This window comes from Hydrocarboniphaga sp., from assembly GCF_028291725.1.
In the GTDB taxonomy this organism is placed as follows: Bacteria; Pseudomonadota; Gammaproteobacteria; order Nevskiales; family Nevskiaceae; genus Hydrocarboniphaga.
In genome coordinates this window covers 1-57671 of the sequence record NZ_JAQGNT010000072.1, presented here as the reverse complement: position 1 = coordinate 57671, position 57671 = coordinate 1, and the positions used below count along the sequence as shown (strand labels likewise).

Here is a 57671-nt window from a genome sequence, read left to right as displayed (position 1 = left end):
GCGAGCGCTATTGGGGCATGTGGATGTATCTGCGCGGCGCCATCACCAGCGTCACGATGATGGACCGGTTGATGCTCCAGCCTCCAGCGGACATCCGCCCGGCGTTCGGCGGGCCGCACTTCACGCGCTTCTGCATTCGCAAAGTGGCGGATTATCTGCAGACCGTCTGATCGGCAGCATCGACCACAGGAAATCGTTTCCGCCTATTTTTTCCGTGGTTTCGCTACCGCTTTCCGGGTTCCAGGCAGGGATTCTGCCGGTGGTTCGATCGAGCGGATAAAACCGGCCATGCTCGCCTTGAACGCCCGGCAGGCCTGGTCCGCATTCCGCGCGCGTAGCGATCGAGTCACCTCGGCGTATATCGAGGCCGACATTGCGAGGTCGGAGAACTGGATCGCATCGAAGACATGCCGGCTGTAGTGATGGAAGTGCACGCGGCGATTCATATCCTGCAGATAAGCGTTATCAGAGCCTTCGATGATCGTCTCGTGATAGCGGACCATGGCAGCCAGCAGGCCGCGGCCGTCCTTTGCCACGATATTGCGTTTGATATCGGCCGCCTGCACGGTCAATTCCTTGACGATCTGCGCATGTGCCGGGCCTGACGCCACCTCGTCGATCCCGACGCACAGCAAGCCCACCAGCACCTTGAGCATCTCCGCAACCTGCCGCGGACTGATCGTGCGGATTCGGGCACCGCGATTGGGTATCAGCTCGACGATGCCGTCACCCGCCAGAATCCGCAGGGCCTCGCGGATCGGCATGCGTCCCACGCCCAGCTCGCTGATCAGATCGGACTCTATCAGGCGCTGGCCGGGAGCCAGCTGACCTGAGCCGATGAGACGATCGATGTAATCCACAGCGCTGGTAACCAGGTCGGTAGTACGCAATTTTCGAGATCGTTCAGAAATTTTTTTCATGTTGCTCGTTAAGTCGGGCAGCGACTTTGCACCGTGAGCATACCCGACCAAGCTGGCGGGCCGCCAAACATTGACGCGCTGTTGCTCCCATGATTCTATATACAAAATCGTAGACATAAACGATGTGTTTCACGAGGAGCGACAGTGCACTTTCCCACCGAACCGATCGTCACGACGGTCATCCAGGCGCTCGACGAGATCGTTGCGCCCAGCGTGCGCTCGGAGGAAGCCAAGATCGCGGTCGATCTGTGCCTGAGACTGCTGCGGCTGATCGGCGCGGAAGCACGGCAGCCCCCCGATCTTCAAACCCAGCGCGATCGGAAGGGGGTCGCGATCCTTCAGTCGCTGGAACCCCTGGGTGTAGCCGGCGCCACGGCGCAGGCGGGGGATACGCGCCTGCGTTTGGAAACTGCGTTTACCGAAATGCTGCAGCGACGCAGCAGCGACGCGTCGCTGCGCACACGGCAGGCGGACGCCTTCGAGACGCTGCTAAACGAGGAGAAGCGTTTTTTGGTGGCGCTCGATCCGGAAGCCGCCGACGGGATCGCTTCGGTTTACCAGCGCGGACACTTGTCGCGCGATGCTGCCAGCGCGGTACCCGAACCGGCCGTCCACAGGTTCACCGCCGATCTGCTGCAGTCCTATTTCCGCAGCCACGGCGATAGCGGGGAGCAGGTCACGGTCGAGCATCTGCACCTGGTCTCCGGTGGTTTCAACAAGGAAACCCTGCTCGTCGACGTGGTCCGCGGCGCAACGACCGAAGCGCTGGTGATCCGGCGCGATCTTCCGGTGGCCGCAACCGACATGTCGGTCGTCGACGAGTTTCCACTGCTGCGCGCGGTCTTCGAAGCCGGCCTCAAGGTTGCGGAACCGCTGTGGCTCGAAACCAGCCGGCAAGTGATCGGCCAGCCGTTCCTGGTGGCGCGCAAAGTCGCCGGCAACACCGACATCGCTGGCTGGAGAAACCGGGCCGAGTGCCTTGCCATGTTCGCCGACGACCTGGCGGCGCAACTGGCTCTACTCCACCGCGTCGACGTCGGCTCACTGCTGCCTGCCGACGCGCCGATCTGCCCCCCGGTGCCAGAACTGGTCGGGACGGAAATCGAGCGCTGGTGGTCGCTATACCGGCGGCGGCGCGAGCCGGATGAATCCAGCCCGCTATTTGCCTCCGAACATGCCTGGCTGCTGGCGAATATTCCGGGCGACGACACCCGTCCGGTCATCGTTCATGCCGACATCGGCTTTCACAACCTGTTGACCGTGGACGGCCGCATTGAGGCCATCCTCGATTGGGAGTTCGCCCACCTCGGCGACCCGCAGGAAGATCTGAACTACATTCGACCGTTCCTGGAGCCGCTGGGTATCTGGGAAGCATTCGTAGCGGGCTACCGTGAGCATGGCGGCTGCGCCTATCGCGAAGACCAGGCAGGCTTTTGGGCGGTGTGGCAGAGCTTCCGCAACGGGCTGGGCTGCGTCGGCGCGCTGGCGGCCTTCCGCAGCGGTCGCTGCGTCAGCCCCGACGCGGCGCTGAAGCTGGCCGTGGCCGGCCTGAATTTCGGGCCGCGCTATGCGGTCGAGGCGGCCGAACAGGTTCTGAAGGAACTGCGCCGACGATCGGCAACGCCCGCTGCAAGCAGCGGCGTGCTCCCGTCATGAACGACGACCAGGCAGGCAAGCTGCTGCACATCATCATCCGGGATATCGCGACCGTGCTGTCACCGGAGCTGAGCTCGCCCAGGGCGCAGTTCACCGCAGGTGCGGTGACGAGCTTGCTGCAGGCGATTGCGGCAGCCGGTACCGAGCCCAACATCTCGAATACCCGCACCGAAGGCGCAGGCGCCGATCTGGCCGCGTTGCTCGCAGTCGCCGAAGCACGGCGCGGCCACGATGCCGCAGGCGACCGCGACAGCGCCTACTCGGAATCCGGCTCCGGCCTGCAGCGCAGCGTGGCGGCAGCGTCCGGAACACTGCCACCGATACAGGCGGATGAACTGATCGCCTATCTGAAGGCGCGCAATGCAAATGACCACTGGCCGGATCGGGCAGAGATCCGGCAAGTGGCCGGCGGCTTTTCCAAACAGACCTTTCTGGTGGAGCTATCCGGCGCCGGACATCCGGCTCAATCGATCGTGCTGCGCCGGGACCTGCCGTTCGCGCCGCTGCGCTCTTCGGTGACCGACGAGTACCGAATCCTGAAAGCCGTCGGCGAGCGCGGCCTCGCAGTCCCCCGTGTGCTGTGGTGCGAAGCCGATGCCGGTGCGCTCGGCGCAGCGACGCTGGCCGTTGAACGCGTCGCCGGAACCTGCGATGCCACGACCTGGTCGGCCGACCCCGCAATCGCCGCTGGCGTCATCCGTCAGACCGCGCAGTTGCTGGCGTCCCTGCATCAACTGCCGGTCGATGAACTGCCGGCGACGGTCTCACGCGTCCCCGGCGCCGTCGGCACGACGCCGCCGGAAATGGTCGCGGATATTCAAAGCTACTGGAATCAGGTTCGCTTCGAACCCAACGCGCTGGTCGATGGCTTATTCGACTGGCTCCACGCTCACGCACCTGCAGGCTTCGTGCGTCGCGCCCTGGTGCATGGTGACTTCGGCTTCCACAATCTGCTGATCGCGGATGGCCGGATCCAGGCCCTGCTCGACTGGGAGTTCGTGCACGTCGGCGACGCGGCGGAAGACCTGGCCTATGCCCGGCCCTTCGTCGAAAAGCTGGTGGCCTGGGATGACTTCCGCGCGCTGTACCGGCAGTACGGAGGCGTTGACGTCGACGCCGGAACGATGCGCTTCTACGCCGTACTCGGCACCTTGCGAGTCGCGATCGGCTGCTTCGCAATCCTCGACGAGCTTTACCGCGGAGATGCCCGTCTCGATTCAAAACTGGTCTACGTCGGCCACAGCTTCGGCGAACAGTTCGCCATCGACGCAGCCCGAACGGCGCTGTCGCCGTCGGACTAATCCGCCGAATCATCGACGAATCATCCGGCCAACTGCGCGGCCACCTTGTCCAGGAACACGTTGTGGTAGTGGGTCGTGGCGAACATCAGGGGCAATTCGGGATGTTCGCTCCAATGGCTTCCATAGCCGGATTGCGCCGCAAACACGACGACGCGCAGGTTGGACAGCACGCTGTAGAAGCTCTCGTACTCCGGGCGGTATTCGACTCCGCCGTGGCGATAGTAAATCTCCAGAAACTCGCTCCAGGGCAGCGCCTGATCGACCCAGGTGCGACAGTAGGCCAGGTCCTCCACCGGATCCCCCATGTGGCTGAGCTCCCAGTCGAGCATGACGCTTACCCTGCCCGCATCCATCATCAGGTTGTGCAACCCGGCGTCGCCGTGAACGATGCAGGGTCGCCCCGCCGACGGCGGCAGATTCGCGCGCAGCCAGGCGAAGGCGGCCGACATCGTCGGCGAAGGCTGGTGAGTGCGGCTGAACCAGCCCCGCTCGTAGGCTTCGACCTGCCGCCGTACGCAGTCGGCCATGGACAGGTCGGCATCGAAGAAACTCCTGGGCAGGTTCATGGCGCTGGCGTCGAGCCGATGCAGACGCCCCAGCACCTCGGCGAGCGCTCGGGCCGCATTCTCCTGCCCACCACCCATGTCGAGTCCATGAACGTTGGAGAACGCCGTTTCGCCAGCCGCTTTGGGAGCGATGAAGAACGCCTCACCGAAGACCGAGCGATCAGCCTCCACCAGCAGCGGCCGGGGCACCGGCATGCTCTGCGCATGAAGCGCCCGCAGCAATGGAACCTCGTCGGCGACCGAGCCAGCGACAGGCCCCAAGGCGATATCACGACGCATCACCAGCGGCATCGCATTCCCGTCTGCCTGCGCATCGATGATGAAAGTCTCCTTGGAAAATCCACCGAGCAGCTTGTGGACTTTCGTAACCTGCACACTGCCGAAACCGGGCAGCTTGGTTGCCAGATACGGCCTCAGCCGCTCCGGCGTCACATCCAGCAGCGCGGCACGCTCGGATGAATGCTGCAGCGACGGCGCTTCACGCTCTGCGCTGGATCGTGCGGCAAGATGATTGCGTTCCGCCGTCACGGCGCGGCGGCACCATGGGTCGGTCAATCCAGCACCGGTGTCGCTCACGGAATGGGCGGCGATCCGGGCCGACAGATCGGCAACCGCCGCGGTCACGCGACGATTGCGTTCGAAAGCACCGCCCTCGCCCGGATCGAACGCGGCACCGGCTTCGCTCAGCAGTGCCTGCTGCTGGCGAGTCCACTCGTCGAGCAGGTCCGGCAGCTGCGTTTCGCGTAGCGCCAGATGACGCAGCAACTGCGCGAGCATGCCGGCGGTCGAACGGGCGCGGTCGGACTGCAGCTCGGGCACCAGCACTTGCTCGAGTTCCCGCAGGATGAGCTTGAGCGCGCGCGCCAGGCCCGGCTGCATTCCTTGCGGAACGGAAAAGCTGGCTTCGTGTTGCAAGCTCAGTTCGATCTCTCCTTAGAACACTAAAAACAAGCGACGTCAGTTGCGGCGTGCCGCCGCGCTCAGCCGCGGATCGTCCGGCGCGATGGCCAAGGACTTGAGGCTGGGAATGGGGACCTCGCGGCTGGGACAGGCGTAGGCTGTCCCCTTGCCGCAAATCTCCATGCGCAGATACGAGGGAAGTTCGGGATAGCTGTCCGCCTTGAGCGCAAACCAGGTATAGGGAACGAAGAAGCCGAAGAACACCAGAATGTGGACGGCGCCAACCAGGGCCAGCCATGACAGGAGCTTCTTGGCCGGTGCCGGCAGCCTTAAGCTCTGTACGCCCTTCTCGACAAACGAGCGTCCGTGATCATCACGGAAATAGCGCAGCGCGGTCATGCCTAAGCACACCGTCGCGATGCCCGATGACTCATACAGCGGGAACTGATACGGCGTACCCGCCCACAGCGTCAGCGAGTGGTAGGAACCGCCGTACGCGAAAATGCCGGTGCGGCACAGCAGAGACTCGAACACCAGGTCGAAGACAAAGAACACCACGAGCAGCAGGGCCAGATGGCCGAGTACGCTCATGGATGGAAACCACTTCTTGCTGTTCCTCAGGAACCAGCAGCCGATCACCGACATTGCGAAGAAAGTAAAGAAGAACAGCGAGCCCATCATGAACACCGGCTCGGCAAAATTCTCCTGCCTCGGCGACTCCCAGCCGGGCAGGTGCGGAGCCCAGGACGACCAGTTGACCATCAGCGCGTTGTAGCTGAAGGTGAAGTTGAAATAGTTGTCCACCGGGTCCTGCAGCCAGATGGTGAAGCAGGCCAGCATGAACATTCCGTCCCACGACAGCTTGCGGTCACGCAGCACGGGCCTGGCAATGAACAGCCAGCCGTAGACCAGAGCGCCGAGACTGAAGCCGACCTGCAGAAAAATGATCCATGCCCACAGTATCGGCGACGCTGCGTCGGCGCCCGTGGGCGCGGGCTTGAAGCCCGGTGAGCCGATCCATTGGACCGCGCAGGAAATCGCGATCAATACGACGATCAGGCCGATGCAAGCCCACCACAGCACAGGGGCTCCCGGCTTCCCTGCTATCGACGCGGCTTCCGCCTGCGCGCGACTCCGAGTTGCTGCCACCATCTCCAATTCCTCCAGTGCCTTGGAATATCGACCAAGGTGCGTGCCATGCACGAATTTAAATACGCGCCCACTTGCATCGATTTATCAATGTCCTAGTATAGTCACACTATTGTTATAGTATAAAGCACCTATTACCGTATCGTCAGAATCGCCGGCACAGGCGAGCCGCTGCAGAGTGCGGCGACGGTATCGATCGGCATTCCGGCTCATGCCGATGGCCGATGCCGCGTTACAAGAATGCAGGAGGAGAAGATGCGATCGATCGAGTTCATGCGGCGACGGAAACACCCATTTCGCGTATTGCCTACGGGATTTCGTTCCATCGGGTCTGGTCGGATGCGTCCGCGGCTGCCCCTGAATTCGATTCCGCTGTTCAGCGCCGTCTACGCACCGCCGGTCAATTGCGGCCTGCGCATCAACTGGGATTTCTGAGTTCCTGCCGTTCCCAACCACTTCCGCTACGCCGGCCGCGCGTAGCTCATCAGGAGAGTTTCGATGTCCGACGATCAATCGTTCTTGCACCACCAGGCCGCCCTTGGATTCGGGCCCTATGGTCCGGAGGACGAACTGCTGCACCCGGCCGCGAAGAACGACATTCAGCACGATGCGCTGACCGAAACCCAATACTTCGGTTTCAGCGTGCCCGAAGCCCGGATCCACGGCTTTTCCTACTTATGGCACCACCCCAACCTGGGGACCTTGAGCAGCGGCGTCGCCGCCTGGCAGGGCATCAAGCCGCATCACCTGGCGGCGGAGCTTTACGATTTCCGCATGTTCATGAGCGAGCAGACGATCGCCGCCGGCATCGATCATTACAAAACCGATGTCGGCTATCAGGTGGACGTGATCGAGCCGTTCAAACTGATCCGCATCCGCTACGAGGACGCAAGCCGGGGCAATGCTCTCGACATCAGCTATACCGCGCTGACACCGCCGGCGATGCTGCCGAATCGCAAGCATTTCGAGCAGACGATGAAGACCAAGGGCTTTCTGAGCCTGCGCGGCAAACGCTACGAGGTCGACGGCTACAACGTCCGCGATCGCTCCTGGGGCGAAGCACGTCGCGAAGAGCCGACGCCATTTCCACCGATCGCCTGGCTCACCGGTGTGTTCGGCGAGGACTTCTCGTTCAACTGCACGCTGACCGATCATCCCCGGCGCTCGCCGGAATGGCTGGGGCTGTATCAGGTTCCCGACGAGCAGGTTCTGAAGGGCGGCTGGATCTACCGCAACGGCGAACACAAGCGCGTGGTCGAAGGCATCAAGCTGACCAGGCGCGATCCGCTCAGCCTGTGCCCGCTGTCGCACGAGCTGGAACTGGTCGATCAGGACGGCGAACGCCTGCGCATCACCGGCACCGTCGAATCGTCCAGCCCCTCGGGCTTCTGGCCAAACGTCAGCATCCACATCGGCCTGGTGCGCTGGCAGTGCGAGAACCGCGTCGGCTGGGGAGATTCGCAGGAATGCCAGTGGACGGACTTCGTTCACCGCATGAATTCACGCCGCTGATCGCCGATGACCACGAACACACGGCGGGCTGCCGTCATCGGCGCCGGCATCTCCGGGATGACGGCAGCCTACCGCCTGCAGCTGGCGGGCTTCGACGTCCGGGTTTTCGAAGCGTCCGATCGTGCAGGCGGACGCGTGAGCACGCTGCGCAGGAACGGCTATCTGATGGAGCAAGGCGCAGACCTGTTCACGCACGGCTATACGCGCTATCTCCAGCTAGCGGAAGAACTCGGCCTGACGCAGCAAATTGTCAAGATTCCCTCGCTCATGGGCACGCTGAGGGACGGCCGCATCGAGACCATGGACAGCGCAAGCCCATGGTCCATGGCCACCACGCGGGCGCTGTCACTTTCGGCCAAGCTGCGCATGATCTCCGGCATGCGCAAGCTCAAGCCGCTGCTGGCCGGCATGAACCCGGCGTTCATGCATGAGCACGCGCACCTGGACCACGAGCATTCGACGGCGGAAGCGTTCGGCCTGCGCCACTTCGGCGCCGAGGTAACCGATTATGTGATCGATCCGCTCTCGCGAATGCTCGGCGGCGCCAGCGCGGGCTACGCCTCCCCGCTCAACCTGCTCTCCGAACTGGTGCTCGCCGGTGGCGGTGCCATGTACAGCTTCCGCGACGGCCAGTCGACCCTGACCGACGCACTGGCGGCGAAACTCGACGTCCGGCTCCGCAGCCGCGCAACGGCGGTCGTGGAGGACGCGGATGGCGTGCAGGTCAGCGTCGAGGACTCCACCGGTGCTCGATCCACCGAGCGTTTCGACGTGGCGGTGATTGCGGTTCCTTATCATCAGGCTATCGAGATCTACGGCTATCTCAAGCAAATCTCCGCCGGCCTGAAAGCACAGCTGCGCTTCATCAAGATGATCAAGATCTATCTTGGCTATCGCGCGCGGACTCATCTGGGTGCCTATATCGTGCAGGTGCCTCGAGTCGAAGACGCGGAGCTGATGCTGATCTTCCTGGACCATAACAAGGCGCCCCATCGCGCACCGGCCGGGCATAGCCTGCTGCAACTCGCGTCCGACACGCAGGCCACTGAAAAAATGCTCGACTGGCCCGACGCGGAACTCGAGCAATGGGCCAGGGCCAGAGCCGAAAAGCTGTTTCCGGAGCTGTCGGGCTCGTTCGAGTTCTCGCAGGTCGCACGCTGGCCGCGCATGTCCAATTACAACGGACCGGGCTATTTCAAGCATGTCGCCGAAATCATCGAGCACCTGCCTGCGTCGGCGCGGGTGCAGATCGCCGGCGATCTGTTCACCAAGACCAACCAGGAGGGCGCGATGGTCTGGGGCGAACGCGCCGCCGGAAACCTCGCGCATCACTATGGACACCGAAAGAACTGAGGCTATGGATATTCCGAATGCGAGCCCACTGACACACGAGCCGCTGGCTGCGCGCGGCGTCCTGCTATCGATTGCTGAATTCCTGCACAAATCGGTGGCACCGCAGGTACAGGGAGAACTTGCAACCCGCGCGGCCGAATGCGTTGCGCTACTGCTGCGAATGGGCCAGGAAATCGCGCCGGCCGATGCGGTGACCACGGCATTGCAGGCCCTGAATGCGGTTCCGACCGGGCCCGATGCCCTTCGCCCTCCGATCGAGCTTGCGCGGCTGGAGGCCGCCGTGCTGGCGGCAGCCGATATCGATTTGGAGCTTGCCGAGCGGCGGCTCACAGAAGCCGGTACCGCCGCGCGCCATTTCGACGCCGCCGGCTTCGAGCGCTATCTGCAGGCGCAGCCACGCGGCGGCCCGGGCCTGCGCATCACCCAGGTACGGCAACTCGCCGGGGGACGCTCCAAGATCACGATCCTGGCGCAGCAGCAGGGCGCAGTCGATCTGCCGGCCGATCTGGTCGTGCGCCAGGACTGGATCGGCGGCGGGGTCCAGGGCACGACCGTGGTTTCGGAATACGCGCTGCTCAAGAGCGTCTTCGCCGCCGGAATCAAGGTACCGGAACCATTCCTGATCGAGCCGTCCATGGTACTGGGCGCCCCTTTTCTGGTCGTCTCGCGCATGGCGGGGCGGCAGCAGGGCGGCTATTTCAACCCGCCGCACTCGGAACGCATGGTGCTGGATCTCGCCGAACAACTGGCGAGGCTGCATCGCCTCCCGGTTGCCGCATTCGTCGAAGCCGGCGTTGCGCCGGGCGCCCGCACACCGCATCAAATGAAGGCGGTGCTCGACGGCTTTCGCGCCGTGCAGTCACGCTACGGAGTCCCGGCGCACTGCATCGGCCTTGCCCTGGGCTGGCTGGAACGCAATTGCCACCGCATCGACGGTGGCCTGGAAGCGCTGGTTCACAACGATATCGGCGCGCATAACCTGCTCATGGATGGCGAAGGACTCACTGCCATTCTCGACTGGGAGTTGGCGGGCATCGATCATCCCGCGATCGACTTCGGCTACGCCCGCGAGTGGATCAGCCAGATCGTACCCTGGGATCGCTTCATGCAACGGTACCAAGCCGCTGGCGGGCCGGAGATCGATCCGCTGACCCAGGATTTCTACACGCTGTGGAGCGCATTGCGGGTTTACGTACTGCTGATAAACGCGCGGGCCGCGATTGCGATGGGACTGATCCGCGACATGGAAGTGGTGCATACCGCGATCGATGCGATACCGCGGATGGTGCGACGCATTTCGCGCGAGCTATGCGCGGTGCTGGAGCGGTATCCCGCATGAACGCCGCCCGGCACAGCGGGGCCGGTCCATACCGGAGCCCAAGGATCACCGCATCCTCGACGCCCCGGCTCGAGCGTGGCCATCATCGCAAGCGACCGAGATGGGTCGATGCCGTCTAAACGAGTGATCGTGGTGGGAGCCGGGCTCTCCGGGCTGGCGGCTGCATTCACTCTCCAGCAGGCAGGCTTCAAAGTGCTGGTGCTGGAACGGCTGAACCGCCCCGGCGGTCGCGTCCAGACGGTCCGCAAGCAGGCTTACGTGATCGACACCGGTCCCGATGCGATGACGCTCGGGTATCGGGAATACCTGTCGCTGATCGACGCGCTGGACCTCCGTGATCGCATCGTTCTTTCGAGCCCGGTGATGGGCGTGATGCGCGGGGACAGTATCCACGACATCGATCCGCGGCGGCCTTTCACCGCTGCTTTCACGCAGGCACTTTCGTGGCGGGGCAAGCTCGGCCTGGTTGCCGGCGCCATGAAGCTGAGGCCCCGGCTTCAGGGCATCGATTCGTTCGAACTGGTCGAGTCGGCAGATCGGGAAGATCCGACAAGCAATGCCTGGGACTATTCGCAAAGCCTGTTCGGCGCTGAATCGACCGCTTATCTGATCGATCCCGCGATCCGGCTGACCACTGGCAGCGGGGCGCGGGAATCTTCGATGCTGGGAGTGCTGGGAGCGCTTGCGAACTGGACCGCTCCGATGATCAACCTCAAAGGCGGGCTCGATGTCCTGCCGCGTGCGATTGCAGAGCGCGTTCCGATCATTTACGGCGCGGAAGTGACACGGGTCGTCGACACTGCCACTGGAGCAACAATCGAATACCGCGATGCACAGAATCTGACTCATACCGAGGAAGGCGACTATTGCGTCATCGGCGCCATGTATGACGTGGGCTGCAGGATATGGGAACCGCTGGCGAATCTGGCTCCGGACTTCGGCCCCAGGCTCAAGAGCGTGAAGCTGATCAGCGTTTCGCTGGGTTACAACGCGCTGTGCCGTTCCAAGGCCTACGCCATCGCGATTCCCAGCAGGGAATATCCCGACCTCCTGCTGGGTTTCCTGCAACACAACAAGGCGCCCGATCGCGCGCCGCCGGGCTGCAGCCTCATCACGTTTTATACCGATACACTGGCCTTCGACGTTTATGCCGAAAAGACCGACGCCGAGATTGAAGCCTGGGCGGCCGGCCATGCCGAAACACTGTTCCCCGAACTGAAAGGGCATCGTGAGATTTGCGAAGTCACCCGATGGCCCAAGGCAGGCTATCTGGCGACGCCCGGGTTCTGGCAACGCTCGCGCGGCTTGCTGAGGGCTCTGCCGGATCAAACTCGCGTGCAGCTCGCGGGCGATCTGTTCGGAGCCGGGTCCATGGAGTCCGCGGTCCGATGGGGCAAGCGAGCAGCGGACCGAATCATCGCCAACGTCGCACAGCAGGACGCGATCATTCTCGGCGGAGATGCCCCCGACCTATAGTCTTGTCATTACGTCCATGGACCAGCGGTGCATTTTCGGCGACCAGAAGCCCTATCGCATAGCAGACCATCAAACCGCAACAGATCGTTATCAGGGCAGCCAAGTGCGTTGTCGCAATGCCTACATCAGCGTGTATGGCGACCCAAACAGGGGCACCCACCAAGCCGTTGGTCGCCGCACCCAGCATCCACATCAACGGAATAACCAGAAGGCGGCGAGGTCCAAGCAATAAGGAATCCAGCCGAAAAACGACTGCTGCCATCATCATCGGCATCAGGGAATTCACGAACGGCCACCATAGGGGAAAGTTCATGAAAACGAGCGGCTGCGTATCACCGTAGTAGACATACAGCCCCAGATTCAGGGCCGGGATCTCAAACGCACAATCGGTCAGCATGAACAAAAGGTAGACCAGAAAAAGGCCCCGCATCGAGATGCCCTTCTCGTACAGCCGATACGCGAGGAACGCCTGGCCGCCCATGTACCACATGTAAACCGGCATGCCGAACATCGGAAGGTGAATTCCGAATATGACAGCGTATGTCCAGATGCCGAACGCCGGATGCCAGCATTTTCCGAGCGTATCGACTATCGGTTCATTGAAATACGTCCATGCACCACCCAGAAGAAAGAGCAGCCCAATGGGTGAACCGCTCGACCGCCAGTATCGAAGCGCGAAAAAGAGCGCGACTACCACCGGAACGCACATCGCCACAAAAAACCAACTTTGTCCGAGCGCCGGCATCACCATGTCATAGGGAGGTTCAGCGGCTAGTGCATTACCGAAGATCATCTTGTTTCCCAATCGTCACGAACATCGAACGTCGCACGTCGCACGTCGCCGGACGCGACCCTGTTACGGCGAGTAGCGCATCCCAGAGCACTTAGGCGTGCAGCTTCTCGACGACTCGTTTGGCCGCTCTCTCGCCGCTGACTACCGCCGTGTTGACGGATGAGAAGGGAGCAAAGTCCCCGGCGATTTGAACTCTGGCCTGCGGATCGATCGCGCGGTTGTATTCGCTCATCAGCCGCGCGTTTCCCGGTTTTACTTTTAACGCACAGTAGTCCCAGCGCTGCACCATGGATTCTTCGACGGAAGAGCTGATATCCCCGAAAAACGGCCTCAGCTTGGCTATGACTTCCTTCAAAACGACATTGTCCTCGGTGTCGAACCTCTCGTCGCACCAATCCGATCGCAGAAAAACGCTGATCATGCCCTTTCCGGGAGGCGCGCGATCCGGCGCCTTCAGGTGATCAAGAAAAACGGTCGTGATGTCCGGGCATTCGCGCTTGGGCATCATGATGTACATTTCCGGGTGATCCGGCTTGGCAGACAAGCCGAAATGTACGTTGACACTCCGCGAATATTCGATCGTATTCAGGTACGTTTTCTGGCCTTCTATCATCTGCGGAAAAATTTTCGTCGCTGGCTTTGGCTCGGTGGCGATAACGCAGGCTTCGAAGGGACGCGTCGTTTCGCCCGATTGATTCACGTACGTTACGCTGACTCCCTGCTTGCCCTCATGCACATCGACGACATGCGTGTTAAGCAATACTTCGGTTCCCTTCAATAGGGTCTCCGGCAGTGAACTCATACCTCCCATCAATGAGTACATGTGCGGCGTGAAGTTCTTGGCCGTCCAGAAGAACTGAATGACCGACGCCTGATCAGCCGCCGCGAGCCAGGCACCGCGTGTCAGCGTGCCGGTCAGATACTCGTAGATTTCTTCGTTGAGCTCTCTGAGAGAGTATTCCTCCACCGACTCGACGTCATGCGGAATCAGAGCGTCTATCTGCTCATAGTCGAGATTGTTTCGAAGCTTCACGACATCGCGAACCATTTTCAGCATCTTGAATTTACTGCGGACGGAGAAAAGCTCACTCGACAGAAAACTGCGGATGGGTCTCGCCATATCGAGGTACCGGAGTACACCATCTCTGGGTATGGCTCCAACCGGTTTGATAGTCAGAAACTGGGAACCCATCCCGATTTCTCGCGCCACGTCCCGGGTTCTGTTGTAGCTGCCCAGCAGACCCACTGCGCCGGTGTCAAAGATGAAGCCGCTTTTACGCAGTGTTCTTGCCCGGCCACCAATGTAGTCGCCAGCCTCAAACACAAGGGGCTTGAGACCCGCCGCTTTGAGTCGATAGGCTGCCATCGCGCCGGCTACGCCGGCTCCTACCACCGCCACCGTTGGTACGCTCACGCCAAGACTCGCTGATTCAGGGGCACCCATTACAACGCGGATTGCCGTCGAATTCTCGACTATTCGAGCAACACGTTTCGACTAAACAAGAAGAAAGATAGGGTTCGTCAAGTATCGAGCCTAATTGAAGGCTAACGCGCGGCCGGAGGCTCGCTCCTCGCTGGGAGCAATACCAAAGCGCCTCCGGTAAGCGCGGCCGAAATGTGAAGGATCAACAAAGCCCCAACGGCAAGCGATTTCGATAATGGACTGGTGAGCCATTGCTGGATCGTGCAACGCGCGCCGGCATTGCTGGAGGCGAGATTCCCGGATGTGTCCGGAGACACTCAGCGAACGCCGAGCGAAAATCGTGTGCAGGTAGCGCGATGAGACATGGCAATGATTGGCCACCAATTCCGTGTCCAGGTTGGAGGCCGACAGATAACACTCGATAAACAACATGGCTCTATCGAACACTGCGTCGGTGGAGACGGCATCCTCGCGCAAGAACGCTTCCTTACCTTCGATGTCATCGAAACATCCAGCGATCAGGTGTGTCAAAGCGCGTCCGTGATGCTGCCCCTGGATAGGAGTGAGACCGCTGGCGCGTTGCAGCAAAGCCATTAGCGTGGTCCGCAGCATGGAGCCGGCACTGGTCGACAGCGGAAATGCCCGATTGCATAACTGATCTACCTGAGGCGCATGGCTGCGCAGCAGTGAACCAGGCACTCGAACCTGAATCGACGAATGTCGTCCATCGGTCGAGGAGCCCGATACGTAGGCCTCAAAGGGTCGTTGCGCTGTCAGCAGAACTGCCGAACCCGCCGAAAATTCCGAACACAATCCCGCGTGGTCGATCTGGAAGCGCGCGTGCAGAGGCATGCAAAGAATGAAGGAATCGACCGGGTTGGCACGGACATGCTCAGGGGTCCGAACACCATGCTCAAGCCCCTGACTCTCGTACCGCGTTAGGTTGACCGCACCAATCTGACAGCCTCTGAAGCTCGTCGGAAATGAAGCCGACGGATCGGACATCTCGTAGCGCATCGAGCAAACAAGCTTAGATATGTCGCCGTACTGCTCGAGCGCAATGGGGCGAAACCTTGGTCTGGTCGCGGAACTGGTCACGTTACTCCCCTCCGAAGTCACGCTAGCTCACGATGATAGGTACTGTGGTAGTAAGTTAGCACCATTGTCCTAGAGAGTCAGCCGCCCGCCGCCCCACCCAGATCGCGGGACATCAAGGCCTCACCAGCCGGGCGCAACGACTTTTCCGATTCGGTCGATATGCCGTGCGAAATTAGTCGAGACAGCGGAATCATCTCGAACTCAAAATCCGTCACGCAGCCGCACATCCACTATTAGAACGGCGAATCGGAGACTCATTCAATGACTACAGGAAAAACGCTGGCCCTCTGCCTGGCCGGGGGAACGATCGTCGCCGCTTCTCAGCTCGCTTGGTCGCAAACCGATCCCTCACTGGGCACAGAGACCCCGCAGGAACCTACTGCCACCGAATCGCCTGCTTTAAGCGATGTCGCCACGATCCCGGTCGACCCGCCGACTGATCCGGCCGATTCAGCGGACGAACGACGCCGCCCGGCAAATCGCGCTATCGAAGAAGTCATCGTCACCTCGGAGCGCCGCGAGGCCAATCTTCAGGAAGTGCCGCTGTCGGTTTCGGCCTTCTCGGGTGATGCCCTGGAAGCGCGTGGCGTAGTCGATACCAAAAGCCTGGGCAAGATCACCCCTGGCCTGCAATTCACCTCGCAGCTTGGCTATCTTTTCCCGTACATCCGCGGCATCGGCAGCGATGCCTTCGTACCGGCGGTAGACCCCGCGGTCGTAACTTATCTTGACGGCGTGTATCTGCTCTCTGGTCAGGGCATCGCATTGGCTTTTGGCGGCATTCAACGCGTGGAGGTGCTCAAGGGGCCGCAAGGCACGCTGTTCGGTCGCAATGCAGTCGGTGGAGCCATCAGCGTCTATACCAAGCAGCCGGGGGATGTTTGGGAAGGGTCTATTTCGCAGGAGCTTTCCAACTTTGATGGTCGTCGGACCAAGGCTTTTACCGCAGGGCCGGTGACGGACTGGTTCGGTATCGCAGCGGATCTCAACATCGGCACCAACGACAACCAATACACCGATCTCTATTACGAGGTACCACGGAACCGCGACTACTCCGGGCGCGTGACCTTGGCTTTTAAAGCCCTGGACGACCTGGACATCAATCTCAACTACTTGGGTTCGTATCTGGTCGGCGCTGGCAGCACGATCCAAAAGAACATCTATCCAAGCCCGCTGGCGCAGTCGCTCGGGATCACGCCACAGGAAGACAATTACACCGCCGAGCAGGATTTCCCGGCCGATGGCGGCGGTCGGCAATGGGTGGTATATGGCTCGGGCAACTATCGCGCGGAGCCTTTCGACACCAAGCTGACACTGAGCACGCAGAAGGTCTTCGCCGATCGCCAGGCACTGGATTACGACGGCTCGCGCCTGCCGCTGGTGAGCGCTACTGCGCATTCGAAGGGCCAGATCGACGAGGCCAAGAGCGTCGAGCTGCAATTCCTGTCGAACGATTCCAGCTGGGGGCACGAGCACTTCCAGTGGGTCCTGGGCGGCTTCTACTTCGACGAAACCGGCGGCTACGATCCGGTAACGCTTGCCGCCGCACCCAATCTGCTGCTGGCGCTGAGCTCCGGCGCACTCACCCCCGGCCTGACGATTCCCACCGGTCTAACCGATCTGATTGGGCGTCTTGATGGACTGGGACTGCTCGGCACCAATACCGGCGGTGTTCAGCTACCGCTCTACGGCATGCTCAATACCCAATCCAGATCGGCATTTTCGCAGGCCACCTGGTTCATCAATGAGGTCTTCAATCTGACGGTCGGCGCCCGCTATCAGGACGAAGAACGGAAGGTCTTTGACTCGCGCTCCACAGTACGGCTGCCCGATGGCACCAGCCAAACGCTGCTGCCGTTAATTCCCGGCCAGTGGGACGACGAGCGCAGAACCAAGAACTTCTCGCCGAAGGCCACGCTGAGCGCGCAAACCGATGGCATTCTCTACTACGCCGGCTGGGGCAAGGCTTTCAAGGGCGGCACCTTCAACACGGTGAACGTTTACACGCCGCCCAGCTACGTCAAACCCCAGGAAGTCACCAGCTATGAACTGGGTATCAAAAGCGAATTTCCAAAATACGGCCTGCGCCTGAATGCAGCGGCGTTCTACAACGACATCCGGGATCCGCAGGTCCTGTACGTCTCAGTGCTGACCGGCGGTGCTGTCGTACTCGAAAACGCGCAGAAGGCCAGAACCAAGGGCTTCGAGCTTGAAGGCTCGCTGCTTCCGCTGATGGATCTCGATCCAGGTCTCGTCCTGACCGGCAACCTGACGTATGTGGACGCGCGCTACACCGAGTTCACCAATGGCAGTGGCTATAACCCCAATCTGCTGTATCTGTCGGCGTCCAATCTCGACTTCGCCGGTAACCGGATTCCGAGAACTGCAAAGTGGACGGGGTCGTTCGGCTTCGTCCAGACCATTGAAGCCGGCAACTCCGGTGAAATCGAGCTGGCGGCCGATGCGACTTACAACTCCGGCTTCTACTGGAATGCGCAGAACACGCCGTTCGTGAAAGAAGATGCGTATACCCTGATCGACGCCCGTCTGAGCTATCTCTATCGGCCATGGAATGTCCGCGTGACCGCATTTGGTTCGAACCTCACCGATGAGCGTTATCACGAGGCGCAGTTCCAAACCGACTTCGGCGATACCGTGACACTGGCTTATCCGCGGCAGTACGGTTTGCGAGTCGGACTGACGTTCTGATGGGGGCCGGTCGCGCCGCTCCCGCCCCAGCAGAGCATCCAGACAATATCTCTCCAAAGCACCATCACGACCATGATCGAACGACATCAACGCTTCTGCGTTTGGGCCGGCTTCGCTTTCGCGCCGACGCTTCTGATCGGCCTTGCGATCGCTGGATTTCTTCAGCCTCCCTCCCCCGCTCTCGATGCGGCCAGCATCGCTCAAATGTTCGCGGAGGATAGGACCAGAATCCGGATCGGCATTTGGATTGCAACGGCCGGCTCGCCTCTGCTCGCGTTCTATGTCGCTGCCCTCTCACACCTGATTCGCCAGATCACACAAGGCCATTCTCCGCTTATCACTGCACAGGCAGTTGCCGGCAACTGCCTGCTACTCGAGTTCATCTTCCCCCAGATGCTCTGGCAAGCCGCCGCCTATCGACCCGAGCGCGGTGCAGACTTCCTTCTCATGCTCAACGACGTTGCCTGGCTATGTTATGTCGGCATCGTCGGCACAGCGATCGTGCAAATGCTCATACTCGCGATCGCGATCCTTCAGGATCAGCGGCCCGAGCCGCTGGTACCGCGTTGGTGCGCCTTCCTGTGTCTCTGGTGTGCCTTTGGCGTCGCCGGCGGCAGTCTTTGCATCTTCTTCACGACGGGCCCCTTCGCCTGGAACGGCATAATCGCCTGGTGGGTGCTGGTGTTCTCGTTCTTCATCTGGATGGTCACGATGGCGTACTACATGTCGCGGGTATGCAGCGTCGCGCTACTGGGATTTCCCAGCAACCTGATGGTGAACTCGCAATGAAACCATTCTCTGCGGCAGAGCGGCTGCGGACGGCAGTTGAAGTTCAGGCGCTCAACACATCCGACAGATGCAGCGTGTCCATGTATTCACGTACCGAAACTATCAGACCATCGCGTATTTTCAGCAGTATGTGATAGTGGTTGTGATACGTCTGGCCGTTCGCACAGGCGCCCTCGGCCTCGATCTCGACAGCAACGCGTTCGCCTTCGGCTGTGATGCCGGTTACCACCATCTGCATTCCGCCCGGAACCATTCGTTCCAGACCCTTGAGCAGCCGCTCGATCTGAGAGCGTGTCTTGGTCCCAGCGACTTTCAATCGGTCCGGCTCACCGAGCACCCACCAGGTCGCAACCGGCGAGAGTCGGGACAGGGCATCGTCGACGCGGTTGGCGAATGCCAGTTCGAGGAACTCCAGCGCCAGTGCCTTGTTTGTTTCGATTGGGTTCACAAATGGATCCGCTGGTTGAAGGTGAGTGATCTGGGCGGGCGTATCGCTTAGCTCATGGAATCGACGAGGCGCTTCGCTGCCGTTTGCGGATCGCAGCGCCGCGCGACGACGTCGTCGATCGTGTCATCGAAAATATCATGCTGCTCATCGTCCCCCCGGCGTGCACGCAACGCGGCCGCCATGCACTCAACCAGGCGGGCACGAGCCTGTGAACGCCGCCGCGCCGCGAACTGCTTCGGGTGATCACGAAAATGCTGATGATGAGCATCGATCGCTTGCAGTAGTTCGCGTATACCGACTCCGCCGGCCGCTTCGGTCTTCAGCACCGGCGGCTGCCAGGCCTCCGCGCCGAGCGCATGTGTGCGGAACTCCACCGCCTCGCGCAAGGCCGCGACGGTGCGATCGGCGCCGGCGGTGTCGGCCTTGTTGACCACGAACAGATCGCCGACTTCGAGGATGCCGGCCTTGACCGCCTGCACGGCGTCGCCGCCGGCCGGCGTCTGCACGATAATCACGGTATCGGCATGGCGCAGGATTTCGATCTCGTTCTGACCGACACCAACGGTCTCGATCAGTATCCGGTCCCAGCCCATGGCATCGAGCACGGTCAACGCGTCCGCGGCGGCCAGCGCCAGGCCGCCGAGACGGCCACGCGCGGCCATGCTGCGGATGAACACGCCAGGGTCGGTGTTGTGCCGGCCCATGCGCACGCGATCACCCAGAATGGCGCCGCCGCTGAACGGGCTCGAAGGATCGACCGCCAACACCGCAACGCGCTCTCCGGCAGCGCGGTACTGCGCCAGCATCTGATCGACCAGCGTGCTCTTGCCTGCACCGGGCGGGCCGGTGAGCCCGACGATCGGCGTGCTGCCGCCGCGCGCATACAACTGCGCCAGCACCGGCGCGGCCGCCTCGTCCGCGGCTTCGATGCGCGTGATCAGGCGCGCGGCACTGCGCAGGTCACCACCCGAGATCGCGGCAGTGATCTGCGCCGCGCCGCGGACATCGGCCGCCGCGCTCATGTCGACGACGAAGCGTCACCGGTCAGCGATTTTCCGGTGACGTCCTGCAGGAAGGCGGCAATCTGATCCATGCCCGATCCTGGGCCGAAGATGCCCTTGACGCCCATTTCGCGCAGCGCTGGTTCGTCGTCGGCATGGATCAGTCCGCCCAGCATCACGGGCACATCGGCGACGCCGGCCTTGCGCATCTTGTCGAGCAGGTCGTGCGTGTAATGCAGATAGGTGGCGGTGCTGTAGCTCAGGCCGAGCACGTCGGCGTCTTCCGCGATCAGCGCGTTGATCACGCCGTCGGCGGTGTTGTGCTCGCCGAGGTAGACCACTTCGACACCGCGATCGCGCAGCAGCTGCGCGAGCGTGCGGATGCCCTTGCTGTGCACGTCGGTGCCGAGCATTGCCAGCAGACAGCGGATTTTTTCTTGCGCCATCAGATTTCGGGGTAGGCAAAAGGAGATTCGACGACCCGGAACGGATCGTAGGACAGCCCGCTGGCCACGCGCACCGTGCCCCAGACTTCGCCGATGCTGGCGTCGGCGATCAGCGCGTCGATCATCGCCGGGTGGGCGTTCTCGCCACTCCGGGCGACCCGGTAGAGCTGGCCGATTTTGTCCTTGAGCAGAGTCTGGTCGCGCTCCAATTTAAGGGCGCGGAAACGCTCCATGTGCGCAACCATGCCCTTGGGGTCAAAGCTGAAGCGCTTGGGCGAGGGCTCGGGCTTAGGGATGAACTTGTTGACGCCGACGACGATGCGTTCGCCCCGATCCATCTCTTTCTTGAACTGGTAGTTGTAATCGTCCATCAGGCCCTCGATGGTGCCGTCCTCGATCGCCTTGATCAGGCCGATGGCCTCGATCCGATCCAGAAGCCCGAGCGCGTCGGCCTCGACCTGGTTGGTCAGGCTCTCGACGTAGTAGCTGCCGCCCAGCGGATCAGCTGTACGCGCCGCCCCAACTTCGTTGGCCAGGATCTGCTGGGTGCGCGTCGCGAGTTCGCGCGCTGCTTCGGTGGGGATGCAGATCGGCTCGTCATAGGTACAGGTTTCCAGCGACTGCACGCCGCCCAGCAGCGCGGCCAGTGTCTGCACCGTCGCGCGCGCTAGGTTGTTCAGCGGCTGCGGATAGACCAGTGCGCGGCCCGAGGTATGGCAGGCGATGCGCAGGCGTTGGCTGCGCGCGTCCTGCGAGCCGAACTGCTCCTTCATGGTCCGCGCCCAGATACGGCGCAGCGCGCGGAACTTGGCAACCTCTTCGAAAAAATCGATATCCGAACCCGAAACCCAGGCCATGCTCGGTGCGACCTGGTCGACGCCGACACCACGCGCCGCGAGGTCGCGCAGCGTGAGCTTGACGATCGCCATGCCCAGCGCGATCTCGCCCGAGGCCGGCACGCCGCGCTCGCGCAGGTTGTAGGCCTGAGGACAGCCCAGCGACCAGCGCGGCGTGTGCCGCGAGCTGTATTCCAGGCAGTCGACCGTCGTGCGGTGACCCAGCACCGTGGGTACGGTGATCTCGTTGCCCACCGACAGCCGCAGCTGCAGATGATCGGGCATATGCGAGCCCAGCAGCTTGGACAGATCCCGCCCCTGCTTCTTGGCCATCGCCACGACCAGCGGATAGATCATCATCGTGGTGTGCCAGGCGACCCCGGTGCGCGTGACGTCGATGCCGCTCAGCAGCACCTCCAGGTCGCGCACGGTCGGCAGGGAGCAGCCCTCCTGGCCGGCGTCCGGCGAGAAGGCCGGATGGTCGGGGTCGACCGCCTCCTGGCTCAGCGTGTCGAGCACGATGTTGATGCCGGCCGTGCCCAGTTTCAGCGCGTTCTCGATGCCTTCGCGCGTGTCCTCCGGCGCGCCGTAGCCGACGATGTTGCGCAGCGTCCACATGCGGCTGCGGTACATCTCGGGGAAGGAGCCGCGCGTGTAGGGATACTCGCCGGGCTCGCCAAGATCGCGCGCATAGTCCATGCCTTCGACATCGGCCGGCCCGTACGAGTTTTTTGTTTCGATGCCGCTCCAGGTCGCGGTGCGCGAGAGCTTCACCGACACGTCTTCGAGATGCGCTTTGATGTCGGCCGCGCGGCTCACGTCTTCCGGTACAGGGGGCTTGTTCACGGGGCGCTGGGGCTGGCGTACTGGTCCCGCAGTATGAACTTCTGAATCTTGCCAGAGGCGTTCACCGGCAGCGACTCGACGAAGTGCCAGCGCTTCGGCATCTTGTGGCGGGCGATGCGCGACTGCAGGAATGCGATCAGCTCGTCGGCCGACGCATTCAGGCCAGGCCTGAAGATCACGGCGGCGGCCACCTCCTCGCCCCACTTCGCGTCCGGCACGCCGAAGACCGCGGACTGGGCGATCGCCGGGTGTTCGGCAAGGCGATCTTCGATCTCACGCGGATAGATGTTCTCGCCACCACGGATGATCATGTCCTTGAGGCGGCCGGTGACCTGCAGATAGCCATCGGGCCGCATCACGCCCAGATCGCCGGTATGCACCCAGCCCTCGGCGTCGAGCGTCTCTGCGGTTTTCTCAGGCATGCCGAAATATTCGAGCATGCGGCAACGCGTGAGGATGCAGATTTCGCCGACCACTCCGATCGGCACGATACCGCCGGTGTCCGACACGATCTTGGCTTCGGACAGCGGCAGCGGCGCGCCGACGCTCTGCGTCACACGTTTGATATCGTCGCCGCGGCGCGTCACGCACATCGCGCCTCCGGCTTCGGTCTGGCCGAACAGCGTCATCACTTCCGCACCGGTGCGCGACTGCACTTCGCGTACGAGTTCCGGTGCGACGACGGTGCCGCCGGTGACGATGACCTCGAGCCTGGACAGATCGGTGTTCGCCAGCCGCTCGCTGTGCAGCATTGCCACCAGCATCGTCGGCACCGCCATCGTGATCCGCACCGCGTAGCGCTGCAGCGCATCGAGCATCGCATCGGCATGGAAGTCCGGTACCAGCACTTGCGTGCCGAGATTGGAGATGCAACCCAGCGTCATCGTCACACTGCCGCCGACATGGAACATCGGCAGCAGATTGAGCCACACCGAACCGGTCGGTACATCGATGCGGCCAGCAGTCAGGCGCGCGTTGTTGACGATGCCGGCATGGCGCAGAATCGCGCCCTTGGGCCTGCCGGTGGTACCCGAGGTGAACAGGATCATCGCCGGCGCATCGTGCGACACCGCAGGCAGCGGTGCATCCGTCGCTGCGTCGACGAAGTCAGGCCACTGGTCGAGGTAGACGATGGTCTGCAGCGCCGACAGCGAAGGCCATAGTTGCTCGATCACCGACTCGTTGTCGTGCTTGCGCCAGATTCGATCGAGCACCAGGCCTCGCGCCTGGCTCTGATGCAGCAGGTATTCCAGTTCGACTGAGCGATTCGCCGGATTGAGCGTGACCAGCACGATGCCGGCGAGTGCGGCACCCAGATGCAGCAGCACGATCTCGGCGCTGCCGCCCGCCCAGGTCGCGACACGATCACCGGGCCTGAAACACCGCAGCAGCGCGCGCGCCGTGCGTTCGGCATCAGTCAGCAGTTCGCGATACGTCCACTGCCGTGGCGGCTGATCGGCCCGCGGCACGATCAGCGCGAGCCGCTCGGGCTGCCGCTGCGCCGCATCGCGCAGCAGCTGCCCGACCGACCAGTCGAGAAAGTCGACGTTGGTCTCGGCCTGGAAACGGGATTGATGGAGCGCTGCGATACCGGCGGGCATCTGCAGACTGCGTCAGGTCGACGGCTCGGACGGTAAGCGCCCGATGAGCCGGTCGATCTCCGCCAGATAATGCCGGATACGGATTTCGGATTCCGACAGCCGCGTGCCCTTGAAGCATTCCGATTCCAGGCCTTTCTGCACTTCGGGAATGCGCCGCACATCCTGCGCCAGCAGATAGCCGAATTCGGAAAGCTCCTTGGGTATATAGCGCGCAGGCCGCTGCTCACCCTTCCAGCCCGCAGGGCCGAAAGCCTCGGGTCCGAAGGAGTTCAGATCCAGCACCTGCGTGGTGTCGTCGCTGACCGGCAGACACAGGGTGATCGCGTTGTACCAGCTCTTGCGCGGGTCGGTCGCATGCGGGCGGAAGATCTGCAGCAGCACCGAATCGGCAAAGACATTGATCGTCATCGCCGGGAACGGCGAGTAATTCCAGTCATCGACGACCTGATCGTCGCTGAGCTTGTCGAAGAAATCATAGCCGTGCTTCTTGCCCCACTTGCGCTTGGTATCGGTCATCGCCTGCTTGTACTCGTAACCCTTGAGGTGCTGGTAGTCCTCGGGATTGCCGCCGTAGACCGTGATGAACATCTTCAGCGCTTCGTTGACGGTGTCGCGATCCTCGTGCCGGCTGGTGACATAGCCGATCGGGATGATCATGCGCGACAGGCCGTGTCCGTACAGGTCGTACTGGCACTCGAGCATTTCGGAAACCGGGATCGCTTCCGGATGCACGTCGTCAGCGTGGTAGAACTCGATGAAAGCATCGAGCGCGGTCTTCCAGTTCGCGTCCCAGCAGAACTCCAGGTCGCGCAGCACGCGCAGCCGGCCAAAGTCGTAGTCCTTGAGGTGCCCGGGCATCACGTCGAGGTGCTCGAGCAGTGTCAGGCGCGGATTCGGGTCGGGATTGACGAAGATCAGGCTGTTCCAGACACCGACGCTGACCGCGGTCATGCCCGGACGGTCGCAGACCACTTCGGGGCGGAAGATCAGCTCGTCGCGGATTTCCTTGTTGCTGCCGTCGAGGTTGTACTTCCAGCCGTGAAAGTCGCAGGTGAAACAGGCATTGCCGGTGTGGCCGAAGTCGTTGTGTACCAGGCGATTGCCACGGTGCGGGCAGACGTTGTAGTACGCGCGCAGGCCGTCGTCGCCGGGCTGGGCGCGGACGACGATGAACGATTCCTTGCCGAGGTTGTAGCGCAGGTAGTCGCCGACGTCCGCAAGATCCTGCGTCAGGCCCGCGAACGCCCAGCTCTTCATCCAGACGTGCTTCCACTCCAGGTCCGCTTCCTCCTTGGAGTAGTAGCGGCTCTTGTCGGGGCGGCCGGTGCCGTAATCGACGTAGGGTGCCTTGTCTCCCGAAGGGCCGGAACGCCCGCCCGGATAGGCCTGAAAACCCTGCTTGAAATCGAACTGGATCTTGCCCATGGCCTTTCCTGATCAGTGAGATGATTTGCGACAGCGGAAACTTGAGCGCCGCCCAAGCTCTCCATGCGTCGAATGCGTCGAATGCGTACCGTACGCTAGCGACCCAGACTACCAGTAACCATACAAGTTTGCAGGCAGCATCATCGAAGGCTGCCGAACCTGAAATCCCTGCCACCTTACCCAGACCGCTAGACCCACCGCCGGGTCAGCAACAGGCCGCAGATCCAGACCAGCAACAACGCCATCGCGATCGTGGCGACACCCGACAACTCGAGCACCCAGTGCGGCCAGTCCGTATTCATCGCGTTGTACATCGGGAACCCGGCACCCGCATGTCCCATCAACGCGCCCATCGGCCCCATCGGGACGATCAGAATCTGCTTCCAGCCTTTCAGGTGAGGAAGCGTCACATACATCAGCGTGGCGCCCATCAACATGCAGCAGCTGTTCAGGATGTTCCACGTCAGCGGTGCCGTCCCATGCCAGAGCCACAATGGCTGGTAGTCGTAATAAATCCAGAGTCCGTGCGACACCGGATAGGCTTCACCGAGGAAGTAGCAGACCGCTGTGATCAGTACCGTTTTCCAAATGTAGGGGCGGGTCAGCGACTGCCCCACCATCTTCGGATACAGCGTCAGATAAAAGATGCCGAAGCCCGCGGTGTAGCCCAACGCGATGTGCCAGGGAATCGCCCGGTCGACCGCCTGGAACAGCGTGATCTGCCCAGGCGCCGGATGGATCGCATGGCCGAGAAAGGTCACGATCGTCTCCAGCAGGATAGCGGCGAAGCCGGCCACGACCATCAGTACCGGCACCGCGGAGCGATAGCGCCGCGCCATGACCATCGCCGCGATCAGCACGCCCACGACCGCAAAGATCGTGGCATACAGGAAGACCGTCTGCAGCCCCTGGGGAATACTGGCTTCCGGCGGCACCGGAAAATTGACGCTGAGCTGTGCCATCGACATGGTTTCCGATTTTTGAACGCACTACTTTCGCTTCGGAATCGGCAGGAAGCTGCTGGTCTCGCTGATGACCTTCTGATAGGCCGGGCGCGAGCCCATGAACTTGTCCTGGAAGGCCTTGCCGAGGATGCCGGTCAGCATGATGGTGTTGAACGCCGGGCCGGCGATGGTCCACCAGATCTCGGGATGCGCCGACACGGCGACGATATAGATGCCCCACCAGACGACGGTGTTGCCGAAATAGTTCGGATGCCGCGTATAGGTCCATACCCCGGTCCGCAGATAGCGGCCCTTGTTGTTGGCATCCGCCTTGAACGCCTGCAACTGACCGTCCGCCACGGTTTCGAAGTAGTAGCCGTAACCGAACACGGCCATACCGACCAGCGACAGCCAGTTCAGCTCGCCACCCATTGCATCCTTGGCCGCGAGCACACCGAAGACGGCCGGCAGGCCGATGACGGCGATGACGATGGCCTGCGGCTCCATGACGACGAAGAAGCTCTTCCACCAGTAGCCTGGCGAGAATTTCTTGACGAAGCCCAGATAGCGCTGATCCCCGCCGCCGGTGGTGCGTTGATAGCCCAGCCAGCGCTTCGACAGGTAGAGGCCCAGCCGGCCGCCGTGCAGCGAACACATCAGCAGCAGCACCGCAGCAGTCTGCGATTTGGCGTCGCAGAGAAAAAACGCGATCAAGGTCGGGATCGCGTAGCCGAAACCGTAATAGCCGTCCATCATCGAATGATCGGTCTGGAACAGTCCGATGACCCAGATGAGAGTGACGACGAAGAAGGTGTAGGCGGTGCACGTCCAGAAAATCCCCCAGTTGGTCGTTGCGTCCAGACCCAGTCCCGTAAGCAATCCAGTAAGCAGTTCAGTCATTACCGCTGTCCCCTAAAAAGTGGTGCGTGGTGCGAATGGTCTACGACCGGATCAGGACCGCAGATCCGGCTTCCAATGGATCTCCGGCATTTCCGGAAGCAGGAGCCCGGCAGGCGCATCGATGACGCGCGGAATCGCCTGAACCAGGGTGACGATCGTCATGATGTATCCCGCCGGCGACGGCTCTTCGGGTGCAATCGTGATGTTTTTGACAAACGACGCCTGCGACGCGACCGTCACCTGCAACGACGGCCGCCCTTCGATTGCGATCGTCCAGAAATCATCGCCCTTGGCCGTATCGGGGCGCATCACGTCGCCCAGATACCAGTACACCTCGGTGGTGTAGAACGGCTTGCCGTTGGCATAGGCAGTCCATGCGTAGGACACCAGGCCGACCGTACCCTTGGCGACGGTCGTGGCAGGCGTCACGATGTCCTGCGGCGCGTTCCTGAGCTGCGCCGTGCGCTCGATGCGGTCGAGCTTGATGCCAAGCCGGTCGGCTACGTACAGGATCGGCTGCTTCAGGTAGTTCTCCGCCATCATCGCCACAGCGACGTTCTGTTCCGCCGCCGCTTTGTCGGCGCCGAATCCGAACAGCTGCAGCGTCTCCAGCGCACCAGCCAGAGGCTCCGCATTGAAGAACTCCTGGAACTTGATCGACTCGACGTCGTTGGTCAGGCCGGTCAGCAGCGTCAGCAGCCGCTCGTTGAAGAAGCCCGGCGTGATGCCTGAGCCGTGCAAAGTCGCTCCACCCTTTTCAGCCGCAGCCCTGAAGCGCTGCTCGACTTCTTCGCCGCGCGCCTTCAGATAGTGATACGGCAGCGGCGTAATGACGTTTTTGCCACTCTCCAGTAGCGCGATGATCTCACGGTCGGAACGCCAGTCGCCGAAGTCACGAGCGGTATACAACACGCATTCGGCATCGATCTTCAGGAATGCGTCGAAATCGGTCGTCGCACTGACCCCGATCGGGCCAATACCCACGAGCTCGCCCGCGTCCACACCGTTCTTCTGCGGCGAGTAGGCCAGCACGCCGACGAGTTGCATTTCCGGCAGGCGCTGCACTTCGCGGATCGCACAGGCGCCGAGGCCACCGGGACCTGCGACCGCAACTCGATAGGGCTTTCTCATGTTTCTCCTCGGGCCTGGCCGATTTCACTTTCTAGTACATTTATACTAACTACAGTCATACCGCGGGTCAACGGACGACGGCCGGTCTGGCGAAGTTCGCTGTGATTCTCGCCGCCGCGCGGGCACCCATCTCCACCGCGGTGTTCTGGCCGGCGGCCGACATGTAGTCCGCCGCGAACTGCAGCCGGGACTTCGGGTCGAGCGCCGCGTTGAATTCGCCGATGCGCCGGTAAGCCCCGACGCCGGTCAGGGGCAGGGCCGCAGCCCAGCGCGTTACCTGCGTGAACTCGATCTGATCGCCGAGTTCTGGAAACACCTTGATTACGCTTTTCAGCGTATGGGCAACGATGTCCTCGTCCGATGCGTCGAAGAAGCGCTCCGAGGCGGTGGCCTCCCAGTCCACGCCGATCAGGCCACGGCCCGGCGGCGCCCGATCCGCACACTTGTTGTGCTCGACGAACATCAGCGCGATATCCGGGTCTTCGCAGGAAGGCAGCTGCACCAGGAAGGCGGGACATGAAGGGCGGATACGAGTCGCCACGGCAACGGTGATCGCCTTCGTATAACGCAGCGCGCTACTCAAAGGCTGCAGCAGCGCCTGCAGATCCGGGCAGATCTTCACCGCTTCGAACAAGGGGCAACACACCACGCAGGCGTCGAAGCGCTGCACCGCCGAATCAGTGGCGCCGCTCGGCCGGTATTCGACTTCTACATGATCGTCGCTGCCCGTGACTCGTAACACCGGGCACTCCAGCTGCGGTTTTACCAGCGCTGCGAGCATTTCCGGCAGCCGGCCCTGCCCGCCTCGCATCGCCAGGATGCGCGTGCTCATGATGTTGGCGAGGCCGGAAAACAGCTCGACCTTGCTGATCTTGTCCGTGTCGGTGATCAGCATCGTCCGGGCGATGGGATCGCCCAGGTAGGAGTCGATCTCGCCGTTGAGCACACGCAAGGCGTAGTCGCGGGCACTCTCGGTATCGAGAGGCGCGGCACGGCGCATGTCGGCATAGTCGAGACGGCCGCGCAGCTTGGCATGCACGATATCGAAGCCAAGCCGCAGCAACTTGATTTTCGACGTCCACGACAGCAAACCTGTCGTGATCCCGGTTCGCATCATCCGGTTCGTACGCAACAGGTGGATCGTGCCATCGCGGACGATGCCGATCGCCGGCATGGCGGGCTCTATCTCGGCCCCCAGGCCCAGCTCACGAGCCAGTTGCAGATACCCGCGATAGCTTTCCGCCAGCGCGCTGGCGCCGGTATCGATCACATAGCCCTCGTAATGCACGGTCTGCACACGCCCGCCGGCCAAGCCGGATGACTCGAACACGCCGACTTTCCAGCCTTGCTTGCGCAAGCGATAGGCGGCGCTCAAACCTGAGAGGCCGGCACCGATGATCGCGACCGAGGGCGCCCGGTCGTTTATCAGGGTTCCATCCATGCCATGTTGTCTTTTGTTCTAGTATGAAAATACTATAGTATGAATATACTATAACTGCACGGAAGCGAGCGTCGAACCGCTCGGCTTGAGGCAGGCGCATCCACAACGAACACGAGGAGATCGTGCGATGTCCACCCGGAGCGCCGTGGTCGTCGGCGGCGGTTTCGCAGGCCTGACTTCTGCTTACTACCTGCGCAGGGCCGGCTGGCAGGTAAGGCTGATAGAGGCGTCCGGTCTCGTCGGCGGTCGCGTGGCCACCGTGCGCAGGCAGGGCTATACGATGGACACCGGAGCCACCCAGATATCCACCGGCTACACCGAATATCTCGCGCTTTGTGCAGAATTGGGGCTCAGCCAGGAGATCGTCGCGTCTAGCCAGGCGATCGGCTTCATCCGGCACGGCAGGATTCACGTGATCGACGCCCGCCGGCCGATCACTGCGGGCTTTACGCCGCTGCTGAGCTGGTCCGCCAAACTCAGCACGCTGAAGACGCTGAAGGACTATAGGTCCCTGCGCCCGTCGATCGACGTGAGGGACGTCAGCGCCCACTATGCGAAAGACACGATGTCCGCGAAAACCTATGCTGAAAAGCGGCTTAATCGCGAGGTATACGACGCACTGATCGATCCCCTGCTGCGGGCGTACGTGATGAATCGCGCGAGCAATGTCTCGGTGCTCGAATGGTTTTCGACACTCGGTAATCTGGCCGGGCGCAACATGATCAGCATCAATGGCGGCAATGATCGCTTGCCGCTGGCGCTCGCCAACGGACTCGACCTGCGGCTGAGCACCTCCGCTCAGTCGGTTCGAAAAATAGACCGGGGCGTCGAGATCGTCATCCGCACCGCCAGCGGCGCTCAGGACGTGCTGACCGCCGATACCTGCGTGCTGGCGACGCGACTGCCCGAGGCTCTGGCGATCTACCCGCCGGCCCGTGAGCTGGCCGGCAGCCTGACGCAGACGCTGACCTACAACCGTGGCCTGTGCATCGACGTGGGCTACCGGCTGCGCCCGCGGAACCTGGCGATCGGCCTCTTGCTGGGTGCGGTGGAGCACCAGCAGATCGGCTTGATCTGGGCCCAGCACAACAAGAATCCGGACCGCGTGCCGGCGGGGCACAGCCTGTTCACGGTCTATTTCGACGAGGCGATCAACGATCAGTATTTCAATGCCGGCGACGAGTCGCTGGTCGATATCGCCAGCACCTATGTCGAACGACTGTTCCCGGAACTCGGAGGGCAGCGCGATCTGAGCCACGTCACGCGCTGGCCGCTGGCGATTCCCAATCCGGCACCCGGTTATTACCGGCAGATCCACGAGATGAAGGCCCGCATCGATCCAGCCGATCGCCTGCAACTCGCCGGCGACTACTTCACCTGCGTCGGCCAGAACTCGGCGATCTACTACGGCAAACAGAGCGCCGAGCGGCTGATACGGCACCACGGACAATCGCGATGAACGCTCTCGATCTCAATCCGATATCGCGGCCGGCGAGCGCGGTGATGCCGGCCTTGCCGCAGGACGTCATGGTGCTGTTGTTCGGCGCACTGATCGTCGCAGCGCTGACGTGGGCGCTGCGTCTGGCGCTGGGCAGAGGCGACGACCGGCTGCTAATCCTGAGCGGCTGCGGCGCCATGGCGGCACTGCTCGAAGGCTTCGCCTGCTACCTGATCCAGTGCTATCACGCCCCGGTCGGCGAGTACCGCGTCTATCGCGCATTCGACACCGACGTGCCGCTGTGGCTGGCGGAAGTCTACGTGCTGTTCTTCGGCGCCGCGGTGCATTTGTTTCTGCGGACATTTTCGAAGAAGCCGACGGCCGCGACGTTCTGGTCCGGCTTTGCCGTGATCGGCATCGGCGAGGGCCTCTTCGAGATGTACGGCATCCACCAGGGGATGTTCCTGTACTACGGCACGCAACCGCTGCCCATCCTCGGATTCCCGCTGCATCTGGGCTTCGTCAATCCCGCCTTGGCCATGACGTTCGCTGCCATCGCCGGCACCTGGTTCCGGTTTGCCCGCGGCGGCGCCCGCTATCTGTTGATTCCGCTGACGCCGCTCCTGCTCTGCGGCCTGTATGCAAGCGTGATCACTCCGGTCGCAGCGGGCTTGCATCGCGCCAGTGCCACACTCGCGCTCGAGGGTGCGGTATGCACCATCGCGGCTGCGCTGGCGATGTCCTTGCTGGCTTACTGGACGCTGCAACGCTTGCAGGCTACTGCTTCCGGAAACCCCTTGCGTGGCTGAGGCCGTGTCGGACTTCGTCATCGTTGGCGCCGGCCAGAACACACTGACCGCCGCCGCGTACCTCGCGGCGGCCGGCAACAGCGTCACCGTACTGGAGCGCCATCCCTACTGGGGCGGCGGCTGCATCACTCATGAAGTCACCCTGCCCGGCTTCCGCCACGATCTGCACGCCACCAACGTATTCATGGCCCGGGCCAATCCACTGGTGCGCCTCGACGAGCTCGGACTGCTGTCGCAGTTCGGATTGCGATACGCCGATCGTGAGGCCGCTTCGCACGGCACGGTGTTCGACGACGGCTCGGCCATCGCGCTGTACAAGGACCTCGAGCGCAGTTGCGACAGCATCGGCCGCTACTCCTCCAGCGATGCCAAAGCCTATCGCGAGTTCATGCTGCGCACTTTGAAATACATCCCGCTGTTTAGCATGGCGCTGTTCCTGCCGCCGGCCAACGGTGCGACGTTCAGGAAGCTGCTGGCTGCGAGCGCGGAGGGCCGCTATCTTCTGGACTTCTTCAACGCCAGCACGATTGATGTGATCGACCAGAATTTCACGCACGAGCGCACCAAGGTGCACATGCTGCGGCTGGCCACCGAAATGATGATGCGCGCCGACGCGCCCGGCAGCGCGTTCGGGCTGATGTTCATGGCGGGGCTCTATCACAGCTATCCGCCCGGCTTCGTCGTCGGGGGATCGCAGGGCTTCTCCGACGCGCTGGTACGCTGCCTGCAACATCACGGCGGCGAGATCGTGACGGGAGCCGAAGTCAACCAGGTCACGACCGACCGGGGCCGCGCGACGGGCGTGACGACGACGGACGGACGCCGCTACTCGGCGCGCCTGGCGGTAATCGCCGGCTTGGTACCTTGGAAGCTCTCCGACTACGTCGCCGGCACCGAGGCGCTGACCGAGCGATGCAAACAGGTCCCGACCAGCGACTACACCTGCTTCCTGACCCATCTGGCACTCGACGAGGCGCCACTGCCGGCAACACCCCCGGAGTTCCAGTCGATGGGATTCACCGTCGTCGCGCCGATTGACTACGACGCGATGGTCCGCATGACCTACGACGCCCAGCAAGGTCATGTACCGCGTGACTTCTCGGCATCGTATGTCTGCGCAAGTAACGGCGACCCGAGCCGCGCGCCCGCCGGCAAGTCGACCCTGTACCTGTATCGCACCGTCCCGACTCTGCTTGCAGGCCAGCCGCTGGAAGCCTGGGATTCGATCGCGGAAGCCACCGGCGACGATCTCGTCATCCAGACCGCCCGCTACATTCCGAATCTCACGCCCAGGACGATCCTGGGGCGGCGCTACGAATCACCGCTCGACATCCAGCGTGAGTCACCGTCCTATCAGAACGGCGACGTCGCTTCGCTGGCGATGACGCCCGACCAGTTCATGGGCGGCCGACCGATCCCGGAATTGGCCGACTATCGTGTACCCGGCGTGAATGGACTCTATCTCTGCGGCCCGTTCATGCACCCCGGTGGCGGCGCCAATGGCGGGGGCCGGCCGGTTGCCATCAAGGTCATGATGGATCTGGGGATGAAACTGGACAAGGTATTCCAGCTCTAGCCGATCGGCTCTTGCACGAGCCATCGCCCGGTCGACTGTGGGATTCCTGCCGAATTATCTGATCCATCACATCACGTCCACTGCAAAACCAACATCTAGTAGACTCAACCTATTCATGATAGTAATATCATACTAGAAAATTTTTTAGCTGAATAACAATATTGGATCGAATCCGGCCTCTCGCAGCCCGGCTTACAAATCCATTCACTGCGAAACGGGGAGATCAAAGGAGATGAGATCGTCTTTTTTTTGCAGCGCGTGGGTACTGACCGCGCTATCGGCGACCATCGTCGCCGAAGCCGCGCAAGCTGAAGGGTTTTACGCCGCAGGTTCAGCCGCCATCGGCCAGCTGACGGCTCCCGATAGCGGTGAGGCGGCAGCCGCTCGGGACTTCCCTGCACTGCAGGCTGACTTCGGCTCGGGCGGGGTCTTCAATCTGGCGGCCGGTTATGCGGGGGACCAGATTCGGCTGGAGTTGGCCTATGTCGGCCTGAAGAACAGTATCGGCGGCGCAGGAGCGACGACGGCTGATACTGACGAGGTCACCGCCACCGGCCCCTTCGTCAATGTGGCCTACCAGTTCTTCCCCGAACGCCGCTGGCATCCCTACTTGGGAGCCGGGCTTGGCTACCTCAAGATCGACCTGCAAAGCACGAGCGAGAGCAAGGTGTCGTTGCAGGGCTCACTGGGCGTGGAGTACGACATCTTCAAGCGTCTGTCGGTAGGTGCCGGCCTGCAATTGATATCTGCCGGCAACACCCAGTTCAACAAAAACACCGGCAACGAATTCGCGTTCGACTACACCAATACGTCGTACGGCCTGAACCTTCGCTACAACTTCGGCAGCTAAAGAATGGATTCAAGAATCGCAGTGGCAGCGGTATTGACCGCCATCGGAATGACGACGCAGGTGTCAGCTCGATCCGCTACCGATACCGGCGCTGCAACGCCTCCCGCCAGCGAATTGCCGTTACAACAAGCGGCACCGGTCGATACCATCCCGGTGCAAGGCCCGCCTGCGGATGAGCCGGGCGCAGCTTCGGGTCGCCAAAGCCGTTTGATCGAAGAGGTCATCGTCACATCGCAGAAGCGCGAAGAAAATCTTCGCGATGTCCCGATCTCGATCTCGGCCTTCACCGCCGACACGCTGGAAGCCAAGGGCGTGACGACGGTCAAGGATCTGACGCAGATCACGCCGGGCTTGCAATACGACGAAGTCGCGTCTTTCTCGACGATCTTTCTTCGCGGCGTCGGCACCGATGCCTTCATTCCCACCGCCGATGCCAGCGTCGCAACCTACATCGACGGCATCTACTACCCGTCGTCGAACAGTCTGGCGCAGGATCTTGGTTCGCTCGAACGCATCGAGGTACTGAAGGGCCCGCAAGGAACGCTGTTCGGCCGCAACTCGACCGGCGGCGCGATCAGCATCATCACCAGGAAGCCGTCGTTCACCCCCGAATTCACCACTCGCCTGACTCTCGGTAACTTCAACGAGCAGCAAGCGCGTGTTTTCGTTACCGGGCCGGTATCCGATACGGTCGCGGCCAGCTCGTCGATCATCCGCAATACCGCGGATTCGTACTATTCCCTCACTGCCGACTCGCCGCTGCAGTCGCTCGTCGGCACTCGCAATCTCGGCGTGCAGACCAAGTTGCTGTGGAAACCGGTCGACGATTTCGACTTGCTGCTCAATGCCACCAAGGTGCAATTGCGCGCGGCCGGCACCAGCCTGTTCCGCGCCAACGAAGACGTCAAACCCCTGGGCTACATCCTCGGCGTGCGGCCGGATACCGGCAATCCCTATGAGGTGGCGCTCAGCGCAGAGCCGTTCAACTTCACCAACAACAACGTCGGCTCGCTGGAGGCGAACTATCGGCCGGCGTGGTTCGACGTCAAGCTGCTGGCGAGCTACCAGCAGATTTCCAGCGATTCGCAGAATGACTACGACGGCTCGCCCGTCGACCTGGTCACCTTCCGCTCGTCGAATCTCTTTTCCAAGGTTTTCACCAGCGAAATCCAGCTGATTTCGAACAACGACGGCTGGATGGCCGACAAACTCAAGTGGATCGTGGGCGGCTATTTCATCAAGAGCCGGGCTGGCTTCGACCCGGTCGATGTCGTTGTCGGAAACAATACGATTCCCCGGCTGGGCGACATCAGCGCTCCCGTTATATCGCAGCTGGGCCTACCCCTCGTCCAGCAGGTGCTGGATCAGGCAAATGCGATTCTGGGCCCGACACAGGGGCTGCTGGGTACGATCGCGGGCATCCCGATCCCCCCCGGCGCGATCGGCGTGCCCAATGGCACTGCCGTCCGCATCAGTGCTTACATGGATACGCTGTCGCCTTCGATCTTCGCCCAGAGCACTTACAACTTCACCGAGCAGCTAGCCCTGACCTTGGGCGGGCGCTACCAGACAGAGAAGCGCACGCTCGTCCAGTCCAACGCGGGGGTGCTCAACACCGACGGCAGCTATACCTCTCTGTTCGTTTTCCCCGAGGACTCGGGCAGCTCCCACAACTTCTCGCCCAAAGTCACGCTGGACTACAAGCCCTATGAAGGGTCGTTGATCTACCTGACATATGCCAAGGGCTTCCGCAGCGGCACTTTCAACTGCGTCAACATTCTCAAGGCGCCTGAATTCGTCAAGCCGGAGACGACGACCTCGTATGAACTCGGTACTAAGACGGACTTCTTCGATCGTCGCCTGAGAGTGTCGGCCGCCGTGTTCCAGAACCAGATCCAGGATCTGCAGGTGCAGTTCGTGTCGATCCTGAGCGGCGGCATCGTATCGCTGGAAAATGCTGCCAAGGCTACGATCAGCGGCGCCGATTTTGATGTGCAGTGGGCCATCACGCCCTCGCTGGTTGCCACCGCTGGCGGCGCTTATCTACATGGCCGCTTCGATTCGTACCCGGATGGCCGCGGCTACAACCCGATCACCGGCATCTACCAGTCGGGCTTCGACTTCAGCGGCAACACGACTGTGCGCACGCCAGAGTTTAGTGGCAGCGCTGGCCTGAGCTACACCATCGACATGTCAGGCGGGCCTTTGGAAATCGCCGCCGATACCTATTACAACTCGGGCTTCTACTACGACAACCAGAACACCACCCAGCAGCCCGCCTACCAGATCTACGGCGCTCGGGCCAGCTATCTTTACGAGCCCTGGAACCTGAGGCTCACCGCAGCAGTGCGCAATATCACCAACCAGTCGTACTACCTCTACCGCCTGGTCGGCGACTTCGACACCGGCGATACACTGGCGGCTCCGAGAAACTATGGCCTGTCGGTTGACTGGACGTTCTGATATTGCGACTCGAATCCCAGGGGAGGCCGGGATCTGGATATTCGTCATACGCGGCGCCGACAGACCAGAACCTATGCTCGTCGGGAAAACAACTTATGCTTACGGTATCGGCCGGCATAAGTCGGCGCTTTCATCCCAGCCACTCGATCCGTCCCAAACAGCATGGCTTCAACAAGAAAAAAAACGACACTCCGCCCAAAAGGGAAATTGCGCCCAATTGGCACACGGCAGCGGATCACGCTGCGGGCGATCGCCTTATTCAACCGCTATGGCATCCAGAACGTGTCGATCGATCATATTGCCTCGGATCTGAAGATCAGCCCCGGCAATCTCACGTATCACTTCAAGCGCAAGGATGACTTGATCCGGGAAGGTCTGGACGTCCTGAAGGAGCAGTTGCGCATCGCCCTGGAACGCCCGGTAGCCGTCAGTTCTCCACTAGACGGCGCCGAATACCTGATCCGGGTATTCCGCACCCTCTGGGACTTTCGGTTCTTCTTCAATTCGCTGGCCTACCTGCTTCAGGACGACCGGCAGCTGCGCAAGGAATATACCGAGTTTCGCAACTGGCTCGTCGGCATGATGGAATCGGACCTCGGATACATGGTCGAGCGTGGCCTGTTCCTTCCCCCGGTAGCGCCCAACAACTTCCGGCTGCTGTCGGAAAACATCTGGGGTCATTTCCTGAACTGGTTGCGCCTGCAGCAGATCGAAACCCCTTCGGTAGCGACTCCGAGCAAGCAGGCCATCTACGATGCCCTGCAGCACCTCTGGAGCCTATGCCAGCTGTGGATGAATCCAACGTTTGCCAAGGAGTTGCTGCAGGTATTCCAGGAACTGCTGGTGCCTGACCAGCAGACGCAGAAACCCGGCGCGAGCCCAGCGCGTCGCGTACGCAAAAAGGCCTGACATCCGGTTGCGGTCGGCTGCGGTCAGCTGGACCACCGCCCGTCGCCAGGAAACGGCTCCTCAGGTTCGCAGCAGCCTCTCACGAAGTGGTGCTCGCCTGGCTTCATGAGGTTCAGATGTACTCATATGGCTGCTGCCGGGCGGCCTTAGCTGGCCGCTCCATAGGCCCTGAGAAACATCGTTACGGTACGGTCGATGTGGGCGCGGCGTTCCTTCGACGCAAGCTTATCGACTACACCGATCAACAGCTTCAGATGCTGTTCGCCTTTGATCAGGAAAAAAAATTGCGCAGCAGCCGCGCGTGGATCGGTAAGGCGCAGCTCGCCGGCGGCCGTTGCTTCCGCTAACAACCGTGCGAAACGCTGCATCGTCGCTTCCGGCCCGGCTTCCCAGAACAACAGCGACAGTTTTCGATGGCGTCGCGGATTGGCGGCCATCAGCCGGTACAGGCTTATCGCATCGGCGCTGGTGATCAGGTCGAAGAATCCTTCGGCGATCTGCGTTAGGCGCGCTCGCAGGGTGCCAGGCCCATTGAGTACATAAGCGTCTTCCGCCGCAAGGCCCTGGCAGGCTTGCGAGAGAGCTTCGCGAAACAGCGCGTCCTTGTCGGCGAAATAACTGTACAGCGTAACCTTGGATACGCCAGCGAGCTTTGCGATCGCATCCATACTGGTGCCGCGCAAACCATCGACCACGAAAAGCTGCTTGGCTGCCGCGATCGCGGCGAGACGCTTGTCAGGGTCTCGTGGCCGTCCGCGCGGAGGATGGGGGCGACGCATCAGGGGCGAACGGCTGTTCATTGCATTAATGTACTATACGATTCAGAAATGATGGATGCATCCGCGAACGTGGCGGTATCAACTCGATATCAGCTCGGTAGCAGCATAAAGGAATAGATCATGCGGCAGCACAAGGCGATTGCTGTTGGACTGTTGTCTTTTCTAGTGTCTTTTCTAGCGCTGACCGCCTGCAAGCAGGAGTCGCCGCACGTCGTCAGCCCACGTCCTGTCGCGGTTATCAGTCCGACGCCCCAGGATAAAATGATCGGCGAGATTTATCCGGGTTCCGTACGCGCGCGCGTGGAATCACCGCTATCGTTCCGGGTGTCAGGCAAGTTCATCGAACGCCATGTCGATGTCGGCGCGCGCGTCAAGAAGGGTCAAGTGCTCGCGGTGCTGGACCCGGTCGATGCGCGCTTGAACGTCGAGGCGTCGAAGGCAGCGGTCGGCGCCGCGGAAGCTGACACAAAGCTCGCGGAAAGCGAGTACCTGCGCTACCAGGATCTGGCGGCAGCTGGCTTCGTAAGCCGCTCGCTACTCGATCAGCGCGGCAATGAACTCGACCTGGCCAAGGCCAAACTCGAGCAGGCGCGCTCTCAACTCGCAGTGGTGCGCAACCAGGCCGGCTACACCAATCTGCTTGCGGATGCCGATGGCATCGTCACCGACCTGCAAGCCGATGCCGGCCAGGTCGTCAGCGCCGGTCAGGCAGTGTTCGGCTTCGCGCGCGACGGCGAGCGCGAAATCAGCATTGCCGTCCCGGAAGGCACCGCTGTCGACACACTTCGGCGGGCGTCGGCGCTTCGCATCACACTATGGGCAGTGCCGAACAAAGTGTACGAAGGCCGTGTGCGCGAAATCGCCGCAGCCGCCGACAAAAGCACCCGAACATACGGAGTACGCATCAGCCTCGTCGCGGCAGACGACGACGTGAAGATCGGGATGACGGCCAATGTCGCTGTCGGCAGTTCGCCGGGGCCAAAGTCATGGCGCATACCGCTAAGCGCAGTCGGCGATGCCGGCGGCAACCCGGTTATCTGGCGGGTGAGCAGCAGCCGGATCGGTGGTGCATCGGCGGTCGCGGAGGCGCTGCCGGTGCAGGTGCTGCAATACCTGAATGACTCGGCAATCGTCGTGGGAGACATCAAACCGGGTGAACGGGTGATTTCGTCCGGAGTGCAACTACTGAGGCCGGGCATGCCGATCGAGCCGATCGATCGCGGCTCGCCCGCCGCGCTCTGACCAAGGCCACTCCATGAGCGGATTCAATCTGAGCGACTGGGCGCTGCGCAACCGCAGCCTGGTGATCTTCTTCATGATCCTGGCCGCCGTGATCGGCACGCAGTCGTATCTGGGCCTGGGCCGCTCGGAAGATCCGCCGTTCACCTTTCGGGTGATGGTGATCCAGACCTCATGGCCCGGCGCCACCGCGGACGAGGTCGACCGCCTGGTCACTGACCACATCGAAGAAAAGCTGCTGGAGCTGGAATCGCTGGACTACATCAAGTCGTACTCGAAACCGGGCGAATCGGTGATCACGGTGATCATCCGCGACGATCTGCCGCCGTCGGCGATGCTGGAGTCGTTCTATCAGGTCCGCAAGAAAATCGGCGACATTCGGGGACGCTTGCCGGCGAACATCATCGGACCGAACTTCAACGACGAATTCGGCGACACCTACGGCAACATCTACGCGCTGACCGGCAAGGATTTCAGCTACGAAGAGCTGAAAGACTACGCCGATCGCATCCGCGAGCGGTTGCTGCGCGTCAAGCAGGTCGCCAAGGTCGACTTCCTCGGCCTGCAGGACGAGCGCCTGTTCATCGACCTGGCCAATGCCAAACGCGGCGAACTCGGCATTCCGCTGAACGACATCGTCGCCTCGCTGCAGGCACAGAACGCGATCACGCCGACCGGCAGCTTTGACACGCAGCAGGAGCGCATCTACGTGCGCGTCAGCGGCCGGCTGATGTCGCTGGAGGAGGCGCGCAATCTGCCGATCTCGTCCGAGGGCCGCACCCTGCGGCTCGGCGACGTCGCCAATGTCTATCACGGCTACCAGGACCCGCCCGCCACGCGTGTGCGCGTCGATGGCAAACGCGCAATCGGCGTGGCGGTATCGATGGAAAAAGGCGGCAGCATCATCAAGCTTGGCGAGGCGCTGGATAGCGAGATCACCGACATCCGCGCGCATCTTCCTCTGGGCATGGAACTCGAGCGCGTCAACGACCAGCCCGGCGCGGTCAAGCGCGGCGTTGAGGAGTTCGTGCGCTCGCTGGTGGAGGCGGTCGCGATCGTGCTCGCGGTCAGCTTCATCAGCCTGGGCCTGCGCACCGGCCTGGTGGTCGCGCTGACGATCCCGCTGGTGCTGGCGATGACCTTCATCGCGATGCGCTACTTTCACATCGACCTGCACAAGATCTCGCTGGGCTCGCTGGTACTGGCACTGGGCCTGCTGGTGGACGACGCGATCATCGCGGTCGAGATGATGGCGGTGAAACTCGAACAGGGCATGTCGAGAATCAAGGCCGCGGCGTTCGCCTACACCAGCACCGCGTTCCCGATGCTCGCCGGCACCCTGATCACCGCGGCCGGCTTCCTGCCGATCGCGACCGCGGCATCGAGCACCGGCGAGTACACACGTTCGATCTTCCAGGTGGTGACCATCGCGCTGCTGCTGTCGTGGATCGCGGCCGTGGTGTTCGTACCGCTGCTCGGCTACTACCTGCTGCCGGAACACGCATTCAACAAGGGCGAGCATGCCGTACACGCCAACATCTATGACACGCGCCTGTATCGGACGTTTCGCCGCATCTGCCAGAGCTGCGTGGACCGGCGCTGGACCACGATCGTCGCGACTCTGGCCTTGTTCGCCGGCAGTATCGTGCTGTTTGGCTCCGTGCCGCAGCAATTCTTTCCGTCATCGACACGCCTGGAATTGCTGGTCGATCTGAAGCTGCCGGAAGGCGCCTCGCTGGACGCCACCGATGAGGCGGCGCAGCGGCTCGAGAAACGGCTCGGGGAACTCAAGGGCATCGACAACTTCGTCGCCTACATCGGCTCCGGTGCACCGCGATTCTTCCTGTCACTGGACCAGCAGCTACCATCGGCGAGCTTTGCGCAGTTCGTCATCAACACCCACGACTTGAAGTCACGCGAAGCGCTGCGCACGCAGCTGCTGCACGATCTGCCGCAGATGTTCCCGGACCTGCGCTGGGTCATCAACCGGCTCGAGAACGGCCCGCCGGTCGGCTACGTGCTGCAGTTCCGCGTCTCGGGTCCGGATCGCGCGGTGGCCAGCGGCATCGCCGAGAAAATTGCGGCGATCCTGCGGGCGAACCCCTACCCGGCCGGTGTACATCTCGATACCTGGGAGCGCTCCAAGATCATCCGCGTGGCGATCGATCAGGACCGCGCGCGCGCGCTCGGCGTGTCCTCGTCGGACATCGCGCAGGTGATCAGCGTGTCGCTCAATGGCAGCGGTCTGACCGAGTATCGCGAGGACAACAAACTGATCCCGATCACGCTGCGCGGCCCGGTCGCCGAGCGCGAGCACCTGAACCTGCTCGGCTCGCTGACAATCCCGACACCGTCCGGCGTGACCGTGCCGCTGGCCCAGCTCGCGCACCTGGAAACCGGCTTCGAGGACGGCATCCTGTGGCGTCGCGACCGCGTGCCGACGGTTACCGTGCGCGCCGATATTTACGCCGCGATCCAGCCGCCCGAAGTGGTCGCGGAGCTGATGCCGAAGATCAACGAGTTGGTTCTTCCGCGTGGCTACCGGATCGAGACCGGCGGCACCGTCGAGGACAGCGGCAAGGGTTCGGCCTCGGTCAACGCCGGCATGCCGCTGTTCCTGCTGACGGTGCTCGCGGTGCTGATGATCCAGCTGAAGAGCTTCTCGCGTACCGCTCTGGTGTTCCTGACCGCGCCGCTGGGCATCATCGGCGTCGCGACTTTCCTGCTGATCTTCAATCAGCCATTTGGCTTCGTCGCGATGCTCGGCACGATCGCGCTGGCCGGCATGATCATGCGCAACTCGGTGATCCTGGTCGACCAGATCGAGCAGGACATCCGGGCCGGCCACGCGCCCAATCTGGCGATCGTCGATGCCACCGTGCGCCGCCTGAGGCCGATCGTGCTGACCGCCGCGGCCGCGGTACTGGCGATGATTCCGCTGTCGCGCTCCGAGTTCTTCGGGCCGATGGCGGTGGCAATCATGGGCGGCCTCATTGCGGCCACGTTGCTGACGCTATTGTTCGTGCCGGCTTTATATGCGGCGTGGTTCCGCATTCCACGTACCGGATCGCGCTAGCCCCATGGCGGATTCGGGATTCATCGCGCAGTACTCGATCACACGATCGGCGAACCAGTCCGGCCGTTCGGCCTGCATGAAATGCCCCATGCCCGGTGCCAGGCACAGGTCGAGGCCGTTCGGGAATAAGGGCTCCTGACCGTCGAACATCTCGGCTCCGATGCAACCGTCGTCGCTGCCGTAGATCATCCGCGTCGGCACCGGGATCGGCGAGAACGCGCGCCGCAGCGCCGCCGGATTCACCAGCAGGCCGGGAATCGAGCGGTAATACGCCAGCGCCGCCTCGAGACGCGCCGGTTCGCGCAAGCCGGCCTTCAACGGCGCGAGATCCTCGGCCGTGTAATGCCAGCCGGGCGACCAGCGACGGATCAGCACCTCTTCCATCCATGCGAAATCGTCGCGCAGCAATCGGGCTTCAGGCCACAGCGGCAACTGGAAGCGCAGCATGTAGTGCGAGCGCGCGATCTGCCGCGGCGTGATACCCAGGAAAAAGCGGCGCAGATGCGGTACCGCACACAGCACGATGCGCTTGAACATTTCGGGATGCGAACGCGCCGCGCCTTGCACCGCGACGCTGCCCCAGTCGTGACCGACCGCAAAGGCAGGGCCGCCGCCTAGCGCTTCGACCAGGCCGACCAGATCGCCGGACAAGCTCAGAATGTCGTAGCGGCCGTCCGGCGCAAGACCGCTGGGCGCATAGCCGCGCAGGAACGGCGCCACTGCGCGAAAACCCGCCGCGGCAAGACGATCCAGCACCGGCACGAAGCTCCAAGCGGTGTCGGGAAATCCATGCTGGCAGATCACCAGCGGGCCGCTACCGCGCTCGAGATAAGCGAGATCGATACCGGCGACGCGGATTTTGCGCGGCGTCTGCTGCGGATCGCTCATGGGATTGGCGTCAGCGCCCACGGAATGTCGGCTTGCGCTTTTCGACGAACGCGGCGATGGCTTCGCGCGAGTCGTCGGTCGCGGCGCTCATCGCCTGCAGTTCGGCTTCGACGCCCAGCATTTCCGACAGCCCGGTGCCCAGCGACAGACGAGCAATGCGCTTGGTCAGCGCCATCGCAATCGGCGCACGCTCGGCGAGTTGCGCTGCCCATTGCAGCGCGCCCGCGCGCAGCTCGTCGGGCTCGGCGATGCGGTTGGCGAGGCCCCAGGCCAGGCATTGCTCGGCGGAGATCTTCTGGCCGTCGGCCAGCACTTCGAAGGCGCGGCCATAGCCGAGCCGTCGTGTCAGAAACCAGGCCGCGCCGCCGTCCGGCACCAGGCCGACATTGACGAAAGGCGACAGCAGATACGCGCTGCGCGACATCACCACCAGATCGCAGGCCAGCGCCAGCGACATGCCCATGCCGGCGGCCGGTCCGTTGACCGCAGCGATCACCGGCTTGTCCATGCGCACCAGCAGTTCGAGCACCGGCTGGTAGTCGTACAGCAGCGAGCGCGCGACTTTGCGCAGGCCGGTATCGCCGCCGCCACCGCCGGCTTTCAGATCCGAGCCGGTGCAGAAGGCCTTGCCGGCGCCGGTGAGTACGACGGCGCCGATCTCGGGGTCGCGCGCTGCGTCTTCGAGCGCCGACGGCAGCTCACGCTTCATCACCGGATCGATGGAGTTCATCGCCTCCGGGCGATTCAGCTCGATCAGGGCCACGCGTCCGTGACGCTCGGTGTTGACGGTACTGCTGCCGGCGTTCGCCATTGGCCTTTGCTCCCCACAGCCTCATTGTTGTTTGATGCTAACATATCGTAAGCTTGCACACTGATAAGCCGATGTCCGATGCAAGCGCCCGGCGCTGCACGAGCACCCTAAGGGAGAATCGCGTGACCGCAATGCCCGACGTCGGCATCCAATCCTTTGGCGCCTACATTCCCCGCCGTCGCATCGCCCGCAGCACGATCGCCGCCGCGCATGCCTGGGCGCTACCGAATCTGAAGGGTCTGGCCAAGGGCGAGAAAAGCTTTTGCGGCTGGGACGAAGACACGATCACGATGGCGGTGGAGGCAGGCCGCGACTGCCTGCGCGGCCAGACCGCGGCCAGCGTGTCCTCGCTGCTGCTCGCCAGCACTACCGCACCCTACGCCGATCTGCAGAACGCGGTGATCGTCGGCTCGGCGCTGCGGCTGGCGCCGACGACTTCGGCGATCGATCTCGGCGGCTCCACCCGCGCCGGCCTCAGCGCGCTGATCACGGCCTGCCGCTCGCGCGATGCGCAGCAGCTGGTCGTCGCATCGGAAAAGCGCAACGCCAAGCCCGGCAGCACCCAGGAGATGCAGTACGGCTCCGGCGCCGGCGCGCTGCTGGTCGGTGAAGGCAGCGGCCTGCTCGCGCGCTTCCTCGCGTCCGAATCGGTATCGGTGCCTTTCGTCGACCACTTTCGCCAGAGCACCGAGAAATTCGATTACAGCTGGGAAGAGCGCTGGATCCGCGACGAAGGCATCGCCAAGATCGTGCCGCGCGCGGTCAAGGCCCTGCTCGAGCGCATCGGCCGCAGCAGTGAGCAGCTGGCCTGGTTCGGCCTGGCCGGCGGCCCGGTCGGTGCCGACAAGCTGGTGGCGAAGACGCTGGCGATTGCGCCCGAGCGCATCCTCCCCGACCTGCAGATGCAGGTCGGGGATACCGGCGCCGCGCATTCGCTGCTGCTGCTGATAGGCGCGCTGGAACGCGCCAAGGCCGGCGATCTGATCGTCGTCGCCTCGTTCGGCCAGGGCTGCGAAATCGTCGCCTTCGAAATGCTGCAGCCGGCTGCAGCCACCGGCCGGCGCGGGCTCGCCGGCTCCGTCGCCAAGCGCTTTGAAGAAACCGCCTACCTGAAGATGCTGTCCTTCAGCGGCGACATCGAGATCGAATGGGGCATGCGCGCCGAGACCGACAACAAGACCGCGCTGACCACGCTGTACCGCGCCTCCGACCAGATCTACGGTTTCATCGGCGGCCGCTGCGAAAGCTGCGGCGCAGTCCAATTCCCGCGCCTGGCAACCTGCGTCAACTGCCGCACCGCGCATACGCAGCAGCCTTTCGCGCTGGCCGACGAGCCCGCCAAGCTCGCCACCTTTACCGCCGACTGGCTGCAGTACTCGCCGGCGCCGCCGATGTACATGGGCCTGGTGCAGTTCGACGTCGGCGCCCGCCTGCTGATGGAGATCGTCGACGTCGGCCCGGCCGGCATCGATGTCGGTACACCGCTGGAGATGAGCTTCCGGATCAAGGAAAAGGATCGCTTGCGGCACTACGACCGCTACTTCTGGAAAGCGGTCCCGACCAGTTGAGAATTGGCTGAGGATTAATTGATGGCTACCGGTATCAAGGACAAAGTCGCGATCGCTGGCATGGGTTGCTCGCGCTTCGGTGAACGCTGGGATTGCAGCGCGGAAGACCTGCTGGTCGAGGCGTTCAACGAGGCGCTGGCCGATGCCGGCATCGAGCACGGCCGCATCGGCGCGGCCTGGTACGGCTCGGCGATGGAGAAATCAGTCGGCAATTCGGCGATACCGCTGTCGACCGCATTGCGCCTGGAAGGCATCCCGGTGTCGCGCGTCGAGAACATGTGCGCGACCGGCACCGAGGCGTTGCGCGGTGCGACGTATGCAGTCGCGTCCGGCGCTGTCGACATCGCGTTGGCGATCGGCGCCGAGAAGCTCAAGGACACCGGCTACGGCGGCCTGCCGGTGATCGGCAAGGGCACGCTCAACGACCTGTGGATGCCTTACGGCTCCGCGCCCGCCGGCTTCGCGCAGCTGGCCGCCGGCTACCGCGCCAAATACCGCATCGACAAGAAAGACCTGAAGCATGCGATCGGCCGCGTGTCGTGGAAGAGCCACCAGAACGGCGCCAAGAACCCGAAAGCTCACCTGCGCAAGGCGGTGGAGCTGGAGACGATCCTCAACGCGCCGATGATCGCCGAGCCGCTGGGCGTGTTCGACTGCTGCGGTGTCAGCGACGGCGCGGCCTGCGCGATCGTCACCACGCCGGAGATCGCGCGCAGCCTGGGCAAGAAGAATCTGGTCATGGTCAAGGCGATCCAGCTCTCGGCGAGTTCCGGCCGCGAGCAGAGCACCAACCAGTGGGACGGCAGCTACGTGCAGAACACGCGCAATGCCGCCAAGGCCGCCTATGCCGAAGCCGGCATCCGCAATCCGCGCGACGAGCTGTCCGCACTCGAAGTGCACGACTGCTTCTCGATCACCGAGCTGGTGACGATGGAAGACCTCGGCGTTTCCGCCGACGGCCAGGCCTGGCGCGACGTGCTCGAAGGTGTGTTCGACGCCGACGGCAAGATTCCCTGCCAGATCGACGGCGGCCTGAAATGCTTCGGCCATCCGATCGGCGCCTCCGGCCTGCGCATGGTCTACGAACACTATCTGCAGCTGCAGGGCCGCGCCGGGCCGCGCCAGCTGAAAAATCCGCAGCTGGGCCTGTCGCACAACCTCGGTGGCGTACCGTACAACGGCGTCTGCGCGATCAGCATCGTCGGCCTCGAAGGCCGCTGAATACACTCGATTCGACCCGATTCGACCCAAGGCAGCACCATCCAGAATCGCAAGCCGCGCGGCTTCGATTCACCGTCAGGAGAAACAGGAATGGGCATGACGCAACCGGACAGCAAGACCCTGGTCGCCATCTACAAGAAGATGGCGCTGATCAAGCACAGCGACGATCGCGTGATCGGCGCGATGAAAGCCGGACGCATGCAGATGCCTTACTACTCGGCGCGTGGCCAGGAGTGCATCCCCGCCGCGATCAGCACGCTGCTGACCGACGAGGATTATCTCGTCACGATCTACCGCGGCGTACACGACATGCTCGCCAAGGGCCTGCCGGCGAAGCTACTGTGGGCCGAGCTGGCGGGCAAGGCCACCGGCAGCTGCAAGGGCAAGGGCGGCCCTATGCATCTGACCTATCCGTCGAAGGGCTGCATGGTCACCACCGGCATCGTCGGTGCGAGCATGCCGATCGCCTGCGGCCTCGCGCTGGCCTCGCAGCTGCGCGGCGAGACGCGGGTGACGGTTGCCAACTTCGGTGACGGCGCGTCCAACATCGGCGCATTCCACGAGTCGCTAAACCTGGCATCGGTGTGGAAGCTGCCGGTGATCTTAGTCTGCCAGAACAACCGGTTCGCCGAGCACACGTCCTACGCCAAGGGAACGTCGGTGGCGAAGATCGCCAACCGTGCCGCGAGCTACGACATGCCGGGCCTGCATGTGGACGGCAACGATCCGGTTGCGGTCTACCAAGCGGCCCAGCAGGCGATCGAGCGCGCACGCTCCGGCGGCGGCCCGACGCTGATCGAGGCCCTTACCTTCCGCTTCAACGGCCACCTGATCGGCGATATGGGCGAATACATTCCAAAGGCCGAATACGCGGCGGCCGTGGCCGCCGATCCTTATCCGAAGTACCGCAGCTGGCTGATCGACAACCGGCATGCGACGAGCGCAGAAATCGAAGCGATCGAAGCCGGGATCAAGGCCGAGATCGACGAGGCCGAAGCCTTCGCGATGAGCAGCCCGCCGCCGGATGCGATCGAAGTCAAGCGCGACGTCTACGCCTACGACATTGCCTGAGGGATATCGACCATGGATACGAACACGAGCACGCAACAGAAGGCAGCCGCACCGGTGAACATGATTCAGGCGCTCAACTGGGCGCTGCACGACGCGATGGAAGAAGACGCCAACGTGATCCACTTCGGCGAGGAAGTCGGTGACGCCGAGGGCGGCGGCATCGTCAAGATCAGCGCTGGACTGTCGACGAAATTCGGCAGCCGCGTGCGCTCGACGCCGATTTCGGAGATGGGTTTCATGGGCGCCGCGGTCGGCGCCGCCGTGGTCGGCATGAAGCCGGTGGTCGAAGTCATGCTGATGAACTTCGTCGCGGTATGCATGGACCAGATCACCAACCACGCGGCCAAGCTGCGCTTCATGTCGGGCGGCCAGACGCATGTGCCGATGGTGATCCGCACGATGACCGGCTCGGGCTTCCAGAACGGCGGCCAGCATTCGGATTTTCTCGAAGCCTGGTTCTGCCATACGCCCGGCATCAAGGTGGTGATGCCGAGCAATCCCGCGGACGGCTACGGTCTGCTGCGCTCGGCGATCGACGACCCTGATCCGGTGCTGTTCATCGATCATCTCAACAACTACTGGACGCCCGGCGTCGCGCCGGTGCGCGGCACCAAGATCCCGCTCGGCAAGGCGCGCATTCACCAGCCAGGCAAGGACGTCACCGTGATCGGCTACAGCCGCTCGATGCTCGACATCCCGCCGGTCGCGGCGAAACTCGAAGCCGAAGGCATCAGCGTCGAGATCATCGACCTGCGCACCGTCAGCCCAATCGACATGGATACGGTGCTGGCTTCGGTGAAGAAAACCGGCCGCGCGGTGATCGTGCACGAGGCGGTGAAGTCGTTCGGCGTCGGTGCGGAGCTATCGTCGCGCATCCACGAGGCGCTGTTCCGCGAACTGAAAGCGCCGGTGGAACGCGTCGCCAGCAACGACAGCCCGGTGCCGTATGCGCCGCCGCTGGAGGCCGCTTTCCTGTACAGCCACGCGGATATCGAAGCCGCGATCCGTAAAACCCTCGCCTGAAGACTGAGCACTGAAGAACATGAGCACTGAAATCCTGCTGCCCAAGATCGGCTTCTCGATGAACGAGGGCACCATCGCCGAATGGATGGTCGCCGACGGCGCCGAAGTGGCCGCAGGCCAGCCGCTGTATTCGCTGGAGTCCGAGAAATCGGTGCAGGAGATCGAGGCGCCGGTGTCCGGCACGCTCAGGATCATCAAGCAAGCCGGCGACAGCTACCCGGTCGGCACCGTCATCGGCGAAATCGCGTGAGCGAGGCAGCCAAGGCAGCGGCTCAGCCGATCGCAGCGGCGGCGACGCTCGATCTGGCGCCGTGGCCGCAGGTCGACTTCGCCGCTTTTGGCGAGGTCCAGGTCGAGCCACTGTCGCGCATCCAGAAACTCGTCGGCAGCTTCCTGTCGCGCAACTGGGTGATGATCCCGCACGTCACGCATCAGGATGAAGCGGACATCGGCGCGATGGAAATCGCACGCAAGGCGTTGTCGGCCAGCAGCGGCGTCAGGATCACGCCGCTGGCCTACCTGGTGAAGGCAGCCGTGGCGGCTTTGCAGGCGCATCCGCAGTTCAATGCATCGATCGACGGCAGTGGAAAGAACCTCGTTTTCAAGAAGTATTTCCACATCGGCATCGCCGTGGATACGCCGGGCGGTCTGCTCGTTCCAGTGATCCGCGACGCCGACAAGAAGAGCCTGGTCGAGATCGCGCAGGAGATCGCCGAGGTCTCGCAGACCGCGCGCACCAGGGGCCTGTCGCTGGACCGCATGAGCGGCGGCTGCTTCTCGATCAGCTCGCTGGGCTCGATCGGCGGCACCGGCTTCACGCCGATCATCAATGCGCCCGAAGTCGCGATCATGGGCATCACCAGGGCGTTTCTGAAGCCGGTCAACGTCGACGGCCAGCTGCAATGGCAGAACACGCTGCCGCTGTCGCTGTCCTACGACCATCGCGTGATCAACGGTGCCGATGCGGCGCGCTTCTGCCTGAGCTTTGCGCTCGCGCTTGCGCGGGAATGACGCTCGTATGCCAATGTTTCGTTACCAGGGCCCGCTGAACCCAAACTCATGAACCTTGCACATACCGATGAGCAGCGGTTGCTGGCGGAAAATCTTCGCCGCTTTCTGGCGGAAGAAAACCCGTTCGAGCATCACCGCCAGCGGCTGAACGCGGTGCCGCCGAGCCGGCTGGCACTGTGGCCGGGCCTGGCCGACATGGGCGTGATCGGCGCCGCTTTCGACGAAAACAACGGCGGCTTCGCCGGCGACCCGCGCAGCATCGCGCTGGTGATGTTCGAACTGGGCCGTGCGCTGGCGGTGGAGCCTTACCTGGGCACGGCGATCGTGGCAGGCCGGGTGCTGCAATACCTGAACGATGCCGGCCAACGCGAACAGCAGATCGCCGCGATGATCGCCGGCGAGCACATCTGCGTGCTGGCGCACGACGCCGGCTTCGATCCGTTTTCGGCGCCGCTGCTGAAAGCGGCAGGCAACGCCGAAGGCTACGTACTGAACGGCCGCGTACGCGGCGTGCGGCATGCCGATGTCGCGGATGAATTCCTGGTCAGCGCGCAGCTCGGCGACGGCGATGTCGCGATCTTCCGCGTCGCCGGTTCCGCCGCAGTCATCGCGAGCTATCGGCTGATGGATGGCGCCGGCGCCGGTGACCTGGTCTTCGACGGATTCCACTGCAGCGAAGAGGCGCGCCTGAAGCTCGCCGCGCCCGCATCCCAAGTGATTGCGGACGCGCTGGAATGGGGCCTGTTCGGGCTTGCCGCCGAAGCCGCGGGCCTGATCGAAGCGGCCAACGAGGCCACGTTCCAGTACCTGGGCACGCGCAAGCAATTCGGCGTGGTCATCGGCTCGTTCCAGGCGCTGCAGCACCGCGCCGCCGACATGTACATGGCCGCGCAGGAAGTGGCGGCGATCCTGAACCTGGCAATCGCCGCGCTCGCCGACGGCGCGTCGCCGAACCGCTCGGTGCTGCTGTCCGCCGCCAAGGTGGTGGCCGATGCTGCCGGACGCCGCGTCGGCCACGACGCGATCCAGCTGCATGGCGGCATGGGCGTCAGCGACGAGCTCAACGTCAGCCATTTCGGCCGCCGGCTCGCGACGATCCGCGCCGAGTTCGGCAGCGCCGATCTGCATCGCCAGCGCTTCGGCTGCGATCACGATCTGAGCGACATTCTCGCGCTGCAGGATTCCGACGAAGCCCGGGCCTGGCGCAGCGAAGTGCGCGACTTCACGCGCCGGCATCTGCCCGAGGCGATCGCTCGCAAGGGCGAGCTCGGCCTGGAGATCGGCAAGGACGACTACGTCGGCTGGCAGAAAGTGCTGTACCAGCACCACTGGTTCGCCGGCGCCTGGCCGCAGGTGCACGGCGGCCAGGGCTGGGATCTGCTCAAGCAGCTGATCTTCGCGCAGGAATCGACCTTGAACAACGCGCCGATGATCCGGCCGTATGGCGTCAACATGGTCGGGCCGGTGATCTATTCCTACGGCAGCGACGCGCAGAAGCGCGAGCATCTGCCGGGAATTCTGAGCAACGAGGTATGGTGGTGCCAGGGTTATTCGGAGCCGGGCGCGGGCTCGGATCTGGCGGCGATCAAGACCACGGCGGAGCTCGACGGCGATCACTACATCGTCAACGGCGCGAAGATGTGGACCACCGAGGCGCACTGGGCCGACTGGATGCATTGCCTGGTGCGCACCGACAGGAGCGGCAAGCCGCAGGCAGGCATCACGTTCCTGCTGATCGACATGAAGACGCCGGGCATCGAGATCAAACCCATCGTCACCATCGACGGCCTGCATCACACCAACGCGCTGTTCCTCGACAATGTGCGCGTGCCGCTCGGCAACCGCGTCGGCGCCGAAGGCCTGGGCTGGAGCATCGCCAAGTTTCTGCTGGGCAACGAGCGCATCTCGATTGCCGATACCGGCCCGAAGCTGCGGCTGCTGCGTCACGTCAGGGCGCTGCACGCCGCCACGAGCGCTCGCCGCGATGTCCCCGATGCGCTGAAGACCTTGATGTCGGCCAAGCTCGCCGACCTGTCGATTCAGCTGATGACCTTGTGCGCACTCGAGCGCCAGTACATCGAAGCCTGGGCCGGCGGCGCGAAGTTCGGCGCCGAAGCCTCGGTACTCAAAGTACGCGGCACCGAGATCCTGCAGGCGATCACCGAACTGGGCCTGGAACTCGAAGGCCCGCTGGCCGCGGCGTTCGACCCCGAAGACCTGCACCGTTCGCCGATGGCCAGCTTCAGCGAGATTCAGCGCGCGAGCATGCTCGGCCTGGAATATCTGTACGGCCGCTGCTGGTCGGTATTCGGCGGCACCAACGAAATCCAGCGCAACATCATCGCCAGGCAGGTGCTGGGAATCTGATCGCGGAAGTCTACGAAAACCGGATCGCCGTAGGTCGGCAATCCCTTGCCGACGTCTGCTCGTGAATCAGGCAACACGTCGGCAAAGGATTGCCGACCTACGGGTTCAGACCAGAATGGCACTTACATAAGCGCAGGCGGGGTAGGCTGGGTTGAAGCGTAGCGAAACCCAGCGGCAGAGCAGCCATGCGAGCGCCAAGCTGGGATTCGCTACGCTCCATCCCAGCCTGCGACAGCTTAAGTAGTGCCATTCGGTTCAGACCAGCATTGCGGTTCCGCGGTCGAGCACTACTTCGTTGCGCTCGACGCTGAGGCAGCGGAACTGCAGCGCGCCGTTGTCGCCCATCCAGTACTCGGTGCGGATCGTGTCGCCCGGGTAGACCGGCTTGGTGAAGCGCGCGCCCATGCCGCGCAGGCGGCCCGCATCGTTGCCGGCCAGAGCCTTGATCAGCGACTGGCAGGCAACGCCGTAAGTGCATAGGCCCTGCAGAATCGGGCTTTCAAAGCCGGCCTTGCGGGCGATCGCCGGGTCGGCGTGCAGCGGGTTGTAGTCGCCGCTCAGGCGATAGATCAGCGCCGCGATCGGCAGTGTCGGCATGTCCAGAGCGCCATCGGGCGCGCGCTCCGGCACCGGCGGCAGCGCCCTGCCCGGCTCGCCCCAGCTGCCGCAGCCACCGTCGCCGCGCAGGAAGTAGGTGCTGTCGACGGTGCCGATCAGCTCGTTTTCCGCGGTGTACAGCGCCTTTTCAAAATACACCATCGCGCCGGTCTGCTCGCCCTTGTCGACAACGCCGGTGATACGGTAGCGGCCGATTACTTCGCCGTGCGCAGGCAGCGGCTGCCTCAGGTCGAAGTGCTGTTCGGCATGAACCAGCTTGACCCAGTTGACCTCCAGCGCCGGGTCCTTGATCCAGAAGCCCGGGTGCGCCAGCACGCAGGCCTGCGAGGGCAAGGCCTGCAGCCGGCCCTCGTAGACAAACTGCAGTTCTGCCTCGGCCAGCGGATCGCGGCAGGCGCCGACACCCAGGGCATAGAGCATGGTGTCGCGTGGCGCGTACTGCACGCGGATTTCCGGGAACGGCCAGGACAGCAAGCGTTGCAGATTCATAGCGCGGTGGTTTCATCGACGGCATCTATATGGATGCCTGATTATGATACGCTCGCTAACGATACTGATCCACACTTCCGACCGCCATGCTTCCGACCGCCATATTTCCGAGCGCCATATTTCCGAGCGGTGTACGACGACCGCTACCGCTCATATGGCCGGGCTGATATGCCGGCGCGGACTCAGGGCGCTTTTTTCTCGCGCGTCTTGCGGCCCACCGTGGCCGCCGGCACGCCTTCCATCTTGATCAGATTCTGCTTCATCCTGGCCAGCAGGCGGATCAGTATTTCATCTTCCTTTTCACTGATGCCGTCCATGATCTCGGCGTTCACGCCTTTGGAAACTTTTTCCAGTTTCGTGATCACCGTTTTACCTTTCGGCGAGATCAACACCCGTTTCGAGCGTCGGTCGACCTTGTCCGGCTGGCGCGTGACGAAACCCGCACCTTCGAGACGATCGATCAATCCGCCCAGCGTCACCTTGCCCACGTCGAGCAGCCGCGCCAGCTCGATCTGCATGTATCCCTCGCCGTCATGACGCGACAGATTGGCCAGAACCCACCACTGCGATCGGGTAATGCCGAGATTTTTCAGGCGCTGATCGTAGACGGTACGGCGCAGTCTGGAGACGTCATGGATCAGGAATCCGGTGCGCAACAAGCTGTTTTTCACTGCTTTCATCGTCTTGGTTTCTGTTGGGAGTGCTTAATCATATGCTAGGTAACTTTTACTGTAACCATGCTTGCGACACAGCGGAGCGCTGCAGATGATCCGCACAGGTCCGCTGGCGGGTGTCAGAGTCCTGGAGATCCAGGGCATCGGCCCTGGCCCTTTCGCCGCGATGACGCTCGCCGACCTCGGCGCCAATGTGCTGAGGGTTGCCCGCCCCGGCCAGACCCGGTCCAAGTTCAATCCGGTGCTGGATCGCGGCCGTTGCGCCCAGGTCGCTGTCGACATGAAAACCAATGCCGGCCGCGAGCGGCTGCTGGATCTGGTGGGCCAGTCCGAGGTGCTGATCGAAGGCTATCGCCCCGGCGTGATGGAGCGCCTCGGCCTGGGGCCCGACGACTGCCTCGCGCGCAATCCGAAGCTGATCTACGGCCGCATCACCGGCTGGGGCCGCTCGGGGCCGCTGGCCGATACCGCCGGCCACGACATCAACTACATCGCGCTCAGCGGCGCGCTGCATGCCTGCGGCACCGCGGAATCCGGTCCGGTGCCACCGCTGAACCTGGTCGGCGATTTTGGCGGCGGCGGCCTGCTGCTGGCGCTCGGCATCGCCTGCGCCTTGTTCGAATCCCGGGGCTCCGGCACAGGCCAGGTCGTCGATGCCGCGATGGTCGACGGCGCATCGATGCTGATGTCGATGATCTACGGGCTGCGCGCCAATGGCCGCTGGCCCGCCGCGCGCGCCGGCAACATCCTCGACGGCAGCGCGTATTTCTACACCTGCTATCCCTGCGCCGACGGCGCCTGGGTCGCGGTCGGCGCGATCGAGCCCGATTTCCGCATCGCCCTGTTCGAGGGGCTCGGCATCGCCGATGAAGCAAAAGCCCTGATGCAGGCACGCGACGACGATCCGCAGATCCGCGCGCGAATCGCGGCGATCTTTGCGGGCCGCACACGCGAGCAATGGCAACAGGTCTTCGACGGCAGCGATGCCTGCGTGACGCCGGTGCTGTCGATCGACGAAGCCGCCGATCACCCGCATAACATCGCCTGGGGCAGCCTGCGGCGCGTCGCCGGCGCCAATCATCCGACACCGGCGCCGCGCTTCAGCCGCACGCCGCCGATGCCCCCGGATGCCGCCTTCGACATCGCCGCACAGATCGCGCAATGGCAGTTGGGCGACATGCCGGTGCAGCCGATCGGATAGCAGCGGCGGGTTCTGCACGCGGCGCTGAAAGGACTCGGATCCGTACTCAAGCGTAGCGCTGGACGGCGTCGGCATTTTTTTCGTATGCTGACGTACCGTACCAATGTGTACGTATTAGCAGACTGCGGCAGGGGCCACTCGTCCCGGCCGGTCAGTGATTTGAACCCCCAACAAAAGCGACGCATCGGGAGATCAGTAAATGGCGGACACCTTAAATGGCAAAGTGATCATCGTGACCGGCGCCGGACGTGGCGTCGGCGCGGAGATCGCCAGAATGGCGGCGCGTGAAGGCGCCAAGGTCGTCGTCAACGATCTGGGCGGCAACGAGAAGGGCGAAGGCGGCACGCTGGGCCCTGCTGAAGAAGTCGTAGCCGAAATCGTCGCAGCCGGCGGCATCGCCATCGCCAACGGCGCCAATGTCGCGTCCTGGGATGGCGCACACGAGTTGTTCGCCGTGGCGATGAAGACCTTTGGCGATGTCGACGCGATCGTCAACAACGCCGGCATCCTGCGCGACACCATGTTTCACAAGATGGGCGAGGCCGAGTGGGACGCGGTGATCGCGGTGAACCTCAAGGGCTGCTTCAACGTCGCGCGCGCCGCCGCGCCGCATTTCAAGGACAAGCAGAAAGGCGCCTTCGTCCACATGACCTCGACCAGCGGCCTGATCGGCAACTTCGGACAGGTCAACTACGGCGCCGCCAAGATGGGCGTTGCCGGCCTGTCCAAGTGCATCGCACTCGACATGGTCAAATTCGGCGTGCGTTCCAACTGCATCGCGCCGTTCGCCTGGACGCGCCTGGTCGGCACGATTCCGCAGACCGCAGAAAACGCCGCCCGCATCGAAGTCGCCAAGCAGATGACGCCGGACAAGATCGCACCGTTCACGCTCGCGCTGTGCAGCGACGCGGCCAAGGACGTCACCGGCCAGATATTCAGCGTGCGCCGCAACGAGATCATGCTGTTCAGCCAGCCGCGTCCGATCCGGACCGTCCATACCGCGGAGGGCTGGACGCCGCAGAGTTGCATCGAGACGGCGTTACCGGCGCTGCGTGGCGCCTTCCACAAACTCGAGCGCTCTTCTGACGTGTTCAGCTGGGACCCGATCTGAGTCGGGTGGCACCATCGTGGGCGATCGACATTTTGTCCTCGCCGCCGTAACCAGACGGAGATCGGGCATGCCGAACTCCTGTGCCTGTATTGCCGAGGACGCGCCGCTGAAATCCAAAGTTTACCCAGACGCCCATGCCGCGCTGGCCGGCCTGGTCAGCGACGGCATGACGATCATGGCCGGCGGCTTCGGCCTGTGCGGCGTGCCCGAGCACCTGGTCAGCGCGCTGCGCGATAGCGGCGCCAAGAACCTGACCGTGATCGGCAACAATGTCGGCTGCGACGGCCACGGCATGTGGCAGGTGCTGGCCAACAACCAGATCCGCAAGGTGCTCGCCTCCTACGTCGGCGAGAACAAGATTCTCGAGCAGCGCTACATGAGCGGCGAGATCGAAATCGAGTTCAACCCGCAGGGCACGCTGGCCGAGCGTATCCGCGCCGGCGGCGCCGGCATCCCGGCGTTCTATACCCGCACCG

49 protein-coding genes (1 of these 49 running past the window's edge) are annotated in these 57671 nt (G+C 62.9%); 28 read left to right on the top strand and 21 right to left on the bottom strand.

The features are described 5' to 3' along the window. Positions 1–170 carry the end of a phosphotransferase family protein gene (locus JWQ90_RS20110; protein WP_299696808.1) on the top strand. It extends 1306 nt beyond the left edge of the window, so 170 of the gene's 1476 nt are visible here — the last part of the coding sequence; its start codon lies off the left edge, out of view; its stop codon occupies positions 168–170. 33 nt (positions 171–203) lie between these two features. Here JWQ90_RS20110 and JWQ90_RS20105 read toward each other — a convergent pair whose 3' ends face one another. Next, positions 204–920 carry a GntR family transcriptional regulator gene (locus tag JWQ90_RS20105; RefSeq protein WP_299696807.1) on the bottom strand — a complete coding sequence of 239 codons (717 nt, stop codon included), beginning with the start codon at positions 918–920 and terminating at the stop codon, positions 204–206. Positions 921–1064: 144 nt separating this feature from the next. Between JWQ90_RS20105 and JWQ90_RS20100 the strand changes: the two genes are divergently transcribed. Continuing rightward, positions 1065–2576 carry a phosphotransferase family protein gene (locus JWQ90_RS20100; protein ID WP_299696806.1) on the top strand — a complete coding sequence of 504 codons (1512 nt, stop codon included), beginning with the start codon at positions 1065–1067 and terminating at the stop codon, positions 2574–2576. Next, on the top strand, positions 2573–3877 hold the full coding sequence (locus tag JWQ90_RS20095; protein WP_299696805.1) for a phosphotransferase family protein: 1305 nt from the start codon (positions 2573–2575) through the stop codon (positions 3875–3877). Before JWQ90_RS20100 ends, JWQ90_RS20095 begins: the two co-directional genes overlap by 4 nt. A gap of 20 nt (positions 3878–3897) precedes the next feature. On the opposite strand, the gene JWQ90_RS20090 is transcribed toward JWQ90_RS20095, so the two are convergent. Next, the gene (locus tag JWQ90_RS20090; RefSeq protein ID WP_299696804.1) at positions 3898–5358 is read right to left on the bottom strand and encodes a phosphotransferase family protein; all 1461 of its coding nucleotides are present in this window, start codon (positions 5356–5358) and stop codon (positions 3898–3900) included. A 42-nt stretch (positions 5359–5400) separates the two neighbouring features. After that, complete coding sequence (locus JWQ90_RS20085; RefSeq protein ID WP_299696803.1) at positions 5401–6495, bottom strand: spirocyclase AveC family protein; 1095 nt, start codon at positions 6493–6495, stop codon at positions 5401–5403. A gap of 252 nt (positions 6496–6747) precedes the next feature. Here JWQ90_RS20085 and JWQ90_RS20080 point away from each other — a divergent pair, with 252 nt between their 5' ends. From JWQ90_RS20080 to JWQ90_RS20060, 5 genes are all read left to right on the top strand, one after another. Then, on the top strand, positions 6748–6927 hold the full coding sequence (locus tag JWQ90_RS20080) for a hypothetical protein (RefSeq protein ID WP_299696802.1): 180 nt from the start codon (positions 6748–6750) through the stop codon (positions 6925–6927). Between the two features lie 63 nt (positions 6928–6990). Next, on the top strand, positions 6991–8004 hold the full coding sequence (locus tag JWQ90_RS20075; protein ID WP_299696801.1) for a hypothetical protein: 1014 nt from the start codon (positions 6991–6993) through the stop codon (positions 8002–8004). Between the two features lie 6 nt (positions 8005–8010). After that, positions 8011–9357 carry an FAD-dependent oxidoreductase gene (locus tag JWQ90_RS20070; protein WP_299696800.1) on the top strand — a complete coding sequence of 449 codons (1347 nt, stop codon included), beginning with the start codon at positions 8011–8013 and terminating at the stop codon, positions 9355–9357. A 4-nt stretch (positions 9358–9361) separates the two neighbouring features. Further along, positions 9362–10696: a phosphotransferase gene (locus JWQ90_RS20065; protein WP_299696799.1), complete on the top strand. Its 1335-nt coding sequence runs from the start codon at positions 9362–9364 to the stop codon at positions 10694–10696. Positions 10697–10771: 75 nt separating this feature from the next. Beyond that, positions 10772–12172, top strand: a complete 1401-nt coding sequence (locus tag JWQ90_RS20060) for an NAD(P)/FAD-dependent oxidoreductase (RefSeq protein WP_299696798.1) — start codon at positions 10772–10774, stop codon at positions 12170–12172. Here JWQ90_RS20060 and JWQ90_RS20055 read toward each other — a convergent pair. The 3 genes from JWQ90_RS20055 to JWQ90_RS20045 form a co-directional block, all read right to left on the bottom strand. Next, positions 12141–12965, bottom strand: a complete 825-nt coding sequence (locus tag JWQ90_RS20055) for a hypothetical protein (protein WP_299696797.1) — start codon at positions 12963–12965, stop codon at positions 12141–12143. The genes JWQ90_RS20060 and JWQ90_RS20055 overlap by 32 nt on opposite strands. A gap of 91 nt (positions 12966–13056) precedes the next feature. Then, positions 13057–14379, bottom strand: a complete 1323-nt coding sequence (locus JWQ90_RS20050; RefSeq protein WP_299696796.1) for an NAD(P)/FAD-dependent oxidoreductase — start codon at positions 14377–14379, stop codon at positions 13057–13059. Positions 14380–14499: 120 nt separating this feature from the next. Next, positions 14500–15486, bottom strand: a complete 987-nt coding sequence (locus JWQ90_RS20045) for a helix-turn-helix domain-containing protein (RefSeq protein WP_299696795.1) — start codon at positions 15484–15486, stop codon at positions 14500–14502. Positions 15487–15747: 261 nt separating this feature from the next. On the opposite strand from JWQ90_RS20045, the gene JWQ90_RS20040 reads away from it, so the two are divergent. After that, positions 15748–18195, top strand: a complete 2448-nt coding sequence (locus JWQ90_RS20040) for a TonB-dependent receptor (protein ID WP_299696794.1) — start codon at positions 15748–15750, stop codon at positions 18193–18195. Positions 18196–18267: 72 nt separating this feature from the next. Beyond that, positions 18268–18984, top strand: a complete 717-nt coding sequence (locus JWQ90_RS20035; protein WP_299696793.1) for a hypothetical protein — start codon at positions 18268–18270, stop codon at positions 18982–18984. A gap of 43 nt (positions 18985–19027) precedes the next feature. Here JWQ90_RS20035 and JWQ90_RS20030 read toward each other — a convergent pair whose 3' ends face one another. From JWQ90_RS20030 to JWQ90_RS19985, 10 genes are all read right to left on the bottom strand, one after another. Further along, positions 19028–19432, bottom strand: a complete 405-nt coding sequence (locus JWQ90_RS20030; protein WP_299696792.1) for a nuclear transport factor 2 family protein — start codon at positions 19430–19432, stop codon at positions 19028–19030. Positions 19433–19479: 47 nt separating this feature from the next. Then, positions 19480–20454 (bottom strand): methylmalonyl Co-A mutase-associated GTPase MeaB, encoded by a 975-nt coding sequence (gene meaB / locus JWQ90_RS20025; RefSeq protein ID WP_299696791.1) that lies wholly within the window; start codon positions 20452–20454, stop codon positions 19480–19482. Continuing rightward, complete coding sequence (locus JWQ90_RS20020) at positions 20451–20879, bottom strand: cobalamin-dependent protein (protein WP_299696790.1); 429 nt, start codon at positions 20877–20879, stop codon at positions 20451–20453. The genes meaB and JWQ90_RS20020 overlap by 4 nt, the downstream gene beginning before the upstream one ends. Then, on the bottom strand, positions 20879–22561 hold the full coding sequence (locus tag JWQ90_RS20015) for a methylmalonyl-CoA mutase family protein (RefSeq protein ID WP_299696789.1): 1683 nt from the start codon (positions 22559–22561) through the stop codon (positions 20879–20881). The genes JWQ90_RS20020 and JWQ90_RS20015 overlap by 1 nt, the downstream gene beginning before the upstream one ends. Further along, the gene (locus JWQ90_RS20010; RefSeq protein WP_299696788.1) at positions 22558–24162 is read right to left on the bottom strand and encodes an AMP-binding protein; all 1605 of its coding nucleotides are present in this window, start codon (positions 24160–24162) and stop codon (positions 22558–22560) included. Before JWQ90_RS20010 ends, JWQ90_RS20015 begins: the two co-directional genes overlap by 4 nt. 12 nt (positions 24163–24174) lie before the next feature. Beyond that, positions 24175–25587, bottom strand: a complete 1413-nt coding sequence (locus JWQ90_RS20005; protein WP_299696787.1) for an aromatic ring-hydroxylating dioxygenase subunit alpha — start codon at positions 25585–25587, stop codon at positions 24175–24177. 188 nt (positions 25588–25775) lie between these two features. After that, complete coding sequence (locus JWQ90_RS20000) at positions 25776–26549, bottom strand: hypothetical protein (protein WP_299696786.1); 774 nt, start codon at positions 26547–26549, stop codon at positions 25776–25778. 27 nt (positions 26550–26576) lie between these two features. Then, positions 26577–27431, bottom strand: coding sequence for a DUF1295 domain-containing protein (locus JWQ90_RS19995; protein ID WP_299696785.1), 855 nt, complete (start codon positions 27429–27431; stop codon positions 26577–26579). A 51-nt stretch (positions 27432–27482) separates the two neighbouring features. Further along, on the bottom strand, positions 27483–28562 hold the full coding sequence (locus tag JWQ90_RS19990) for a hypothetical protein (protein ID WP_299696784.1): 1080 nt from the start codon (positions 28560–28562) through the stop codon (positions 27483–27485). Between the two features lie 67 nt (positions 28563–28629). Further along, positions 28630–30003 carry an NAD(P)/FAD-dependent oxidoreductase gene (locus tag JWQ90_RS19985; RefSeq protein WP_299696783.1) on the bottom strand — a complete coding sequence of 458 codons (1374 nt, stop codon included), beginning with the start codon at positions 30001–30003 and terminating at the stop codon, positions 28630–28632. Between the two features lie 127 nt (positions 30004–30130). Between JWQ90_RS19985 and JWQ90_RS19980 the strand changes: the two genes are divergently transcribed. The 6 genes from JWQ90_RS19980 to JWQ90_RS19955 all read left to right on the top strand — a co-directional run bounded on the left by JWQ90_RS19980 (position 30131) and on the right by JWQ90_RS19955 (position 38048). Further along, positions 30131–31462 (top strand): FAD-dependent oxidoreductase, encoded by a 1332-nt coding sequence (locus tag JWQ90_RS19980; protein WP_299696782.1) that lies wholly within the window; start codon positions 30131–30133, stop codon positions 31460–31462. Next, positions 31459–32250, top strand: coding sequence for a hypothetical protein (locus JWQ90_RS19975; protein ID WP_299696781.1), 792 nt, complete (start codon positions 31459–31461; stop codon positions 32248–32250). The genes JWQ90_RS19980 and JWQ90_RS19975 overlap by 4 nt, the downstream gene beginning before the upstream one ends. Then, positions 32243–33826, top strand: a complete 1584-nt coding sequence (locus JWQ90_RS19970) for an NAD(P)/FAD-dependent oxidoreductase (protein ID WP_299696780.1) — start codon at positions 32243–32245, stop codon at positions 33824–33826. Before JWQ90_RS19975 ends, JWQ90_RS19970 begins: the two co-directional genes overlap by 8 nt. Before the next feature lie 232 nt (positions 33827–34058). Next, entirely contained in the window at positions 34059–34676 is a 618-nt protein-coding gene (locus JWQ90_RS19965) for an outer membrane beta-barrel protein (protein WP_299696779.1), read from the top strand. 207 nt (positions 34677–34883) lie between these two features. Next, positions 34884–37139, top strand: coding sequence for a TonB-dependent receptor (locus JWQ90_RS19960; protein WP_299696778.1), 2256 nt, complete (start codon positions 34884–34886; stop codon positions 37137–37139). A 162-nt stretch (positions 37140–37301) separates the two neighbouring features. Then, the gene (locus tag JWQ90_RS19955; protein WP_299696777.1) at positions 37302–38048 is read left to right on the top strand and encodes a TetR/AcrR family transcriptional regulator; all 747 of its coding nucleotides are present in this window, start codon (positions 37302–37304) and stop codon (positions 38046–38048) included. A 146-nt stretch (positions 38049–38194) separates the two neighbouring features. Here the strand turns inward: JWQ90_RS19955 and JWQ90_RS19950 are convergent, their stop codons facing one another. Then, entirely contained in the window at positions 38195–38848 is a 654-nt protein-coding gene (locus JWQ90_RS19950) for a TetR/AcrR family transcriptional regulator (RefSeq protein ID WP_299696776.1), read from the bottom strand. A 99-nt stretch (positions 38849–38947) separates the two neighbouring features. On the opposite strand from JWQ90_RS19950, the gene JWQ90_RS19945 reads away from it, so the two are divergent. Together JWQ90_RS19945 and JWQ90_RS19940 are read left to right on the top strand one after the other, a co-directional pair. Beyond that, positions 38948–40069 (top strand): efflux RND transporter periplasmic adaptor subunit, encoded by a 1122-nt coding sequence (locus JWQ90_RS19945; protein WP_299696775.1) that lies wholly within the window; start codon positions 38948–38950, stop codon positions 40067–40069. Between the two features lie 13 nt (positions 40070–40082). Beyond that, a complete protein-coding gene (locus tag JWQ90_RS19940; protein ID WP_299696774.1) occupies positions 40083–43142 on the top strand; it encodes an efflux RND transporter permease subunit in 3060 nt (1019 codons plus the stop codon). Here the strand turns inward: JWQ90_RS19940 and JWQ90_RS19935 are convergent. Both JWQ90_RS19935 and JWQ90_RS19930 read right to left on the bottom strand, forming a co-directional pair. Further along, a complete protein-coding gene (locus tag JWQ90_RS19935; protein WP_299696773.1) occupies positions 43098–44030 on the bottom strand; it encodes an alpha/beta hydrolase in 933 nt (310 codons plus the stop codon). The two genes, JWQ90_RS19940 and JWQ90_RS19935, sit on opposite strands and share 45 nt — an antisense overlap. Positions 44031–44040: 10 nt before the next feature. Then, complete coding sequence (locus JWQ90_RS19930; RefSeq protein ID WP_299696772.1) at positions 44041–44841, bottom strand: enoyl-CoA hydratase-related protein; 801 nt, start codon at positions 44839–44841, stop codon at positions 44041–44043. A 131-nt stretch (positions 44842–44972) separates the two neighbouring features. Between JWQ90_RS19930 and JWQ90_RS19925 the strand changes: the two genes are divergently transcribed. The 7 genes from JWQ90_RS19925 to JWQ90_RS19895 all read left to right on the top strand — a co-directional run bounded on the left by JWQ90_RS19925 (position 44973) and on the right by JWQ90_RS19895 (position 53102). Further along, positions 44973–46409, top strand: coding sequence for a zinc ribbon domain-containing protein (locus JWQ90_RS19925; protein WP_299696811.1), 1437 nt, complete (start codon positions 44973–44975; stop codon positions 46407–46409). 21 nt (positions 46410–46430) lie between these two features. Next, positions 46431–47630, top strand: a complete 1200-nt coding sequence (locus JWQ90_RS19920; RefSeq protein ID WP_299696771.1) for an acetyl-CoA acetyltransferase — start codon at positions 46431–46433, stop codon at positions 47628–47630. A gap of 90 nt (positions 47631–47720) precedes the next feature. After that, entirely contained in the window at positions 47721–48701 is a 981-nt protein-coding gene (locus JWQ90_RS19915) for a thiamine pyrophosphate-dependent dehydrogenase E1 component subunit alpha (protein ID WP_299696770.1), read from the top strand. A 12-nt stretch (positions 48702–48713) separates the two neighbouring features. Beyond that, positions 48714–49724, top strand: coding sequence for an alpha-ketoacid dehydrogenase subunit beta (locus tag JWQ90_RS19910; protein WP_299696769.1), 1011 nt, complete (start codon positions 48714–48716; stop codon positions 49722–49724). Between the two features lie 19 nt (positions 49725–49743). Further along, on the top strand, positions 49744–49974 hold the full coding sequence (locus JWQ90_RS19905) for a lipoyl domain-containing protein (RefSeq protein ID WP_299696768.1): 231 nt from the start codon (positions 49744–49746) through the stop codon (positions 49972–49974). After that, positions 49971–50735: a 2-oxo acid dehydrogenase subunit E2 gene (locus JWQ90_RS19900; protein WP_299696767.1), complete on the top strand. Its 765-nt coding sequence runs from the start codon at positions 49971–49973 to the stop codon at positions 50733–50735. Before JWQ90_RS19905 ends, JWQ90_RS19900 begins: the two co-directional genes overlap by 4 nt. Before the next feature lie 48 nt (positions 50736–50783). Next, positions 50784–53102, top strand: coding sequence for an acyl-CoA dehydrogenase family protein (locus JWQ90_RS19895; protein WP_299696766.1), 2319 nt, complete (start codon positions 50784–50786; stop codon positions 53100–53102). Positions 53103–53357: 255 nt separating this feature from the next. On the opposite strand, the gene JWQ90_RS19890 is transcribed toward JWQ90_RS19895, so the two are convergent. Beyond that, positions 53358–54209 carry a MaoC/PaaZ C-terminal domain-containing protein gene (locus JWQ90_RS19890; RefSeq protein ID WP_299696765.1) on the bottom strand — a complete coding sequence of 284 codons (852 nt, stop codon included), beginning with the start codon at positions 54207–54209 and terminating at the stop codon, positions 53358–53360. Between the two features lie 182 nt (positions 54210–54391). Then, a complete protein-coding gene (locus tag JWQ90_RS19885; protein WP_299696764.1) occupies positions 54392–54865 on the bottom strand; it encodes a MarR family transcriptional regulator in 474 nt (157 codons plus the stop codon). Positions 54866–54974: 109 nt separating this feature from the next. Between JWQ90_RS19885 and JWQ90_RS19880 the strand changes: the two genes are divergently transcribed. The 3 genes from JWQ90_RS19880 to JWQ90_RS19870 form a co-directional block, all read left to right on the top strand. After that, on the top strand, positions 54975–56084 hold the full coding sequence (locus tag JWQ90_RS19880) for a CaiB/BaiF CoA-transferase family protein (RefSeq protein ID WP_299696763.1): 1110 nt from the start codon (positions 54975–54977) through the stop codon (positions 56082–56084). A 199-nt stretch (positions 56085–56283) separates the two neighbouring features. After that, complete coding sequence (locus JWQ90_RS19875; protein WP_299696762.1) at positions 56284–57195, top strand: SDR family NAD(P)-dependent oxidoreductase; 912 nt, start codon at positions 56284–56286, stop codon at positions 57193–57195. Positions 57196–57262: 67 nt separating this feature from the next. Further along, positions 57263–57671: CoA-transferase (locus tag JWQ90_RS19870; protein ID WP_299696761.1), on the top strand; the 409-nt coding region annotated here is incomplete at its 3' end.

Bases quoted from the DNA above. Each gene is read 5' to 3' on its own strand.
- JWQ90_RS20075 (WP_299696801.1), top strand. From the start codon at position 6,991: ATGTCCGACGATCAATCGTTCTTGCACCACCAGGCCGCCCTTGGATTC.
- JWQ90_RS19975 (WP_299696781.1), top strand. From the start codon at position 31,459: ATGAACGCTCTCGATCTCAATCCGATATCGCGGCCGGCGAGCGCGGTG.
- JWQ90_RS19955 (WP_299696777.1), top strand. From the start codon at position 37,302: ATGGCTTCAACAAGAAAAAAAACGACACTCCGCCCAAAAGGGAAATTG.
- JWQ90_RS19930 (WP_299696772.1), bottom strand. From the start codon at position 44,841: ATGGCGAACGCCGGCAGCAGTACCGTCAACACCGAGCGTCACGGACGC.
- JWQ90_RS19980 (WP_299696782.1), top strand. From the start codon at position 30,131: ATGTCCACCCGGAGCGCCGTGGTCGTCGGCGGCGGTTTCGCAGGCCTG.
- JWQ90_RS20005 (WP_299696787.1), bottom strand. From the start codon at position 25,587: ATGGGCAAGATCCAGTTCGATTTCAAGCAGGGTTTTCAGGCCTATCCG.
- JWQ90_RS20035 (WP_299696793.1), top strand. From the start codon at position 18,268: ATGATCGAACGACATCAACGCTTCTGCGTTTGGGCCGGCTTCGCTTTC.
- JWQ90_RS20085 (WP_299696803.1), bottom strand. From the start codon at position 6,495: ATGGTGGCAGCAACTCGGAGTCGCGCGCAGGCGGAAGCCGCGTCGATA.
- JWQ90_RS19925 (WP_299696811.1), top strand. From the start codon at position 44,973: ATGCCCGACGTCGGCATCCAATCCTTTGGCGCCTACATTCCCCGCCGT.
- JWQ90_RS20065 (WP_299696799.1), top strand. From the start codon at position 9,362: ATGGATATTCCGAATGCGAGCCCACTGACACACGAGCCGCTGGCTGCG.
- JWQ90_RS20000 (WP_299696786.1), bottom strand. From the start codon at position 26,549: ATGGCACAGCTCAGCGTCAATTTTCCGGTGCCGCCGGAAGCCAGTATT.
- JWQ90_RS19880 (WP_299696763.1), top strand. From the start codon at position 54,975: ATGATCCGCACAGGTCCGCTGGCGGGTGTCAGAGTCCTGGAGATCCAG.
- JWQ90_RS19935 (WP_299696773.1), bottom strand. From the start codon at position 44,030: ATGAGCGATCCGCAGCAGACGCCGCGCAAAATCCGCGTCGCCGGTATC.
- JWQ90_RS20040 (WP_299696794.1), top strand. From the start codon at position 15,748: ATGACTACAGGAAAAACGCTGGCCCTCTGCCTGGCCGGGGGAACGATC.
- JWQ90_RS19950 (WP_299696776.1), bottom strand. From the start codon at position 38,848: ATGAACAGCCGTTCGCCCCTGATGCGTCGCCCCCATCCTCCGCGCGGA.
- JWQ90_RS19920 (WP_299696771.1), top strand. From the start codon at position 46,431: ATGGCTACCGGTATCAAGGACAAAGTCGCGATCGCTGGCATGGGTTGC.
- JWQ90_RS19995 (WP_299696785.1), bottom strand. From the start codon at position 27,431: ATGACTGAACTGCTTACTGGATTGCTTACGGGACTGGGTCTGGACGCA.
- JWQ90_RS19875 (WP_299696762.1), top strand. From the start codon at position 56,284: ATGGCGGACACCTTAAATGGCAAAGTGATCATCGTGACCGGCGCCGGA.
- JWQ90_RS20070 (WP_299696800.1), top strand. From the start codon at position 8,011: ATGACCACGAACACACGGCGGGCTGCCGTCATCGGCGCCGGCATCTCC.
- JWQ90_RS20105 (WP_299696807.1), bottom strand. From the start codon at position 920: ATGAAAAAAATTTCTGAACGATCTCGAAAATTGCGTACTACCGACCTG.
- JWQ90_RS20095 (WP_299696805.1), top strand. From the start codon at position 2,573: ATGAACGACGACCAGGCAGGCAAGCTGCTGCACATCATCATCCGGGAT.
- JWQ90_RS19965 (WP_299696779.1), top strand. From the start codon at position 34,059: ATGAGATCGTCTTTTTTTTGCAGCGCGTGGGTACTGACCGCGCTATCG.
- JWQ90_RS19905 (WP_299696768.1), top strand. From the start codon at position 49,744: ATGAGCACTGAAATCCTGCTGCCCAAGATCGGCTTCTCGATGAACGAG.
- JWQ90_RS20010 (WP_299696788.1), bottom strand. From the start codon at position 24,162: ATGCCCGCCGGTATCGCAGCGCTCCATCAATCCCGTTTCCAGGCCGAG.
- JWQ90_RS20080 (WP_299696802.1), top strand. From the start codon at position 6,748: ATGCGATCGATCGAGTTCATGCGGCGACGGAAACACCCATTTCGCGTA.
- JWQ90_RS19910 (WP_299696769.1), top strand. From the start codon at position 48,714: ATGGATACGAACACGAGCACGCAACAGAAGGCAGCCGCACCGGTGAAC.
- JWQ90_RS19940 (WP_299696774.1), top strand. From the start codon at position 40,083: ATGAGCGGATTCAATCTGAGCGACTGGGCGCTGCGCAACCGCAGCCTG.
- JWQ90_RS20020 (WP_299696790.1), bottom strand. From the start codon at position 20,879: ATGGCGCAAGAAAAAATCCGCTGTCTGCTGGCAATGCTCGGCACCGAC.
- JWQ90_RS19895 (WP_299696766.1), top strand. From the start codon at position 50,784: ATGAACCTTGCACATACCGATGAGCAGCGGTTGCTGGCGGAAAATCTT.
- JWQ90_RS19990 (WP_299696784.1), bottom strand. From the start codon at position 28,562: ATGAGAAAGCCCTATCGAGTTGCGGTCGCAGGTCCCGGTGGCCTCGGC.
- JWQ90_RS19915 (WP_299696770.1), top strand. From the start codon at position 47,721: ATGGGCATGACGCAACCGGACAGCAAGACCCTGGTCGCCATCTACAAG.
- JWQ90_RS19890 (WP_299696765.1), bottom strand. From the start codon at position 54,209: ATGAATCTGCAACGCTTGCTGTCCTGGCCGTTCCCGGAAATCCGCGTG.
- JWQ90_RS19945 (WP_299696775.1), top strand. From the start codon at position 38,948: ATGCGGCAGCACAAGGCGATTGCTGTTGGACTGTTGTCTTTTCTAGTG.
- meaB (WP_299696791.1), bottom strand. From the start codon at position 20,454: ATGAGCGCGGCGGCCGATGTCCGCGGCGCGGCGCAGATCACTGCCGCG.
- JWQ90_RS20055 (WP_299696797.1), bottom strand. From the start codon at position 12,965: ATGATCTTCGGTAATGCACTAGCCGCTGAACCTCCCTATGACATGGTG.
- JWQ90_RS19985 (WP_299696783.1), bottom strand. From the start codon at position 30,003: ATGGATGGAACCCTGATAAACGACCGGGCGCCCTCGGTCGCGATCATC.